This window comes from Dorea longicatena (genome assembly GCF_024168045.1).
In the GTDB taxonomy this organism is placed as follows: Bacteria; Bacillota; Clostridia; order Lachnospirales; family Lachnospiraceae; genus Dorea_A.
In genome coordinates this window covers 1,574,630-1,632,300 of sequence record NZ_CP100126.1, presented here as the reverse complement: position 1 = coordinate 1,632,300, position 57,671 = coordinate 1,574,630, and the positions used below count along the sequence as shown (strand labels likewise).

At 43.9% G+C, this 57,671-nt stretch carries 59 protein-coding genes (2 of these 59 running past the window's edge); 56 read left to right on the top strand and 3 right to left on the bottom strand.

Features of this window, described 5'->3' with window-relative positions; translation table 11 throughout:
* Positions 1-1,079, bottom strand: the 5' portion of a protein-coding gene (locus tag NKF87_RS07700) for an aminopeptidase P family N-terminal domain-containing protein (protein WP_253583376.1). 709 nt of this gene lie to the left of the window's left edge; 1,079 of the gene's 1,788 nt are visible here — the first part of the coding sequence; the start codon lies at positions 1,077-1,079; the stop codon falls past the left edge of the window.
* Between the two features lie 117 nt (positions 1,080-1,196).
* On the opposite strand from NKF87_RS07700, the gene NKF87_RS07695 reads away from it, so the two are divergent.
* The 9 genes from NKF87_RS07695 (at position 1,197) to NKF87_RS07655 (ending at position 9,751) form a co-directional block, all read left to right on the top strand.
* Positions 1,197-2,075, top strand: coding sequence for a metallophosphoesterase (locus NKF87_RS07695; RefSeq protein WP_253583375.1), 879 nt, complete (start codon positions 1,197-1,199; stop codon positions 2,073-2,075).
* Positions 2,076-2,161: 86 nt separating this feature from the next.
* Entirely contained in the window at positions 2,162-2,914 is a 753-nt protein-coding gene (locus NKF87_RS07690; RefSeq protein ID WP_117597397.1) for a segregation and condensation protein A, read from the top strand.
* A 10-nt stretch (positions 2,915-2,924) separates the two neighbouring features.
* The gene (gene scpB, locus NKF87_RS07685) at positions 2,925-3,503 is read left to right on the top strand and encodes an SMC-Scp complex subunit ScpB (protein ID WP_028085817.1); all 579 of its coding nucleotides are present in this window, start codon (positions 2,925-2,927) and stop codon (positions 3,501-3,503) included.
* 118 nt (positions 3,504-3,621) lie between these two features.
* Positions 3,622-5,010: a D-alanyl-D-alanine carboxypeptidase family protein gene (locus NKF87_RS07680; protein WP_253583374.1), complete on the top strand. Its 1,389-nt coding sequence runs from the start codon at positions 3,622-3,624 to the stop codon at positions 5,008-5,010.
* Between the two features lie 162 nt (positions 5,011-5,172).
* Positions 5,173-6,231: a recombinase RecA gene (gene recA / locus NKF87_RS07675; RefSeq protein ID WP_028085816.1), complete on the top strand. Its 1,059-nt coding sequence runs from the start codon at positions 5,173-5,175 to the stop codon at positions 6,229-6,231.
* Positions 6,232-6,237: 6 nt separating this feature from the next.
* Positions 6,238-6,843: a regulatory protein RecX gene (locus NKF87_RS07670; RefSeq protein ID WP_055283519.1), complete on the top strand. Its 606-nt coding sequence runs from the start codon at positions 6,238-6,240 to the stop codon at positions 6,841-6,843.
* Positions 6,844-6,941: 98 nt separating this feature from the next.
* Complete coding sequence (gene rny / locus NKF87_RS07665) at positions 6,942-8,489, top strand: ribonuclease Y (protein ID WP_253584322.1); 1,548 nt, start codon at positions 6,942-6,944, stop codon at positions 8,487-8,489.
* 88 nt (positions 8,490-8,577) lie between these two features.
* The gene (locus NKF87_RS07660) at positions 8,578-9,129 is read left to right on the top strand and encodes an NUDIX hydrolase (protein ID WP_117597399.1); all 552 of its coding nucleotides are present in this window, start codon (positions 8,578-8,580) and stop codon (positions 9,127-9,129) included.
* A gap of 82 nt (positions 9,130-9,211) precedes the next feature.
* Complete coding sequence (locus NKF87_RS07655; RefSeq protein WP_253583373.1) at positions 9,212-9,751, top strand: stage II sporulation protein M; 540 nt, start codon at positions 9,212-9,214, stop codon at positions 9,749-9,751.
* Positions 9,752-9,839: 88 nt separating this feature from the next.
* On the opposite strand, the gene NKF87_RS07650 is transcribed toward NKF87_RS07655, so the two are convergent.
* Positions 9,840-11,174: a polysaccharide biosynthesis protein gene (locus NKF87_RS07650; RefSeq protein ID WP_253583372.1), complete on the bottom strand. Its 1,335-nt coding sequence runs from the start codon at positions 11,172-11,174 to the stop codon at positions 9,840-9,842.
* Between the two features lie 136 nt (positions 11,175-11,310).
* On the opposite strand from NKF87_RS07650, the gene NKF87_RS07645 reads away from it, so the two are divergent.
* The 17 genes from NKF87_RS07645 (at position 11,311) to ilvC (ending at position 28,459) form a co-directional block, all read left to right on the top strand.
* A complete protein-coding gene (locus NKF87_RS07645; protein ID WP_044924177.1) occupies positions 11,311-11,775 on the top strand; it encodes an RrF2 family transcriptional regulator in 465 nt (154 codons plus the stop codon).
* 64 nt (positions 11,776-11,839) lie between these two features.
* On the top strand, positions 11,840-13,021 hold the full coding sequence (nifS, locus tag NKF87_RS07640) for a cysteine desulfurase NifS (protein WP_253583371.1): 1,182 nt from the start codon (positions 11,840-11,842) through the stop codon (positions 13,019-13,021).
* Between the two features lie 52 nt (positions 13,022-13,073).
* Positions 13,074-13,517 (top strand): Fe-S cluster assembly scaffold protein NifU, encoded by a 444-nt coding sequence (gene nifU, locus NKF87_RS07635; protein ID WP_118224126.1) that lies wholly within the window; start codon positions 13,074-13,076, stop codon positions 13,515-13,517.
* Between the two features lie 15 nt (positions 13,518-13,532).
* Positions 13,533-14,618: a tRNA 2-thiouridine(34) synthase MnmA gene (gene mnmA / locus NKF87_RS07630; RefSeq protein WP_055181892.1), complete on the top strand. Its 1,086-nt coding sequence runs from the start codon at positions 13,533-13,535 to the stop codon at positions 14,616-14,618.
* Between the two features lie 47 nt (positions 14,619-14,665).
* Positions 14,666-15,502, top strand: a complete 837-nt coding sequence (locus tag NKF87_RS07625; RefSeq protein WP_173791862.1) for a histidinol-phosphatase HisJ family protein — start codon at positions 14,666-14,668, stop codon at positions 15,500-15,502.
* A 150-nt stretch (positions 15,503-15,652) separates the two neighbouring features.
* Positions 15,653-16,666, top strand: a complete 1,014-nt coding sequence (gene gap / locus NKF87_RS07620; protein ID WP_006427597.1) for a type I glyceraldehyde-3-phosphate dehydrogenase — start codon at positions 15,653-15,655, stop codon at positions 16,664-16,666.
* A 92-nt stretch (positions 16,667-16,758) separates the two neighbouring features.
* Positions 16,759-17,952: a phosphoglycerate kinase gene (locus NKF87_RS07615; protein ID WP_006427596.1), complete on the top strand. Its 1,194-nt coding sequence runs from the start codon at positions 16,759-16,761 to the stop codon at positions 17,950-17,952.
* A 19-nt stretch (positions 17,953-17,971) separates the two neighbouring features.
* A complete protein-coding gene (gene tpiA, locus NKF87_RS07610; protein WP_253583370.1) occupies positions 17,972-18,721 on the top strand; it encodes a triose-phosphate isomerase in 750 nt (249 codons plus the stop codon).
* Positions 18,722-18,816: 95 nt separating this feature from the next.
* The gene (gene gpmI / locus NKF87_RS07605) at positions 18,817-20,355 is read left to right on the top strand and encodes a 2,3-bisphosphoglycerate-independent phosphoglycerate mutase (protein WP_006427594.1); all 1,539 of its coding nucleotides are present in this window, start codon (positions 18,817-18,819) and stop codon (positions 20,353-20,355) included.
* A gap of 128 nt (positions 20,356-20,483) precedes the next feature.
* A complete protein-coding gene (locus NKF87_RS07600) occupies positions 20,484-21,170 on the top strand; it encodes a response regulator transcription factor (protein WP_055193756.1) in 687 nt (228 codons plus the stop codon).
* Positions 21,167-22,186 carry a sensor histidine kinase gene (locus NKF87_RS07595; RefSeq protein WP_117597404.1) on the top strand — a complete coding sequence of 340 codons (1,020 nt, stop codon included), beginning with the start codon at positions 21,167-21,169 and terminating at the stop codon, positions 22,184-22,186. The genes NKF87_RS07600 and NKF87_RS07595 overlap by 4 nt, the downstream gene beginning before the upstream one ends.
* Before the next feature lie 96 nt (positions 22,187-22,282).
* Positions 22,283-23,122: an ABC transporter ATP-binding protein gene (locus NKF87_RS07590; protein ID WP_253583369.1), complete on the top strand. Its 840-nt coding sequence runs from the start codon at positions 22,283-22,285 to the stop codon at positions 23,120-23,122.
* A complete protein-coding gene (locus tag NKF87_RS07585; RefSeq protein ID WP_253583368.1) occupies positions 23,112-25,178 on the top strand; it encodes an ABC transporter permease in 2,067 nt (688 codons plus the stop codon). The genes NKF87_RS07590 and NKF87_RS07585 overlap by 11 nt, the downstream gene beginning before the upstream one ends.
* 16 nt (positions 25,179-25,194) lie before the next feature.
* A complete protein-coding gene (locus NKF87_RS07580; RefSeq protein WP_253583367.1) occupies positions 25,195-25,893 on the top strand; it encodes a TraX family protein in 699 nt (232 codons plus the stop codon).
* A 93-nt stretch (positions 25,894-25,986) separates the two neighbouring features.
* Positions 25,987-26,658 carry an HAD family hydrolase gene (locus tag NKF87_RS07575; RefSeq protein ID WP_006427588.1) on the top strand — a complete coding sequence of 224 codons (672 nt, stop codon included), beginning with the start codon at positions 25,987-25,989 and terminating at the stop codon, positions 26,656-26,658.
* 131 nt (positions 26,659-26,789) lie between these two features.
* Positions 26,790-27,311 (top strand): acetolactate synthase small subunit, encoded by a 522-nt coding sequence (ilvN, locus tag NKF87_RS07570; RefSeq protein WP_055214034.1) that lies wholly within the window; start codon positions 26,790-26,792, stop codon positions 27,309-27,311.
* 128 nt (positions 27,312-27,439) lie between these two features.
* Positions 27,440-28,459, top strand: a complete 1,020-nt coding sequence (gene ilvC, locus NKF87_RS07565; RefSeq protein ID WP_006427586.1) for a ketol-acid reductoisomerase — start codon at positions 27,440-27,442, stop codon at positions 28,457-28,459.
* A gap of 155 nt (positions 28,460-28,614) precedes the next feature.
* Here ilvC and rpsT read toward each other — a convergent pair whose 3' ends face one another.
* Positions 28,615-28,878, bottom strand: a complete 264-nt coding sequence (gene rpsT, locus NKF87_RS07560) for a 30S ribosomal protein S20 (protein ID WP_028085796.1) — start codon at positions 28,876-28,878, stop codon at positions 28,615-28,617.
* Positions 28,879-29,064: 186 nt separating this feature from the next.
* Between rpsT and gpr the strand changes: the two genes are divergently transcribed.
* From gpr to NKF87_RS07410, 30 genes are all read left to right on the top strand, one after another.
* Complete coding sequence (gene gpr / locus NKF87_RS07555; protein ID WP_117597408.1) at positions 29,065-30,078, top strand: GPR endopeptidase; 1,014 nt, start codon at positions 29,065-29,067, stop codon at positions 30,076-30,078.
* 73 nt (positions 30,079-30,151) lie between these two features.
* Positions 30,152-31,372 (top strand): stage II sporulation protein P, encoded by a 1,221-nt coding sequence (locus NKF87_RS07550; RefSeq protein ID WP_227080052.1) that lies wholly within the window; start codon positions 30,152-30,154, stop codon positions 31,370-31,372.
* Between the two features lie 128 nt (positions 31,373-31,500).
* Entirely contained in the window at positions 31,501-33,423 is a 1,923-nt protein-coding gene (locus tag NKF87_RS07545; protein WP_253583366.1) for a DNA gyrase/topoisomerase IV subunit B, read from the top strand.
* Positions 33,424-33,438: 15 nt separating this feature from the next.
* Positions 33,439-35,679, top strand: a complete 2,241-nt coding sequence (locus NKF87_RS07540; RefSeq protein WP_253583365.1) for a DNA gyrase/topoisomerase IV subunit A — start codon at positions 33,439-33,441, stop codon at positions 35,677-35,679.
* Positions 35,680-35,684: 5 nt separating this feature from the next.
* On the top strand, positions 35,685-36,521 hold the full coding sequence (gene nudC, locus NKF87_RS07535; protein ID WP_173791871.1) for an NAD(+) diphosphatase: 837 nt from the start codon (positions 35,685-35,687) through the stop codon (positions 36,519-36,521).
* 238 nt (positions 36,522-36,759) lie between these two features.
* Complete coding sequence (rimP, locus tag NKF87_RS07530) at positions 36,760-37,227, top strand: ribosome maturation factor RimP (RefSeq protein ID WP_028085790.1); 468 nt, start codon at positions 36,760-36,762, stop codon at positions 37,225-37,227.
* Positions 37,228-37,256: 29 nt separating this feature from the next.
* Positions 37,257-38,456: a transcription termination factor NusA gene (gene nusA / locus NKF87_RS07525; protein WP_253583364.1), complete on the top strand. Its 1,200-nt coding sequence runs from the start codon at positions 37,257-37,259 to the stop codon at positions 38,454-38,456.
* A gap of 34 nt (positions 38,457-38,490) precedes the next feature.
* Positions 38,491-38,745, top strand: coding sequence for an RNase P modulator RnpM (rnpM, locus tag NKF87_RS07520; RefSeq protein WP_055283529.1), 255 nt, complete (start codon positions 38,491-38,493; stop codon positions 38,743-38,745).
* The gene (locus tag NKF87_RS07515; RefSeq protein ID WP_118224111.1) at positions 38,732-39,055 is read left to right on the top strand and encodes a L7Ae/L30e/S12e/Gadd45 family ribosomal protein; all 324 of its coding nucleotides are present in this window, start codon (positions 38,732-38,734) and stop codon (positions 39,053-39,055) included. The genes rnpM and NKF87_RS07515 overlap by 14 nt, the downstream gene beginning before the upstream one ends.
* A 14-nt stretch (positions 39,056-39,069) precedes the next feature.
* Positions 39,070-41,601, top strand: a complete 2,532-nt coding sequence (infB, locus tag NKF87_RS07510; RefSeq protein WP_253583363.1) for a translation initiation factor IF-2 — start codon at positions 39,070-39,072, stop codon at positions 41,599-41,601.
* Positions 41,602-41,615: 14 nt separating this feature from the next.
* Positions 41,616-42,002 (top strand): 30S ribosome-binding factor RbfA, encoded by a 387-nt coding sequence (rbfA, locus tag NKF87_RS07505; protein WP_253583362.1) that lies wholly within the window; start codon positions 41,616-41,618, stop codon positions 42,000-42,002.
* Complete coding sequence (locus NKF87_RS07500) at positions 41,992-42,963, top strand: DHH family phosphoesterase (RefSeq protein WP_253583361.1); 972 nt, start codon at positions 41,992-41,994, stop codon at positions 42,961-42,963. The genes rbfA and NKF87_RS07500 overlap by 11 nt, the downstream gene beginning before the upstream one ends.
* A 3-nt stretch (positions 42,964-42,966) precedes the next feature.
* Positions 42,967-43,887: a tRNA pseudouridine(55) synthase TruB gene (gene truB, locus NKF87_RS07495; RefSeq protein ID WP_253583360.1), complete on the top strand. Its 921-nt coding sequence runs from the start codon at positions 42,967-42,969 to the stop codon at positions 43,885-43,887.
* A 17-nt stretch (positions 43,888-43,904) separates the two neighbouring features.
* Positions 43,905-44,828 carry a riboflavin biosynthesis protein RibF gene (gene ribF, locus NKF87_RS07490; RefSeq protein WP_253583359.1) on the top strand — a complete coding sequence of 308 codons (924 nt, stop codon included), beginning with the start codon at positions 43,905-43,907 and terminating at the stop codon, positions 44,826-44,828.
* Positions 44,829-44,958: 130 nt separating this feature from the next.
* On the top strand, positions 44,959-45,225 hold the full coding sequence (gene rpsO / locus NKF87_RS07485; RefSeq protein ID WP_006427570.1) for a 30S ribosomal protein S15: 267 nt from the start codon (positions 44,959-44,961) through the stop codon (positions 45,223-45,225).
* 256 nt (positions 45,226-45,481) lie between these two features.
* A complete protein-coding gene (locus tag NKF87_RS07480; RefSeq protein WP_118224107.1) occupies positions 45,482-47,569 on the top strand; it encodes a polyribonucleotide nucleotidyltransferase in 2,088 nt (695 codons plus the stop codon).
* Between the two features lie 141 nt (positions 47,570-47,710).
* Positions 47,711-48,658 carry a stage III sporulation protein AA gene (gene spoIIIAA / locus NKF87_RS07475; protein ID WP_028085781.1) on the top strand — a complete coding sequence of 316 codons (948 nt, stop codon included), beginning with the start codon at positions 47,711-47,713 and terminating at the stop codon, positions 48,656-48,658.
* Positions 48,655-49,173 (top strand): stage III sporulation protein AB, encoded by a 519-nt coding sequence (locus NKF87_RS07470; RefSeq protein ID WP_028085780.1) that lies wholly within the window; start codon positions 48,655-48,657, stop codon positions 49,171-49,173. The genes spoIIIAA and NKF87_RS07470 overlap by 4 nt, the downstream gene beginning before the upstream one ends.
* 17 nt (positions 49,174-49,190) lie before the next feature.
* Complete coding sequence (gene spoIIIAC, locus NKF87_RS07465; protein WP_028085779.1) at positions 49,191-49,385, top strand: stage III sporulation protein AC; 195 nt, start codon at positions 49,191-49,193, stop codon at positions 49,383-49,385.
* 51 nt (positions 49,386-49,436) lie between these two features.
* Positions 49,437-49,823 carry a SpoIIIAC/SpoIIIAD family protein gene (locus tag NKF87_RS07460; RefSeq protein WP_118308912.1) on the top strand — a complete coding sequence of 129 codons (387 nt, stop codon included), beginning with the start codon at positions 49,437-49,439 and terminating at the stop codon, positions 49,821-49,823.
* Positions 49,820-51,010 (top strand): stage III sporulation protein AE, encoded by a 1,191-nt coding sequence (locus NKF87_RS07455; RefSeq protein WP_253583358.1) that lies wholly within the window; start codon positions 49,820-49,822, stop codon positions 51,008-51,010. The genes NKF87_RS07460 and NKF87_RS07455 overlap by 4 nt, the downstream gene beginning before the upstream one ends.
* On the top strand, positions 51,003-51,380 hold the full coding sequence (locus NKF87_RS07450; RefSeq protein ID WP_044924172.1) for a stage III sporulation protein AF: 378 nt from the start codon (positions 51,003-51,005) through the stop codon (positions 51,378-51,380). Before NKF87_RS07455 ends, NKF87_RS07450 begins: the two co-directional genes overlap by 8 nt.
* Entirely contained in the window at positions 51,355-51,999 is a 645-nt protein-coding gene (locus tag NKF87_RS07445) for a stage III sporulation protein AG (protein ID WP_319017371.1), read from the top strand. The genes NKF87_RS07450 and NKF87_RS07445 overlap by 26 nt, the downstream gene beginning before the upstream one ends.
* Positions 52,000-52,030: 31 nt before the next feature.
* The gene (locus NKF87_RS07440; protein ID WP_028085775.1) at positions 52,031-52,696 is read left to right on the top strand and encodes a SpoIIIAH-like family protein; all 666 of its coding nucleotides are present in this window, start codon (positions 52,031-52,033) and stop codon (positions 52,694-52,696) included.
* 126 nt (positions 52,697-52,822) lie between these two features.
* Positions 52,823-54,427 carry a peptide chain release factor 3 gene (locus NKF87_RS07435; protein ID WP_028085774.1) on the top strand — a complete coding sequence of 535 codons (1,605 nt, stop codon included), beginning with the start codon at positions 52,823-52,825 and terminating at the stop codon, positions 54,425-54,427.
* Positions 54,428-54,534: 107 nt separating this feature from the next.
* Positions 54,535-54,918 (top strand): Asp23/Gls24 family envelope stress response protein, encoded by a 384-nt coding sequence (locus NKF87_RS07430; protein ID WP_055283448.1) that lies wholly within the window; start codon positions 54,535-54,537, stop codon positions 54,916-54,918.
* Positions 54,919-55,317 (top strand): transcription antitermination factor NusB, encoded by a 399-nt coding sequence (gene nusB / locus NKF87_RS07425; RefSeq protein ID WP_028085772.1) that lies wholly within the window; start codon positions 54,919-54,921, stop codon positions 55,315-55,317.
* Positions 55,318-55,330: 13 nt separating this feature from the next.
* The gene (xseA, locus tag NKF87_RS07420; protein ID WP_253583357.1) at positions 55,331-56,545 is read left to right on the top strand and encodes an exodeoxyribonuclease VII large subunit; all 1,215 of its coding nucleotides are present in this window, start codon (positions 55,331-55,333) and stop codon (positions 56,543-56,545) included.
* A 56-nt stretch (positions 56,546-56,601) separates the two neighbouring features.
* Complete coding sequence (gene xseB / locus NKF87_RS07415) at positions 56,602-56,829, top strand: exodeoxyribonuclease VII small subunit (RefSeq protein ID WP_028085770.1); 228 nt, start codon at positions 56,602-56,604, stop codon at positions 56,827-56,829.
* On the top strand, positions 56,819-57,671 hold the 5' portion of the coding sequence (locus NKF87_RS07410) for a polyprenyl synthetase family protein (protein WP_253583356.1). The gene runs 50 nt beyond the window's last position; the window shows 853 of its 903 coding nt (coding positions 1-853); its start codon is at positions 56,819-56,821; its stop codon lies beyond the right edge, outside the window. Before xseB ends, NKF87_RS07410 begins: the two co-directional genes overlap by 11 nt.

Genomic DNA, 57,671 nt, shown 5'->3' with positions numbered 1-57,671 from the left:
TGCCATAAGTAACCTTCCTGTTCTTTACGCAATGTTTCCAGTTTGGCAGCAGCACTGAGCTCTGTGATCTCGATCTTGCCGATATTTGTCTTCAGCCAGTACATCCATTTTGTCATGGCTACGGCATCTTTTTTATGAGCGTTGATGATGTTTCTGATCTCGACATCATTTTTCTTTGCTTTCATTGCAATCGTCGGGTTCACCTGCTGAACAACCTTTGTGCCGCCAGGAATGTTGTTGAACAATGCATAGTTCAGACGGTTCGGGTCTACCAGAACAGTAGATGCAGTGTCTAAGTTCTTGATGTCCTCATAGATTGCATTATACGGGTGGATGGTGATGTTGTTCTTTGCAAGATCAGCTTTCATATCGTCATTTAATTTGCGTTCATCGATGTAAAGTTTCATTTCGTCCATTGTGATGACTGCATAAGAAAGTAATAATGGGAAGAAATCTACATCATCTCCACGTAAATTCGTGATCCAGCATACATCGTCAAGTGCAGCGATAACATGTACATCGGCACCTGCCTTTTTCATAGCCTCACGGACACGTGCAAGTTTGCTCTCTGTACTTTCACCTGTGTATTCTTCGCCGAGTGCGAAAGCCGGCTTTTCAGAAAGCGCAGGACGGTCTGTCCATACTTCTCCGACAAGATCTTCGGAATAGTTGATCTTGGCATTTTTAGAAGCAACGGCTTCTTCCAGTGCAGCTCCCTCTTCGATGGCAACGACACGTCCGTCGAATCCGAGTGTACCACCTTCCGGTAATGCAGAAGCAATAAATTCTTCTACTGTAGGAACGCCTGGCTCGCCCATCTTATAGAGCTTTACGCCTGTTCCGGCTAACTGCTGGTCAGCCTGAAGAAAATATCTTCCGTCAGTCCAGAGGCCTGCTTCATCCTTTGTGAAGACAGCAGTTCCGGCAGAACCTGTAAATCCTGTGATATATTCTCTTACTTTAAAATGATCGCCGACATATTCACTCTGATGAAAATCATCGGTAGGAACCATGTAGACGTCATATCCTCGTTCTTCCATTAATGCGCGAAGAGCGGAGATTCGTTCTGGTATATTCATAACAAAAACCTCCTTATAATGAATTGAATAACCTACAAGAATGAATTTTAGCACAATTAATTGAAAATGAACAGAAAGAATTATATAATAAATCAATATGTAAAGGAGAAATTAAAATTGATAAAAATAATTCTGATAATTATGACGGTTTTCATTTTATACTGTATGATAGAAACGGCAAGAGAACTGCGGGATTTCCGTCTGACAAAGTACCGGATTTGTTCGCCGAAGTTAAATGGAATCAGGGGGACAAAGAAGATCATATTTTTGAGTGATCTGCACAACCGGATGTACGGAAAAGAAAATGAGCGCTTGCTGGAAAGCATCAAAAACCAACATCCGGATCTGATCCTGATCGGAGGGGATATGTTGGTCAGAAAGGATGGCAATTCCTATGACAGGACGGTACGCTTCCTGGAAAAACTTCCGGAAATCTGCCCGGTCTACTGTGCGAATGGTAATCATGAACAGAAGCTGAAAGAACTGCCGGATAAGTATGAACAGTCTTATGAAGGATATAAGAAGGCACTGACAGCATGCGGAATCTATATGCTTGAAAATACTTCGGAGACGGTAAGATTGGATGAAGCACCTGTAAGAATCTCCGGGTTGGAGATTCCGCTTGGGGCATATGCAAGATTGGGGAAGAAAGACCTTCCGTTAAAAGAAATCACAGACCGTATTGGAGAGCACGGCGAGGAATATCAGATCCTGCTTGCACATCATCCCGGATATATACAGGAATATCTGGAATATGGAGCAGATCTGATACTGAGCGGACATTATCACGGGGGTGTGATGCAGCTTCCGGGGATCGGCGGGGTGATTTCACCGGATTTTACACTATTTCCAAAATATTCCGGAGGAATATACAGGGAAGGAGCACAGACGGTGGTCGTAAGCCGCGGACTGGGAACACATTCTGTGCCGGTAAGATTGTGGAACTGGCCGGAACTGATCGTTCTTGAACTGTCCGGCACTTCGGAAGAGATGTAAATGAGAGAAGGTAAATAAAAGATAAAGACTTGAGTAATTTCCAGATGTCCTGTATAATAATTAAGTTATGACAATGGAGGATGTGTATGGGAATTCCGGTAAAATTACAGGTGTTTGAAGGTCCGTTAGACCTGCTGTTACATTTGATTGAAAAAAATAAAATAGATATCTACGATATTCCAATCGTTGAGATCACGAACCAGTATATGGAATACATCAAAGCCATGCAGAAAGAAGATCTGAATATTATGAGCGAATTTCTTGTGATGGCAGCGACGCTTCTGGATATCAAATGCAGGATGCTTCTTCCCAAAGAAGTGAACGAAGAGGGAGAAGAAGAGGATCCGAGACAGGAACTGGTAGAACAATTGCTGGAATACAAGATGTATAAATTCATGTCCTATGAGTTGAAAGACCGGGAGCTGGACGGTGATCGGATCATGTATAAGACGGCATCGATCCCGGATGAAGTGAAAGGATATGTTCCGCCGGTAGATCTGGATAAACTGCTGGGCGATCTGACGCTGGTGCAGCTCAACCGCATTTTCAAAGAAGTGATGAAACGGCAGGAAAGTAAGGTTGACCCGGTACGAAGTAAATTCGGCAAGATCGAGAAGGAAGAAGTAACACTTCCGGACAAGCTTGATTATGTAACGGAATATGCGAGATCTCACAGAAAATTCGGATTCCGTGCACTGTTAAAAAAGCAAAGTTCCAAGGTGCAGGTAGTCGTTACATTTCTTGCAATCCTGCAATTGATGAAAGAAGGCGTGATTTTTATCGAACAGGATCAGCCGTTTGATGAGATTATGATCACATCGAAAGTGGAAGAAGTATAGGGAAGAGAACATGGCAAAGTTAAAAATAAAACAGATGGAAGGAATCATTGAAGCGATTCTTTTTACAATGGGGGATTCTGTAGAGGTCGGGAAGATTGCCCGGGCATTGGAACAGGATGAAGCAACGACCCGTAAGGTGATACATAAGCTGATGGATAAATATGCGGCCGAAGATAGAGGAATCCGCATTATAGAACTGGACGGTGCGTATCAGATGTGTACAAAAACAGAGATGTATGAATATCTGATCCGTGTGGCATCCCAGCCGAAAAAACACGTTCTTACCGATGTCCTTTTGGAGACATTGTCGATCATTGCATATAAGCAGCCGGTCACAAAGCTTGAGATCGAAAAGATCCGCGGGGTGAAATCAGACCATGCGGTGAATAAATTAGTGGAATATAATCTGGTGTGCGAAAGAGGACGTCTGGACGCTCCGGGAAAACCGATCCTTTTCGGAACAACGGAAGAATTCCTGCGCCGGTTCAGTATTCATTCGCTGGATGATCTGCCAAGTCCGAATCCGGAACAGGTAGAGTCGTTCAAGGAAGAAGCAGAAGAAGAAGTACAGTTAAAATTAGATATATAGAAGATGTGGCAGGAAATAACATGGAAAATCATTTCACGCGGCAGACAGCCGGTGGAGTGATTTTTTTGTTTTTTCGGGCATATATTTTCTTAACGGAATATACCCGGAGTGGAGAAATATGAAAAGACGGCCGCATAAAATCGTATCGGTGGTATTGCTGGTGGTATTGATTGCCAGCATGGGCATGGCATGCCGTATACAGAGTCTGGAATCAAGGAATAAAAGGTGGGCAGAGAATACGGAGACTGCCGGGAAGATTCTGACCGAATCGGGGAAAAAAGAGGCACAGAAGCAGACGGATGGAACGGAGAACGATGCTGCTGCGCAGAATGCGAAGCGGGTGTTCGGGGATGAACCGGCAGAACTTTATGCCAGATCGGCGGTGCTGATGGATGCGGACAGCGGCCGGGTATTGTTCGGGAAGGATGCAGATGTGGTCCGTCCGATGGCAAGTACAACGAAGATTATGACGTGTATCCTTGCGTTGGAATACTTGCGGGAACATCCGGATCAGACGATAGAAGTATCGGATCAGGCTGCGTCCCAGCCGAAGGTACATCTTGGGATGCAGAAAGGGGAAGTGTTCTACATCAAAGACCTGTTGTATTCCCTGATGCTGGAATCGCATAATGACAGCGCTGTGGCTGTGGCAGAGGGCATTGCCGGAAGTGTAGAAGAATTTGCAAAAGAAATGAATGCAAAAGCTGCAGAGATCGGCTGCAAGAACACCCACTTCATTACGCCGAACGGACTGGATGCGGAAGATGAAGGCGGCGTACATTTTACAACGGCGGAAGACCTGGCGAAGATCATGCGGTACTGTATTATGACATCCGGGGAAAAGGAGACATTTCTTGAAGTGACCCGGACGAAGGAATATCAGTTCCAGGATACAGACAGGAAGCGTACATTTTCGTGTCATAATCATAATGCATTCCTGGATATGATGGACGGGGCACTGAGCGGCAAGACGGGATTTACGGCAGAGGCGGGATATTGTTATGTGGGAAGCTTAAGACGGGATGAGCGTACCTTTATCGTGGCACTTCTGGCATGCGGATGGCCGGATAATAAAGGATATAAATGGAAAGATACAAGGAGGTTGATGGAGTATGGACTGGAACATTATCACTACCGGGAAGTGTACAGGAATACGGTACCGGATAAATTACTGGTAGTGGATGCATTTGATCCGGAAATTCCGTATCAGACCTCAGAAAAGATCTCGTTGAGAGTGAAGAACAGCGAGAAATCAAAAAAAATCCTGCTGCGGGAGGAAGAAGAGATCCGCATGGAAATAAAGACGGTAAAATGCAAAAAAGCACCGGTAAAAAAAGGAGAAAAAGCAGGAACCGTTTCGTATTATCTTGCTGATGAAAAAATTGCAGAAAATGTGGTTGTAACGGAGCGTGCGGTTGAAAAAAGAACCTGGGAAAAATGCATGAAAATAGTAATGGCGAAATTCTTGACGCTGGAAAGCCTTGTGTGGTATGTTAAATATGTCTGAATCACAGATGGTTGTATTCTTTTACATTTCTGTAGAGTATTCCAGAATATACAAGAGAAAAATGATGAGGGAAAAATTAAATATTGACATTCGGGATGAAGTATAATACTATATTAACCAAAGGACGAACACTCGTTCGATGAACGAAAAAGGAGAATTAACATGGCAAATGAAGATAAAAAGCGCGCATTGGATGCGGCGATCGCAAAATTAGAGAAAGATTTTGGTAAAGGAACAGTTATGCGTCTGGGAGATCCGTCAGCACAGGTAGCAGTAGAGACCATTCCTACCGGTTCATTAAGTCTGGATCTTGCACTGGGACTTGGCGGAGTACCGAAGGGACGTATTGTTGAGATCTATGGACCGGAGTCCAGCGGTAAGACGACGGTTGCATTACATATGATCGCAGAAGTACAGAAGAGAGGCGGTATTGCAGGATTTATCGATGCAGAGCATGCGCTGGATCCTGTTTATGCGAAGAATATCGGAGTAGATATTGATGAACTTTATATTTCACAGCCGGACAGTGGAGATCAGGCGTTGGAGATCACAGAGACAATGGTAAGATCAGGAGCAATGGATATTATCGTAGTCGATTCTGTTGCCGCACTGGTTCCGAAGCAGGAGATCGAAGGAGATATGGGAGACAGCCATGTCGGACTGCAGGCAAGATTGATGTCCCAGGCACTTCGTAAGCTGACACCGGTAATCAGCAAGTCTAACTGCGTAGTTATCTTTATCAACCAGCTGCGTGAGAAGGTGGGCGTAATGTTCGGTAATCCGGAGACTACAACCGGTGGACGTGCGCTGAAGTTCTATTCGTCTGTACGTATGGATGTCAGAAGAATTGAGACACTGAAGCAGAGCGGTGAGATGGTTGGTAACAGAACCCGTGTGAAGATCGTGAAGAATAAGATTGCACCTCCGTTTAAAGAGGCAGAATTCGATATTATGTTCGGTAAGGGAATTTCCAAAGAAGGAGATATCCTGGATCTTGCAGTGAAATGTGATCTGGTAAGCAAGAGCGGCGCATGGTTCGCATATAATGGTGACAAGATCGGTCAGGGAAGAGAGAATGCGAAGACATATCTTTCCGAACATCCGGAGATCATGGAAGAGCTGGAGCAGAACATCCGTGCACACTATCATATTGGAGCGGAAGGTGACATGGAAGAGACCGAAGAAGCTGCAGCAGAAGGAATCACAAAAGAGGAAGAATAATATATGATGACGGTTACGAAGATAGAACCGCTGTCAAAGACAAGATATAAAGTGTATTTAGACGGACAGTTTGCCTTTACTCTCTATAAGGGCGAACTGTCCCGTTATCATATAGCGGAAGAATCTGTGATCGAAGATGACATCTATGACAGCCTCCGTCTGATCGTTATCAAGAGGGCGAAGCTGCGGGCAATGCATCTGCTTTCCGATATGGGAAGAACAGAATCACAGCTTAGGACCAAGTTAAAACAGGGCGGCTATGCGGAAGATGCAGTGGAGGCGGCAATCCGGTATGTGAAGTCCTTCGGCTACATTAATGATATGGAATATGCAAGGAGTTTTATTGACAGCAGGAAAGATCGGAAAAGTAAAAAAGAACTTTATGCGGCACTTTTGCAAAAAGGGGTTCCGGCAGAAATTGTAGAACAGGTATTTGAAGAAGCGGACTACGGGGAGAAAGATTCCAGACAGGCGATCGAGGCACTGATGCGGAAGAGAAGTTATAATCCGGAAACAGCCGATGTGAAGGAAAAACAGAAAATGATGGGTTATCTGATGCGTAAAGGATTCAGTTATCAGGATGTCCGCAATGTGTTACAAGTTTGTGAGTGAAAGCTTGACATATTTGTGTAAAAAGTATAAAATTGTTTTGTTGTAATAATCGTACAATGAAAATTTAATAAGGAGGTGCTCCTGTGCCGATAGGAACAATGATTGTTGTAGCAATCGTACTTATCGTTGTGGCTGTTGCGGCCGCTGTGCTCAGTCATTTTTTGACAGTCTCCAACCTGAAGAACAATGCAGAATCCAAAATCGGAAATGCAGAGGCAAAGGCCAGAGAGATCATTGATGATGCAGTAAAGACAGCGGAGACCAAGAAGAAGGAGTCTCTTTTGGAAATCAAGGAAGAGTCTATCAAAAATAAGAACGAACTTGAAAAAGAGACGAAGGAACGCAGATCGGAATTGCAGCGTTACGAGAAGCGTGTACTTTCCAAAGAGGAAGCTCTTGATAAAAAATCAGAGGCCATTGAAAGACGAGAAGCAGGATTTACAGCGAAAGAAGAAGAACTGAAGCAGCGCGAAGCGAAAGTGGAAGAGCTGAGTCAGCAACGTGTACAGGAACTAGAAAGAATCTCAGGACTTACCTCCGAACAGGCAAAAGAATATTTGTTAAAAACTGTTGAAGAAGATGTAAAACATGACACTGCAAAGATGATCAAGGAATTAGAAGCGCAGGCAAAGGAAGAGGCAGACAAGAAGGCAAAAGAATATGTTGTTACTGCTATCCAGAGATGTGCGGCAGATCATGTTGCGGAAACTACAATTTCGGTTGTACAGCTTCCAAGTGATGAAATGAAAGGAAGAATTATCGGACGTGAAGGACGTAATATCCGTACTTTAGAAACGCTGACGGGTGTAGAACTCATTATTGATGATACGCCGGAAGCAGTGGTTCTTTCCGGATTTGATCCGATAAGAAGAGAAGTTGCAAGAATCACGCTGGAGAAGCTGATTGTTGACGGACGTATTCATCCGGCAAGAATTGAGGAGATGGTTGAAAAAGCGCAGAAAGAAGTTGACACGATGATTCGTGAAGAGGGTGAATCAGCCGCACTGGAAGTTGGAGTGCACGGAATTCATCCGGAACTGCTCAAACTTCTCGGACGTATGAAGTTCAGAACAAGTTACGGACAGAATGCTTTAAAGCATTCCGTTGAAGTGGCTCAGTTGTCAGGACTTCTTGCAGGAGAGATCGGATTAGATGTCAGACTTGCAAAACGTGCAGGACTTCTTCATGACATCGGTAAATCGATCGATCATGACGTAGAAGGCTCTCATATTCAGATTGGTGTGGATCTTTGTAGAAAATACAAAGAATCTGCTACTGTGATCAATGCAGTAGAAGCACATCACGGAGATGTAGAACCGGAAACTCTGATTGCGTGTGTGGTACAGGCTGCAGACACGATTTCGGCAGCAAGGCCGGGCGCAAGAAGAGAAACATTAGAAACATACACAAACAGGTTAAAACAATTAGAAGATATCACCAACCAGTTCAAGGGTGTTGATAAATCTTTTGCAATTCAAGCAGGTAGAGAGATTCGTGTTATGGTAGTTCCAGAACAAGTATCTGATGCAGATATGGTATTGCTGGCTAGAGATATTGCGAAACAGATTGAATTTGAATTAGAATATCCAGGACAGATTAAAGTCAATGTAATCCGTGAGTCACGTGTTACAGACTATGCCAAGTAGAAGATAAATGAATGACAAAAACCGGTTGATCCATGTGTCAGCCGGTTTTTTGTTATCAAAACAAATAGCAGAATCGGGAGGAAAAGATATGAGTGAAGACGTAAAGCGTATGGGAAGAGAACTGGCATACCAGGGGACTGTTTTGAAAGTATATAAAGACCATATGAAGTTTTCCAATGGAAATACGGAAGACTGGGATTTTATCCATCATGACGGAGCGGCAGCAGTTATTCCGGTTATGGATGATGGTAAGATACTGATGGTAAAACAGTATCGGAATGCGTTGGAAAGAGATACATTGGAGATCCCAGCGGGCAAGCTGGATGATCCGGATGAAGAAGGGATTGTATGTGCATCTCGGGAACTGAAGGAAGAGACCGGGTACAGTTCCGATGATCTGGAATGGCTCCTTACAATCCGTACAACGGTTGCGTTCTGTGATGAAAGAATTGAAGTCTTTGTTGCAAGGAATCTGATTCCGGGGGAACAGCATCTGGATGAAGATGAATTTGTAGATGTGAAAGCTTACAAACTGGAAGAACTCAAGGAGATGATCTTTGAAGGAAAGATTCAGGATTCCAAGACGATGGCAGCAATCCTTGCGTATGAGTCGAAATATCTGCATGGACAGAATGCATAGAACAGATAAACTGCGATAAAAGCATATCCACGGGAATAGCACATATAATGAAGTATCCGGACGAAAAAAAGGAGAATGCTGTGTGAGGATACAAGGCGAACAAAAATATGTGCTTTTGGCAGGAATGACAGGTTTTTTGCTAGGGATATGCAGTGCAAATCTCTGGATGAAACAGTATGTGCTGGATATCGGAATACTGAACCAGTATTTTCTGGAACAATATAACCGGGCAGACATCGTATATGAAGCGTATTTGTGGTATCTGGTAAAAAGCAGAGGAACTCCGTTTGTGCTGCTTTTGGCTGCAGCAGGAACGCGCTACAGGAAAACGGCAGTTATGCTGACAGTGGTATGGCTTGGATTCTGTTTTGGTATGGTAATCTGTATGGCAATCATAAAATTAGGAAGCAAAGGGATCGTACTCATCGTTACCGCACTTGCACCACAGGGAATCTTTTATGTAATGGCAGGGATCGTGTTATTCCGCTATATGCTGGAATATCCAATGGTGAGATGGGATGCGGGAAGAAGTATCCGGCTTGGCCTGTTTCTGATGCTGGGGATCATTACAGAGTGTTATGTAAATCCGGTACTTACAGGCTTGTTTTTGAAGACACTGTAAATATACAAAAATGTAGAATAAAAGAACCGATACATGAAAAAATATGTTTTATATCATGTATCGGTTCTTTTTTTGTGCAGAAAATCAGTTAATATTTGCCGGCGTATACAGATAACCGGAGAATGCAGCAAAGAAACAGGAATATCTGGCTGATCAGCAGACCGTTCAGATATCCGCTGATTCCGGCGGCGGGGATGAAAAGAAAGACACCGGTGATCCGTATGCAGAGGCTGAAAAGGTTGAACAGAAAAGAACAGGTAGTCTTTCCCAGTCCGTTGATCATGCTGAGAAGTACAGTGTTCGTATACAGAAACGGACAGATCCATGCGAGTGTCAGAATAAAATTTCCGGCAAGCGGACTTTTGAACAGAAAAATTCCAATCCATTTCCCGAGTATCAGAAGAACACCACAACAAAAACATCCAAGCAAAATGCAGGAACAGGTGATTTTTAAAATTAAGGAACGAAGTTGCTGCCGGTCTTTCATTTCCTGAAGCCCGGCTACCGTCGGCAGAAGCATGGAAGAAACGGCATTGGTAACTGCGGATGGAAATAAAATACACGGAAGTGCCATCCCGGTAAGAACACCATAGGTCTGCAGGGATTGTGCAGCCGGCATTCCGTAATATTGGAGGCAGACAGGGATAGAGACAGCTTCCACACTTTGCAGGATATTTAAGAATACGCGGCTTGCGGTAAGTGGAAGAGCGTGTTCCAGAAGTCTCTGTAAATGCCGGCGGAATGCGGCAGGGGGAAGGAAAACACTTCTGCTTTTTTCTGAAATCGGCTTCCAGGACTGCCGGATGGAGTGCAGGCTGTAAAAAGAAGCGGCAATCTCTCCGAATGTGAGGCCGGCTACAGCGAATGCGATCGAGATGTTCTGCCCCTGTCCGGAACAGTACATACAGATGACAATGACGGACAAAATACGGAATGCCTGCTCCAGAAGCTGGGATACAGCCGGAATCTTTGTCTGTTTCAGTCCCAGCGAGTATCCACAGATGCAGCTGTGAATGGATGCAAATGGAAATGTGTAAGATAATAAGAACAAAAGACTGCTGCATCTGGAATCGCGGAGGAAAGTCAGCGCAATGGTATCTGCATTCTGCCGGATGAAAAGAGAGATCATACAGGAAATGAAAAAAGTAAAGATCAGACTCGTTTTTAACAATTCCCGTGTTTTCTGCATTCTGCCGGCCGCGGCTTCCCTGGCAACGCATCGGGACAGGGCGAGTTCCATCCCTGCGCAGGATAGAGAGATACCAAGTGCATAGACAGGAAAGACAAGCTGATACAGCCCTACATTTTCTTCCCCGAAGGTATGACTCAGAAACATGCGGTAGAAAAATCCCATAAACCGGGTGGACAGACTCGTGACTGTGAGAACTGCGGTTCCGCGTATAAGTGCTTGCTTTCTGGACATGAAAGACTCCTTTTTTATGACAGGATTGTATCTTTATAAGTTATTCCGGAATAGTGCTTGACAGAACCAAAAAGCAGTGATATTCTACAGAAGTAAAAATCCTAGTAAAATACTGGGGATTAAAAGAGGTGATAAGATGAAACTTTCCACGAAAGGGAAATATGGACTGCGTGCCATGATAGATCTTGCCAGATATAGTGAGAAAGAACCGGTGTCAATCGGCAGTGTGGCCGCAAGACAGGGAATTTCAGAACGATATCTGGAACAGCTTGTAGCACTTCTGAAAAAGGCGGGGCTGGTGAAAAGCATTCGTGGAGCCTCTGGCGGTTATGTATTGGAGAAAAAACCATCGGAAATCTCTGTCGGAGATATCTTAAGGGCACTGGAGGGAAGTCTGGAGCCGGTTAAGTGTGCGGCCTTTGATACCACAACAGGAGAAGGGTGCATGGCGTCAGACGGATGCGTGACAAAGTACGTATGGCAGAAGATTAATGACAGTATCAATGACACAGTGAACCAGATCATGCTGGATGAACTGATCAGAGAGAGCAAAAGCATCAATCCGGATGGCGAATGTGAGAATCCAAAATGCAGTCAGTAATTGGCCGGAAAGAAATCTGATAAAAGAAATATTACAGAATATACAAAAAAATGGAGGAGATAAAATGAGTAAATTATTATATCTTGACAATGCGGCAACAACAAAGACAGCACCGGAAGTTGTAGAAGCGATGCTTCCGTATTTTACAGAAAAATTCGGAAATCCATCCAGTGTTTACAGCTTTGCGGCTGCAAATAAAGAAGTGATCAACCAGCAGAGAGATGCAATTGCTGAAATGATCGGTGCAAAGACGAATGAGATATATTTCACAGGCGGCGGATCCGAATCTGATAACTGGGCATTGAAATGTACAGCGGAAGCTTATGCCAACAAAGGAAATCACATTATCACAACAAAGATTGAGCACCATGCAATTCTTCATACAGCGGAATATCTTGAAAAAAGAGGATTCGAGATCACATATCTGGATGTAGATGAAGATGGTAAAGTAAAATTGGATGATTTAAAAGCGGCAATCCGTCCGACAACCATCCTGATCTCTGTTATGTTTGCAAATAATGAGATTGGTACGATTCAGCCGATCAAAGAGATCGGAGAAATCGCTCATGAGCATGGAATCCTGTTCCATACAGATGCGGTACAGGCTTTCGGACAGCTTCCAATTAATGTAGATGAATGTCATATTGATATGTTAAGTGCCAGTGGACACAAGTTCAACGGACCGAAGGGAATCGGAATCATGTACATCCGTACAGGAGTAAAGATCCGTTCATTTATTCATGGCGGAGCACAGGAGAGAAAACGCCGTGCAGGTACAGAGAATGTTCCGGGAATCGTAGGAATCGGAACTGCAGCAAAACGTGCAGCAGCGAATATGGAAGAAAGAACAGCGAAAGAAAGAAAAGTCAGAGATTATCTGATCGACAGAGTCCTGAATGAAATCCCTTACTGCCGTCTGAACGGACACAGAACAGACCGCCTTCCTAACAATGCCAACTTCAGCTTCCAGTTTGTAGAAGGAGAATCTCTTCTGATCAAACTTGATATGAAAGGAATCTGTGCATCCAGCGGATCTGCATGTACATCCGGATCACTGGATCCGTCCCATGTATTGCTTGCGATTGGTCTGCCGCATGAGATTGCACACGGATCTCTGCGTCTGACATTGAACGAAGAGATTGAGAAAGAAGACATTGATTATGTTGTAGACAATCTGAAAGAAATTGTTGCACATTTAAGAGAAATGTCTCCTCTGTATGAAGACTTTATCAAAAAACAGAAATAACAGAGACAGGAATAAAAAATCAGATAAAAGATATAAAAGGAGTAATTGAGATATGTATTCAGAAAAAGTAATGGATCATTTTGAACATCCAAGAAATGTAGGAGAGATTGAAAATGCCAGCGGTGTCGGAACGGTAGGAAATGCAAAATGCGGAGATATCATGAGAATTTACCTTGATATCGATGAAAACCAGATCATCCGTGACGTAAAATTTAAAACGTTCGGATGTGGTGCAGCTGTTGCAACCAGCAGTATGGCGACAGAGATGGTAAAAGGAAAGACGATCCAGGAAGCAATGGAAGTTACAAATAAAGCAGTTATGGAAGCGCTTGACGGACTTCCGCCGGTAAAAGTACACTGCTCACTGCTTGCGGAGGAAGCAATCCACGCAGCTTTATGGGACTACGCAGAGAAGCATGATATTAAGATTGAAGGACTCGAGAAACCGAAGTCTGACATTCACGAAGGTGAAGAGGCAGAAGAGGAAGAATACTAAGCCGGAGAACTTTATATGGAAAAGAAAAAAGTTGTAGTCGGGATGTCCGGAGGGGTTGACTCCTCCGTGGCAGCCTGGCTTTTAAAAAATCAGGGATATGATGTAATAGGAGTTACGATGCAGATCTGGCAGGATGAAGAAGAAGCCGCGATGGAAGAACATGGCGGCTGTTGTGGTCTGAGCGCGGTGGATGATGCAAGAAGAGTGGCGGCAGCGCTGGATATTCCGTATTATGTCATGAATTTTAAAAAAGAATTTAAAGAAAATGTTATTGATTATTTTATCGATGATTATCTGCATGGCAGAACGCCGAATCCGTGTATCGCCTGTAACCGATATGTGAAATGGGAATCATTGTTAAAGCGAAGCCTTGATATTGGTGCGGAGTATATAGCAACGGGACATTATGCTAGGGTAGAGAAGCTGTCGAATGGAAGATATGCAATCCGTAATTCTGCGACTGCGGCAAAAGATCAGACATATGCACTTTATAACCTTACACAGGATCAGCTTTCGAAGACACTGATGCCGGTTGGAGAATATACAAAAGATCAGATCCGTGCAATGGCAGATGAAATAGGCCTTCTTGTTGCACATAAGCCGGACAGTCAGGATATCTGCTTTGTGTCAGATGGAGATTATGCGTCTTATATCGAAGAAAATTCAGATGCAAAGATTACGCCGGGCAATTTCGTGCTTTCGGATGGAACGGTTGTCGGAAAACATAAAGGAATCATTCATTATACGGTGGGACAGAGAAAAGGTCTGGGACTGTCTCTCGGACATCCGGTGTTCGTATTGGAGATCCGCCCGGAAACCAATGAAGTTGTAGTGGGATCAAATGAGGAATCTATGTCCCGTTATGTGCGCGCAGATCAGGTGAATTTCATGACAGTAGAAGATCTGACAGAGCCGAAAAGAGTGTGGGCGAAGATTCGTTATAATCACAGAGGTGCATGGTGTACTGTTGAAAAGACGGGAGAAGATGAGATCCTCTGTACATTTGAAGAGCCGCAGAGAGCGATCACACCGGGACAGGCTGTCGTATTATATGACGGAGAATACGTACTTGGCGGCGGAACGATCATTGCGGATAAGTAGGAAACATAAAGAATATTGATAAAATACAAAATAAAGAGGAATAAGTTATGATACAGGCGGATATGCATATGCACACATGGTTTTCAACGGATTCCGAAGCCTGTCCATGCGATATGGCGGATGAGGCAGTCAGAAAAGGGTTGAAAACCATTTGCTTTACGGATCATTTTGACAAGGATGATCTGGAATGGGGAGAAGAAGGTATCTTTGATGTGGATGCTTATTTTGTGGAAATGCAGAAACTTCAGGAAGAATATGCAGGAAAACTGAATATCAGGATTGGAATAGAACTGGGACTTAGGACATATCTGAAAGATTATTATGAAGAACTGACGAAGAAATATCCGTTTGATTTCGTGATTGGATCGGTTCACAATGTTCCGTATAAGAAAGATGTGGAAGGGAACATATTATATACTGATCCTGCGGCAGAAAAGCTTTTTGCAGACCGTACTGACAAAGAGGCGTACCGTCTGATGATGGAGACAACGCTGGAAAATGTGAGAACTTCGGACTGCTTTCAAACACTTGGTCATTTGGATTATGTTGTAAGATATGGAAAATCAAGGGAAAAAGAATATTCGTATACAGATTATGCGGATATTATAGACGAGATTTTGAAACTATTGATTGAGAAGGAAAAGGGTCTGGAAGTGAATTCGGCCGGATTGAAGTATGGCCTTCCGTTCGCACATCCACATCCGGATGTATTGAAGCGTTATCGTGAGCTTGGCGGTGAGATCATTACGATTGGAGCCGATGCACATAAACCGGAGCATATTGCGTATGATTTTGCAAAGGCAGAAGAAATTTTGAAGTCCTGCGGCTTTAAATATTATACAGAATTTTTTGAACAAAAGCCTGTTTTTAAGCAACTTATATAAAAATAGGAAAACCTCTTGAAATTTTGTATCAGATAAAGTACAATTATTAGCAGTTGAGAGGTCTTGATAGAGCTTCTAAAGGGCTTGAGAAAGATTTCACAATGTAGACTGCATAAGTAGTTAATAAACAAACTTTAGGAGGAATTAATCATGGCAGTAAAAGTAGCGATTAATGGATTTGGACGTATTGGACGTCTTGCATTCAGACAGATGTTCGGAGCAGAAGGATATGAAGTTGTAGCAATCAACGACTTAACATCTCCTAAGATGCTTGCACACCTGTTAAAATATGATTCTTCACAGGGAAAATACGCTTTAGCTGATACTGTAAAAGCAACAGATGATTCTATCATCGTTGATGGAAAAGAAATCAAAATCTATGCTAAAGCTAACGCTGAAGAACTTCCTTGGGGAGAGATCGGTGTAGACGTAGTTCTGGAGTGTACAGGATTCTATACATCTAAAGAAAAAGCATCTGCTCATATCAAAGCAGGAGCAAGAAAAGTTGTTATTTCCGCACCAGCTGGAAACGACCTGCCAACTATCGTATATAACGTAAACCACGAAACACTGAAACCAGAAGATACAGTAATTTCTGCAGCTTCTTGTACAACAAACTGCCTGGCTCCAATGGCAAAAGCTCTTAACGATCTTGCACCAATCGAGTCTGGTATCATGTGCACAATTCACGCTTACACAGGAGATCAGATGACTCTTGACGGACCACAGAGAAAAGGTGACCTCAGAAGATCTCGTGCAGCTGCAGTTAACATCGTACCTAACAGCACAGGTGCTGCAAAAGCAATCGGACTTGTTATCCCAGAACTGAACGGAAAGTTAATCGGATCTGCTCAGCGTGTACCAACACCTACAGGATCTACAACAATCCTTACAGCAGTTGTAAAAGGACATGTAACAGTTGATGAAATCAACGCAGCTATGAAAGCAGCTTCTACAGAGTCCTTCGGATACAACACAGATGAAATCGTATCTAGCGATATCGTTGGAATGAGATATGGTTCATTATTCGATGCTACTCAGACAATGGTACTTCCACTGGAAAACGGAACTACAGAAGTTCAGGTTGTTTCTTGGTATGACAATGAGAACTCATACACAAGCCAGATGGTAAGAACAATCAAATACTTCTCTGAATTAGCATAATTTAAAGCATGAATTAAGACTCACAAAGGGTCCGGTCTTATTGGGCCGGATCCTTTTTGCAGTTATAAAATATATAACCAGGAGGCAGTACTATGCTTAATAAAAAATCTGTAGACGACATTAACGTAAAAGGGAAAAAAGTACTTGTAAGATGTGACTTCAACGTTCCACTTATCGATGGAAAGATTACAGACGAGAATCGTCTTGTTGCAGCACTTCCTACAATCAAAAAATTAATCGCTGATGGCGGAAAGGTTATCCTTTGCTCTCATCTTGGAAAGCCGAAGGGACAGCCGGTTCCAGAATTATCTCTTGCTCCTGTAGCAGTTCGCCTTTCAGAACTCCTTGGACAGGAAGTAAAATTTGCAGCTGATCCGGAAGTTGTTGGACCAAATGCGAAAGCAGCAGTAGCTGAGATGAAAGATGGAGATGTTATCCTCCTTGAAAACACACGTTACAGAGCAGAAGAGACAAAGAATGAAGATGCATTCAGTAAAGATCTCGCTTCTCTTTGCGACGTATTTGTTAACGATGCATTCGGAACAGCACACCGTGCACACTGCTCTAACGTAGGAGTTACAAAATACGTAGATACAGCAGTTGTTGGATACCTTATGCAGAAAGAAATTGATTTCCTTGGAAATGCAGTCAACAATCCGGAAAGACCATTCGTAGCAATTCTTGGCGGAGCAAAAGTTTCAAGCAAGATTTCTGTAATTGAGAACCTTCTTGACAAAGTAGATACTCTGATCATCGGTGGAGGAATGGCATATACATTCGCAAAAGCACAGGGCGGAACAGTCGGAAAATCCCTTCTGGAAGAAGATTACTGCCAGTATGCACTTGACATGATCGAAAAAGCAAAAGCCAAAGGTGTAAAACTCCTTCTTCCTGTAGATAACGTTGTCGGAGATGATTTCTCTAATGATGCAAATACTCAGGTAGTAAAAGCTGGAGAGATTCCGGAAGGATGGGAAGGACTCGACATCGGACCAGAGACAGCTAAGATCTTCAGCGATGCAGTAAAAGATGCTAAGACAGTTGTATGGAACGGACCAATGGGATGCTTCGAGATGCCTAAATTTGCAAAAGGAACAGAAACGGTTGCAAAAGCACTTGCAGACACAGACGCTGTAACAATCATCGGCGGAGGAGATTCTGCAGCAGCAGTTAACCAGCTGGGATATGGAGATAAGATGACACACATTTCAACAGGTGGTGGAGCTTCTCTTGAATTCCTTGAAGGAAAAGAACTCCCGGGTGTAGCAGCAGCTAACGATAAATAGAATAAGGAGATTTGGAAAGATGGCAAGAAAGAAAATCGTAGCCGGAAACTGGAAAATGAACAAAACTCCAAGTGAAGCAGTAGCTTTAGTTGAAGAATTAAAACCATTAGTAGCTAATGAAGATGTAGACGTAGTATTCTGCGTACCTGCAATCGACATTATCCCTGTAGCAGAGGCTGTAAAGGGAACCAATATCCAGGTTGGTGCTGAGAATATGTATTTTGAAGAAAGCGGAGCATATACAGGAGAAATCTCTCCGGCTATGCTTACAGATGCAGGAGTAAAATACGTTGTTCTTGGACACTCTGAAAGAAGAGAATACTTTGCAGAGACAAACGAGACAGTAAATAAGAAAATGCTGAAAGCTTTCGAGCATGGTATTACACCAATCATGTGCTGTGGAGAGACTCTGGAGCAGAGAGAACAGGGTGTAACAATGGATTTCATCCGCCAGCAGGTGAAAGTTGGATTCCAGAATGTAACAGCTGATCAGGCTAAGACAGCAGTGATCGCTTACGAGCCAATCTGGGCTATCGGAACAGGTAAGACAGCTACTACAGAGCAGGCTGAAGAAGTTTGCGCTGGTATTCGTGCATGCATCGCTGAAGTATATGATGAAGCTACAGCAGAAGCTATCCGTATCCAGTACGGCGGATCTGTAAACGCTGGAAATGCAGCAGAGTTATTCACTCAGGCTGATATCGACGGCGGACTTGTAGGTGGAGCATCTCTGAAAGCTGATTTCGGAAAGATCGTAAACTACAAATAAGATTTAGAAAATCAGCCGCAGGAGGCTTTCGTTTGACTGCTTCCTGCGGTTTTATGCTGTAAAAGTGATATTTAAGACGAAAGGTGATATTAAAAATGAGTAAGAAACCAACAGTACTTATGATCTTAGACGGTTATGGACTGAATGAAAAGACAGAAGGTAATGCAATTGCTATGGCAAAAACACCTGTTATGGATAAACTGATGTCAGAATATCCATGTGTAAAAGGAAATGCCAGCGGACTTGCAGTAGGACTTCCGGACGGACAGATGGGTAACTCAGAAGTTGGTCATATGAACATGGGTGCCGGACGTATCATTTATCAGGAACTGACAAAGATCACAAAGGCAATTGAAGATGGTGTATTCTTTGAGAATAAAGCACTTCTGGCTGCATGTGAGAATGCCAAGAAAAATGATTCTGCACTGCACCTGATGGGGCTGGTATCTGACGGTGGTGTTCACAGCCACATCGGACATATTTTCGGCCTTCTGGAACTGGCTAAGAGACAGGGACTTGAGAAAGTATACGTACACTGCTTCCTGGATGGCCGTGATACACCACCGGCTTCCGGAAAAGAGTATGTAGAGCAGTTAGAAGCTAAGATGAAAGAAATCGGCGTAGGAGAGGTTGCAAGTGTTTCCGGACGTTATTATGCAATGGACCGTGATAACCGCTGGGATCGTGTAGAAAAGGCTTACAAGGCACTTTCAGCAGGCGAAGGCGAGACAGCCGCTTCTGCAACAGAAGGAATCCAGGCTTCTTATGATGCAGATGTAACGGATGAGTTCGTTGTACCATTTGTAGTAACAAAGGACGGCGCACCGGTTGCAACGATCAAAGAAAATGATTCCGTAGTATTCTTCAACTTCCGCCCGGACAGAGCAAGAGAGCTCACAAGAACATTCTGTGACGACAGCTTTGACGGATTTGACAGAGGAGACAGAATCAAGACAACATTTGTATGCTTTACAGAATACGATGCTACAATCGAAAATAAACAGGTCGCATTTGTGAAAGAAGAAATCACTAATACATTTGGTGAGTTCCTTGCCAAGAACGGCAAGAAACAGGCACGTATCGCTGAGACAGAGAAGTATGCTCACGTAACATTCTTCTTCAATGGCGGCGTAGAGGAACCAAATGAAGGAGAAGATAGAATTCTTGTAAAATCTCCAAAGGTTGCTACTTATGATTTGAAGCCAGAGATGAGTGCATATGAAGTATGTGACAAGCTCGTTGCAGCAATCAAGTCTGATAAGTATGATGTTATCGTAATTAACTTTGCCAACCCTGACATGGTAGGTCATACTGGTGTGATCGAGGCTGCTGTAAAAGCCATTGAAGCAGTTGACGAGTGTGTAGGAAAGGCTTACGAAGCATTAAAAGAAGCTGACGGACAGATGTTCATCTGTGCAGATCACGGTAATGCAGAGTACATGATCGATGAAGAGACAAAAGAGCCATTTACAGCACATACAACCAATCCTGTACCATTCATCCTTGTAAACGCAGATCCTGCATACAAGTTGAAAGAAGACGGATGCTTGGCAGATATTGCTCCTACACTGATCGAACTGATGGGTATGGAACAGCCGGCTGAGATGACTGGAACATCACTTCTTGTGAAATAATACAAACATATTCAACGTATGTTATATGCTATAATGAACAGATTGTGGAAAATGCAAAAGCGTATTTTCTACAATCTGTTCTGTATTTATCAGTATAATTATAAAAGGAACATCATGAGGAGAACGACATGAAGATTGTTATTGTAGAAGATGATCCGGGTATCCGAAAGGAATTAAAACAGCTCCTGGAAAATGCTTTTTATGAAGCAGAGATAATCGAAGAATTTAAAGATACGGCAGAGCAGATATGCAGCATGATACCGGCACCGGATCTGGTACTCCTGGATTGGAATCTTCCGGGGGAAAGCGGCTTTGACATCTGTACGAAGCTGAAAGAACATTCAGATATTCCAATCATATTTCTGACCAGCCGGACAGATTCCATGGATGAATTGACCGGAATCTTGAAAGGGGCAGATGATTATATCACAAAACCGTTCAATCCACCGATTCTGCTGGCAAGAATAGGCGTAGTACTAAAAAGAACTACTGATAAAAATGCAGAGAAATCAAGGGGTAATGCCTTGAACATGGAATATAAAGGTGTAATCCTAAATGTTGTGGGAGGCTGCATAGAGCATGAAGGAAAAAAGACAGATCTTACGAAAAATGAGTTGAAGATCCTGCACCTTCTATATCAGAAAAAGGGTGAGATTGTTCCGAGACTGGATATGATCGAATACCTGTGGGACAATGAAGTCTTCATAGATGACAATACATTAAGTGTGAATGTTACAAGACTCAGAGGAAAACTGGCTGACATCGGAGTGACGGATTTCATTGAGACAAAACGGGGAATGGGGTACCGCATATGAGATTTTCGGAATATATAAAAGATAAGATTCTGATATGTCTGCTGCACCTCCTGTGTATGATATTACTGATGGGGTTCTTCTATATTACAGGGTATAACAGAAACGCAGCTGCACTGATTCTCATTTTCTGGTGGATCATCCTTGGGATATGGATTGTGACAGGATATTATCGCAGGAAGAAATATTTTGACAGGGCAGAACATATTCTGGAAAATGTAGATCAGAGATATCTGCTTGGAGAATTGCTGCCAGCTTCACCATATCTGGAAGATCGGATCTACCGGGAGTTGATCAGACGATCGAATAAATCTGTGATCGAACGGATCCGTATGCTTGAAGATGAACAGAATGATTATCGGGATTATATCGAAAGCTGGGTGCATGAGATCAAAGCACCGATTACCAGTATCCAGCTTGCGTGTGAGAATCATAAAGACGAAGTGACCAGACAGATCGGTCTTGAGAATCAACGGATTGAAAATGACGTAGATATGGTTCTGTATTATGCCAGAATGGAAAAGGTATACAAAGACTATATGATTGAAGAGACAGACCTTGGGAAGGCAGCTTCTGAAATTTTGATAAAAAATAAGTATTATCTAATTAGTAACGGAGTGCGCGGGGAAGTGGAGTGCCCTGATCTTGCGTATACCGATAAAAAGTGGATCCTTTTTATACTGAACCAGCTTATGCTGAACAGTGTGAAATATAAAAGTGAGAATCCAAAGGTCCATCCGTATATTCATATTTACACGGAAAGGTACGGTCATGGTGTCCGGCTGATCGTAGAAGATAACGGAACCGGAATACGGGAAGAAGAAATGTCCAGAATCTTTGAAAAAGGTTTTACCGGTTCCAATGGAAGAAATGGTAAGAAATCTACGGGGATGGGTCTTTATCTGTGCAGACGGCTGTGTGAAAAGCTTGGAATTGCCATCGAGGCGGAATCTGTCCGTGGTGAAGGCACGAAGATGATCCTTACATTTCCGGTCAGCAGTTATCTTTCAAAAATGTAAGATAACTGAAAGATACATCGATACATCTTTCTGGTCCGGACGGGTAAAGTAGAGATGAAAAAGAGTATTACAAAAAGACCGGAAAGGATGATATGGATGAGAAGAATAAGAAAGCATGGCAAGACAACAGAGAAAAAAACAGACAGAATCCTGGCAGGAGGCAGAATCCCGGATGGAGAGATCCGGGTGTGTGATGTGGAAAAATATTACGGAAGTGATACGAACATCACCAAAGCGGTAGACAGGGTAAGCTTTTGCGTCCAAAAAGGAGAATTTGTGGGAATCATGGGAGCATCGGGTTCCGGAAAGACAACACTTTTGAATATGCTGTCTACGATTGACCGTGTGACTGCAGGGCATATATACTACGGAGAAACGGATATTACAGAGTTGAGTGATGAGGCACTGGCGGAATTTCGGAAAGACAATCTTGGATTCATATTTCAGGATTACAACTTGTTAGATACACTTACGATAGAAGAGAATATTGTGCTGGCAATGACGCTGCACAGCAAGAGTAAAAGAGAGATCCAAGAGAAATGTGATCACATATTGAAGCTGCTTGATATCGAAGAAATCCGGGATAAATTCCCCTATCAGGTATCCGGGGGCCAGAAGCAGCGTTGTGCCTGTGCCAGAGCGATGATTCATCGTCCGAAACTGATCCTCGCAGATGAGCCGACCGGTGCGCTGGATTCCAGAGCGGCACAGATGCTGCTCGAAACATTCCGCAAGGTGAATCATGATATGCACTCTACGATCCTCATGGTTACACATGATGCGTTTTCAGCCAGCTACTGCAGCCGTATTCTTTTCCTGAAAGATGGAAAGATATTCCATGAACTGGTAAGAGGAGTGGAAGAAAGGCGGGAATTTCTGAATAAGATCCTGGATGTATTATCTCTGACAGGAGGTGAACTGTCAGATGTTCGGTAAGCTTGCACTGCGCAATGTCAGACGTTCCGCCAGAGATTATCTGGTGTATGTGCTGACGATGACATTTGTGGTATCATTGATGTTTGCATTTAACAGTATCATTTTTTCGAAGGATCTTCAGAAAATGTATGAAATGGCAGCGATAATGGCAGCGATGATCGGTATTGCCACATTCTTTATTGTACTGATCGTTGCATGGCTGATCAATTATATGGTACGGTTCATGCTGGAAAAAAGGAGCCGTGAATTCGGTATCTATCTGTTGATCGGAATGAATAAAAAGGAAGTGTCCGGGCTTTATATGAAAGAAAATCTGCTGCTCGGTGTGTGTTCCTTTGTGATAGGACTGGGCCTTGGAATGTTGCTTCAGCAGGTGCTGCTCGTTGTCCTTTATAGTGTCATACAGGTGGAACTAAGACCCCATCTGGAATTCAATGGATATTGTTTCCTTATGACTGTGTGCTGCTTTGCAGGATGTTATCTGCTGGCACTGTTCCGGTGCAGCCGGAAATTCCGCAAGATGAACATTCATGATCTGATGAGAGAAAATCAGAAGAATGAGGAATTAAAAGAAAAGAATGAAAAAATAAAGCGGTTATTACTGCCGTTTTCCATTCTGTTCATTTTTGCGTTCGGTGTCTGGATACTGAGCGGAAATATACAGTCGCCGGGAGGGGCAGCAGTATTTCTGACGGGTCTGTTTATTACAATGTATGTGTTTTATACAGGGCTTTCCGCATGGATCATCTGCTATGTGAAGAAAAAAGGAAATGCGGTCTACCGGGGGCAGAATCTGTTCCTGCTGCGTCAGTTTGCATCTAAATTGAAAACGATGCGGTTTACCATGGGAACACTTACGGTGCTTTTTATGGTCGCATTTCTGGGGTGCTCGGTTGCATTAATGTTTACGGACTGGCAGAATCAGGTTTTAGAGACGAAATTTCCATTTGATGTACAGGTGAACAGTCAGAATCCGGAATATGATTTTGCAAAGGAATTGGATATTGTCGGAGAAGAAGCAGGTGTAAAGGATTCGTGCGTGTACCGTATTTATGAAAATCATACGAACACAATGAATACATGGCTGTATACGCATCTGCGGTATTTTGGAGATGCGTACCGCAGAGAAGATGGAACACCGGATGAGAAAAAGATACGTAAAGGTTCCGATGATGATGCATATTGCAGATATGATACATATATGGGGCTGAGTGATTACAATCATCTGAGAAAAATGCTGGGATATTCCACGGAGACGCTTGGAAAAAATGAATATATCCTTCAGATGAAGCAAAGAGTGTATAAGGAAACCGAAGATTTTACAGATGACGTGAAGCTTCAGGACCGTGGAGAGACACTGACCTGCAGGAAGATCTGCACCGAATCATTTTCGCAGGACGGACATAACGGCGGTGATTATATCATCATTGTGCCGGATGAACGGATACAGCAGATGACACCGTACTATTCGGAACTTGCGGTGAGTGTGAAGAAAAAAGTGCCGGATAACCTGCAGAATAAGCTGGATGATCTGTCAGATAAACATGATTATGCCGGCCATACATACATGGAAGAAGACGATGATAATGTATGTTATGGTACGGATACCATTGTCACATATGCTGCGGTGAATCTTGTGCGGGAAAATGCATCGGCTGAGGTCAGATATATGATGAGTTGCATCACATTCCCATGTATGTATATCGGGCTGGTATTTTTGTGTATTGCATTGACGGTGTTATCGGTACAACAGCTGAGCGATTCGGCAAAATATAGGTTCCGCTATCAGGTGCTTTCGAAAATCGGCCTTGGAAGATGCGAGATCCAACAGACCGTATTCCGTCAGCTGTCCGGGTATTATCTGTGTCCGGCAATCCTTTCGGCAGTAATCAGCGGGATCGTAGCGGTGTATATGGGTGCCGGATTTAACTTTTATACAGGAGTCAGTACACCGGTGTTACAGTATTTTGCAATTTCATTCGCCCTGTTCTTTGGCGTATATGTAGTTTATTTTGGAGCGACCTATGTCGGATTTATCAGAAATATCGAAGAATAAAAATGGAGAGGGAAGTATGAGTAGAAATGCAATAAAATATCTGGCAATGGCAGCTATGTTCTGTAATCATTTTGCCTATATATTTTTAAAAGAAGGCAGTACAGGGCAGGAAGTTATGGTTGATATCGGGTATTTTACAGCCATTACTATGTGCTATTTCCTTGTGGAAGGATATCATTACACAAGATCTGTAAAGAACTATGCACTGCGGCTGCTTGTATTTGGGATCCTTTCACAGATCCCCTTCATGCTGGTATTGAAACAGACGAACCTGAACATGATGTTCAGCCTTCTTCTATGTCTGGGAGTGGTGTGGGTTGCAGATCATGTAAAACATAAAGGGGAGAAAATGCTATGGCTGTGCGTGCTGGTAATCTGTTCGCTCTGGACGGACTGGGCACTTCTGGCACCGGTATTTACGATGCTGTTTGCAAATGCATATGGGGACAGGAAAAAAGTATCACTGGCATATGGAAAAGCAGTGGGACTCTTCTTTCTGTTGAATGTGTTGTCATACAGGGCGGACTACGGGCTGGAGAGTGCGCTCATACATTCTGCATGCGCCTGTATCGGGCCGGCAGCATCGGGAGTGGTTATACAGTGTATGTATAACAAAGCAGACAAAACAGCACACGGCTGGGAAAAATGGTTTTTCTACGGATTTTATCCGGTGCATCTTCTGCTTCTCTGGATGATACAGTTTGCAAAAGTATAGATGGAACGGTTATAATAATACCGGGGTGTGACGGATGCGGAAAAACGCAGAAGGACGGCTCCGGTATTTTTTTGAAGCAGGCAGGTAGAGAATATGGAAAAAGAAAAGCTTGATAAAATGTATGATATCTGTTTCTTTGATCTGGATGGCACGATCATCGATTCTTCACCGGGAATTACGAATTCGGTGATGTATGCGCTGGAGAAATTCGGAATCGAAGAGACCGAACGGGAAAAATTATATAAATTCATCGGTCCGCCGCTTACCGATTCGTTCGCCAGATTCTATGGATTTGACGATGAGAAAAGCTGGAAGGCGGTGGAGTATTACAGGGAATATTATCAGGATACGGGGATTTTTGAGTGTTCGGTGTATCCCGGATTTGAAAAATCATTAAAGGCATTGAAGGCAGCAGGAAAAAGACTTTTTGTTGCGACGTCCAAACCGGAAGTATATGCAAGAAGGATCATTGAACATTTTGACCTGGATCAATATTTTGAATATGTGGCAGGTATGGAACTGGACGGAGGCAGAGGCAGTAAGGCAGAGGTGATTGGATATCTGATCGATACCTGCCGGATGCAGGATAAGAAGAGGATACTGATGATCGGTGACCGTGAACATGATGTGCTTGGGGCAAAGCAGGAAGGGCTTGACTGTATGGGGGTATTATACGGATTCGGCAACCGTGAAGAACTGGAAAAAGCAGGCGCAGTATACGTTGCCGGGACGCCGGAAGACATTGCCGGGATCATCCTGAAATAATGCGGTAATCCTGCATTTTGTGAAAAATGTAAAAATATGGGTGCCAATACTTGACAAAAGAAGAAGTAGTTGTTATTATAAAAAAACAGAACGCACTCTGTTTTTTATAAATGATAGAAAAGAGGTGCAATATGCAAAGAGTATTTTCATTATTGGTAGACAATAATCCCGGTGTATTAAGCCGCGTATCCGGACTGTTCAGCAGACGAGGATACAGTATCGACAGTATAACTGCAGGAGTTACGGCAGATCCGAGATTTACCAGAATTACCATTGTGGCCAGCGGAGATGAGCTGATCTTATCGCAAATCGAAAAGCAGGTCAGAAAGCTGGAAGATGTCATTGAGATCAAAGTACTTCATCCGGAAGATTCGGTATATCGCGAACTGATCATGGTGAAGGTTCGGGCGAATAAGACGGAGAGAACGGAGATCATATCTGTGGCGGATATATTCCGCGCGAAGATTGTTGATGTAGAGAAGGATTCCCTGATGGTGGAACTGACAGGAAATGGTTCAAAAGTAGATGCGTTTCTGGAACTTCTGGAAGGTTACGAGATTCTTGAACTTGCAAGAACAGGTATTACCGGATTGCAGAGAGGAATCAAGGATGTAACAGTCATTGATCAGGAAGGAAACATCAACACATTATAATTGATATATTATAATGGACAAACAGTAACACATTTTAATCAAACATTAAACAGAGACGAGCCCGGTGGAAGGGCGACCCCTTGTTTAAGAAAATAAAAAATCATTTATTTTTTAGGAGGTATGCTATAATGGCAGCAAGAATTTTTTATCAGGAAGATTGTAATTTATCAGTATTAGAGGGACAGAAGATCGCTATCATCGGTTATGGTAGCCAGGGACATGCACATGCTCTGAACTTAAAAGAGTCCGGATGCGATGTTATCATCGGTCTTTACGAAGGAAGTAAATCATGGGCAAAAGCAGAAGCTCAGGGATTCAAAGTATACACAGCAGCAGAAGCAGCAAAACAGGCTGATATCATCATGATCCTGATCAACGATGAGTTACAGGCTGATATGTACAAGAAAGACGTTGAGCCGAACCTTGAAGAAGGTAATATGTTAATGTTCGCTCATGGTTTCAACATTCACTTTGGATGTATCAAACCACCAAAGAATGTAGATGTAACAATGATCGCTCCTAAGGCACCGGGACACACAGTAAGAAGTGAGTATCAGGCTGGAAAAGGAACACCTTGCCTTATCGCTGTAGAGCAGGATGCTACAGGAAAAGCTTGGGATCGTGCACTTGCATATGGTCTTGCAATCGGTGGAGCAAGAGCTGGTCTTCTTGAGACAACATTCAGAACAGAGACAGAGACAGACCTCTTCGGTGAGCAGGCAGTACTTTGCGGTGGTGTTTGTGCACTTATGCAGGCTGGTTTCGAGACACTTTGCGAAGCTGGATATGATCCAAGAAACGCTTACTTCGAGTGTATCCATGAGATGAAACTGATCGTAGATCTGATCTATCAGTCAGGATTCGCTGGAATGAGATACTCTATCTCTAACACAGCTGAATATGGTGACTATGTAACAGGACCTAAGATCGTTACAGCTGAGACAAAGAAAGCTATGAAACAGATCCTGACAGACATCCAGGACGGAACATTTGCAAAAGACTTCTTATTAGACATGTCTCCAGCAGGACGTCAGGTACACTTCAAAGCTATGAGAAAACTTGCTTCAGAACATCCATCAGAGAAAGTCGGAGCAGAGATCAGAAAGCTCTACAGCTGGAATGGAGAAGACAAACTGATCAACAACTAATCAGATTTGTAAGAATACGATACATACAAAAAGGATATGGCATCAGCCATATCCTTTTTATTATGGACTTTACGGTTGTATTTATAACAAAAAGCCCGGATCATTGACGGGATGATCCGGGCTCGAAATTTGCAACTCGAGTTTAATCTCTATTATTAAGCAATTCCGTTAACAGCTTTTGTCAGACGGGAAATCTTTCTAGAGCATGTGTTTTTGTGGTAAACACCCTTGCTTCCAGCTTTGTTGATTTCAACGATTGCAACTTTTAATGCTTCTGCAGCAGCAGCGGCATCTTTCTTAGCTACAGCTGTTTCAACTTTCTTTACGCAAGTTTTTACTTTAGACTTGATTGCTTTGTTTCTAGCAGCTTTTGTTTCGTTTACTAAAATTCTTTTCTTTGCAGATTTGATATTAGCCAATTTGTCCACCTCCGATATCAATGTATTTCGATTTTTATAATTCGATTTCCAGTTCGTTAGAGCCGGACACGGACGATCTAACGAAACATACGAATTTATTTTAGGACATGAATTAGATTCTGTCAATACATATTTCTGAAAATATTGGAAAAACTAGTATTAATTTAAGAAAGGATGGAGAAAACGATGGTGGAAAAGTATACGATCCGGACGGATCTTGCGATGGAGCAAAAAGAACGGTTTGAATCAGATCATGTAGAAGTGTCCGGCGTTGTACTGGAAGAAGAATACGATGAAGAGAGGGAGATTAAGATTACAACCGTCAGGATTGAAACGGAGAACGGGGCGAAGATGATGGGAAAACCGGTGGGAACATATCTTACATTGGAAGTCCCTGATATGGCATCGGCAGACGATGGATATCACAGAGAGATATCAGAAACTCTGGCAGGATTTTTGGAAAAATATGTGGAAAATGAGGAAACGAAAAAAGAGCATTCGAAAGAAAAGGGATGCTCGATATTGACAGTAGGGCTTGGTAACCGTGAAGTGACGCCGGATGCGTTGGGACCATATGTGGTAGATCAGTTGAATATCACCAGGCATATGGTACAGGAATATGGAAGATATGGCGTAGAAGAAGAAAGCCGGATCGTAAGTGCAATCGTTCCGGGAGTGATGGCGCAGACAGGGATGGAGACGGCAGAGATTGTGCAGGGAGTCGTAAAGGAGACAAAGCCGGATATGATCCTGGTGATCGATGCGCTGGCGGCAAGAAGCAGTAAAAGACTGAACCGGACCATACAGATCTCGGATGCCGGGATCCATCCCGGAGCGGGTGTGGGGAATCACAGAAGCGTGATCACGAAAGAGACGATGGGAATCCCGGTGATCGCGATCGGTGTTCCGACGGTAGTGGATGCCGCAACGATTGTAAATGACACGATGGAGAATTTTATTGCGGCACTGGAGACGTCGGAGAATTTGAAAGGGGTAGGTGTCGTATTGCAAGGATACAATTCTGCGGAAAAATACGAACTGGTAAAAGAACTGATCGCACCACATCTGAACGGAATGTTCGTAACACCGAAAGATATCGATGAGACGATAAGAAGGATCAGCTATACCGTCTCGGAGGCATTGAATCTGTTATTTTCAGGAAAAGCAGGGGAATCAGAAAAAAAAGAAGAAACAGCATAGAAAGTGAGATGACTGCATACCTTACCTTTAGAAAGTAGAGCGTAAGATTAACAAAATATCGGGGTGTGCAGGTGTGAAAGAACAAGACATGCAGAGCAGATGCAAAAAATATATACAGCATGCGGTGAGGATCATTGCTGGATGTTTTCTGATCTGTATCATGAAAGAAACAGGTGTCGGAAACGGAATAATAAATGAAAGGGTTTTTGCAGAAAAAGGGAAACAGGAGATTGCGGACGGTGCTGTCAGAATGATGCTGCCGGCACTTGTCTATGCGGCAGAAAAGGATCAGACGGATACTCCGTCAAAGGATCTAGCATGGGCAGTGATGCGGTGGTTATGGCCTGCCGGTGCATTTATGACAGAACAAGGGAAGGAAGAGACGGCCGGCGAAGATTCCAGGACGTATGCCATGATACTGGAAAAACAGGAAAATGATGAGAACGCTGTAGATAAAAATGGCAAACTGATCACACAGAATCCGGATACAGAGGAGAAGGAGACATGGAAAACACCAGTGGTAAAAGCAGATATTTCCATGGAAAAGCTAAGAGATTATGAATATCTTATGAGTCATTTCTATACCGTGGACAGCAGTACTATGGCAGATGAGGGACTGATCAATGCAGATAAGCTGATGGGAAAAGATATGAAATTAAATCCGGATACAAAAGGGGCTAAAGTCCTGATCTACCACACGCATTCCCAGGAACAATTTGCAGATTCTGTTCCGGGAGATGCCGGTACATCAATTGTGGGAATGGGGACATATCTGTCTGAACTTTTGAATCAAAAGTATGGAATATCCACATATCATCACGAAGGGGTATATGATCTGGTGAATGGAAAACTGGATCGGAGTAAGGCGTATCAGCTTGCAGAGCCGGATGTGCAGAAAATACTGAAAGAGAATCCGGCTATCGAAGTTGTGATCGATCTTCACCGGGATGGCGTGGCGGAAGGGACGCATCTGGTGACAGAGATAGACGGTAAGCCGACGGCGCAGATCATGTTCTTCAACGGGCTCAGCAGGACACGGGCAAATGGAAATATCAGTTATCTGTCCAACCCATACCTGGAAGATAACCTGGCATTTTCCCTGCAGATGGAGATTGCAGCGGCAACATATTATCCGGGATTTGCCAGACACATTTTTCTGCGTGCGTACCGTTATAATATGCATTTCAAGCCCAAGACACTTCTGATCGAAGCCGGAGCGCAGACCAATACAGTGGAAGAGATGCGCAATGCGATGGAGATTCTTGCAGAACTTCTGCATCAGGTGTTGTCTTGATTCAAAAATATTTTTATGATAAGATATTCAAAGTATGGAAAAATCTGTATGATCCTTATGAATAATATATGACAGAATAGCTTTCAGCATTTTTCATACGGATGAAACGGAGAAAGGATATAGAAAGAATGGCGAAAAAGAATACATATGATGCGGGCAGTATCGCGATCCTGGAAGGACTGGAAGCGGTAAGAAAAAGACCCGGAATGTATATAGGAAGTGTTTCTACCAAAGGCCTGAACCATCTGATCTATGAGATCGTGGATAATGCGGTGGATGAGCACCTGGCTGGATACTGCAACGAGATACATGTGACATTGGAAAAAGATGGATCAGCAACGATCGCAGATAACGGACGTGGTGTGCCGGTAGACCTTCATGCGACCGGCGTATCGGCGGCACGTGTGGTATATACGACACTTCATGCGGGCGGAAAGTTCGACGATTCGGCATACAAGACCAGCGGGGGACTCCATGGTGTCGGTTCCTCTGTCGTAAATGCATTGTCAACTTATATGGATGTACAGATAAGCAGGGACGGATATATCCATCATGACAGGTATGAACAGGGAAAACCGGTGATCGAACTGGAAAACGGATTATTGCCGACGATCGGAAAGACAAGAAAGACCGGAACGAAGGTGAATTTCCTTCCGGATGATACCATATTTGAAAAGACAAAGTTCAAAGCAGAAGAGGTAAAAAGTAGGCTTCATGAGACAGCGTATTTGAACCCGGATCTTAAGATCGTGTTCGAAGATAAGAGGGGAGCGGAGCCGGAACAGGTCATTTATCATGAGCCGGATGGAATCCTTGGATTCATCCGCGAACTGAATCACAAAAAAGAAGTCGTGCATGATCCGGTGTATTTCAAAGGGGAAGCAGAAGGCATCGAAGTTGAGGTGGCTTTCCAGTATGTCAATGAGTTCCATGAAAATGTGCTTGGTTTCTGCAATAATATCTATAATGCAGAGGGAGGAACGCATCTGACCGGATTCAAGACGACGTTTACGACAGCAATCAACCAGTATGCAAGAGAACTTGGAGTTTTGAAAGAAAAGGATGCGAATTTTACCGGGGCGGACATCCGTAACGGTATGACTGCGATCGTATCGATCAAACATCCGGATCCGAGATTCGAAGGACAGACCAAGACAAAGCTTGATAACCCGGATGCGGCGAAAGCCTGTAGTAAGGTGACGAATGATGAGATCATCCGCTTTTTTGACCGGAATCTTGAGACCCTTAAGAAGGTGATCGGATGTGCAGAAAAGGCGGCAAAGATCCGTAAGACGGAAGAACGTGCGAAGACCAATCTGCTGACAAAGCAGAAATATTCATTTGACAGTAACGGAAAGCTTGCCAACTGTGAGAGCCGTGATGCGTCAAAATGTGAGATTTTCATTGTGGAGGGTGATTCTGCCGGAGGTTCTGCAAAGACGGCCAGAGACCGTATGTTCCAGGCAATCCTGCCAATCCGTGGTAAGATCCTGAATGTGGAAAAAGCAAGTATCGATAAAGTACTGGCAAACGCAGAGATCAAGACAATGATCAATGCATTTGGCTGTGGATTTTCCGAAGGATACGGAAATGACTTTGACATCAGCAAACTGCGTTATGATAAGATCATCATCATGGCTGATGCGGACGTGGATGGTGCCCATATCTCGACACTGCTCCTGACGTTGTTCTACCGCTTTATGCCGGAACTGATCTTTGAAGGACATGTCTATATTGCGATGCCGCCTCTTTACAAGGCGATGCCGAAGAAGGGCGAAGAAGAGTATCTGTATGATGATAAGGCACTGGAAAAATACAGAAAGACACATGACGGTCCATTTACCTTGCAGAGATACAAAGGTCTTGGAGAGATGGATGCGGAGCAGTTGTGGGAGACTACCCTGAATCCGGAGACCAGGATCCTGAAACTGGTAGAGATTGAAGATGCAAGAATGGCATCCGGTGTAACCGAGATGCTGATGGGATCGGAAGTACCGCCGAGACGTTCCTTTATCTATGAGAATGCGACGGAAGCGGAACTTGATATATAGAATAGGAGAGAGAAAATGCAGGATTCACAGATCATCAGAACCGAATATTCGGATGTGATGAAAAAATCATATATTGATTATGCGATGAGTGTAATCATTGCCAGAGCCCTGCCGGATGTAAGAGACGGATTAAAACCGGTACAGAGACGTACACTTTATGACATGCATGAACTGGGAATACGGTATGATAAACCGTACCGTAAGTGTGCGCGTATCGTCGGAGATACCATGGGTAAATATCACCCGCATGGGGACAGCTCCATCTATGATGCACTGGTGGTCATGGCACAGGAATTTAAAAAAGGGATGGTCCTTGTAGACGGACACGGTAACTTTGGTTCGATCGAAGGAGACGGTGCAGCGGCAATGCGTTATACCGAAGCGAGGCTTGCGAAGATCACGCAGGAAGCATATCTGGCCGATCTGGACAAGGACATTGTAGACTTTGTGCCAAACTTTGACGAGACAGAGAAGGAACCGGCCGTACTTCCGGTACGTATTCCGAACCTTCTGGTCAACGGTGCGGAAGGTATTGCGGTCGGTATGGCAACCAGTATCCCGACACACAATCTGGGTGAGGTTGTGGATGGGGTGAAAGCCTACATGAAAAATGATGAGATCACGACCCGACAATTAATGAAATATATCAAAGGACCGGACTTCCCGACAGGAGGAATCGTGGTCAATAAGGACGACCTGCCACAGATATACGAGACAGGAACCGGAAAGATCAAGATCCGCGGAAAAGTTGAAGTGGAAGATGTGAAGGGCGGAAAGAAGCGTCTGGTTATCACAGAGATCCCGTATACGATGATCGGTGCGGGAATCGGAAAATTCTTAAATGATGTCTGCAATCTGGTGGAGACCAAGAAGACAACGGATATCGTAGACATTTCCAACCAGTCATCCAAAGAAGGCATCCGTATCGTCATCGACCTGAAAAAGGGGGCAGATGTAGAAAACCTGACCAATATGCTTTATAAGAAGACCAGACTGGAAGATACTTTCGGAGTAAATATGCTGGCAGTTGCAGACGGAAGACCGGAGACTATGGGCCTGAAACGTATTATTGAGGCACATGTAGACTTCCGGTTTGACATGGCAACGAGAAAATATAATACACTGCTGAAGAAAGAACAGGATAAAAAAGAAATCCAGGAAGGTCTGATCAAAGCGTGTGATGTAATCGACCTGATCATTGAGATCTTAAGAGGAAGCCAGAGCATAAAAGATGCAAAGGCATGTCTGGTGAACGGTGAGACAGAGAATATCAAATTCAAGTCTTCTATTTCAAAAAAAATGGCAGGAATGTTAAGGTTTACAGAGCGTCAGGCAACTGCGATCCTGGAAATGAGGCTCTATAAACTGATCGGTCTGGAGATTGAAGCACTTCAGAAAGAGCACGAGGAGACACTTGCGAAGATCGCAAGATATGAAGATATCCTGAACAATTATGATTCTATGGCAGCTGTCATCATGGAAGATCTGGACCGTATCAAGAAAGAATTCGAAAGAAATAGACGTACGGTTGTAGAGAATGCAGAAGAGGCTGTGTTTGAAGAGAAGAAAGTGGAAGAGCAGGAGATCGTATTCCTGATGGATCGTTTCGGATATGCAAAGACGGTTGATGTCAGTACGTATGAGCGTAATAAAGAGGCAGCAGATAATGAAAATAAATACATCCTGCACTGCATGAATACCGGCAGGATCTGTATTTTTACAAAGGATGGGAAGATGCATCAGGTGAAAGTGATGGATCTCCCATATGGAAAATTCCGTGATAAAGGACAGCCGATCGACAATATCAGTAATTACGACAGTACACAGGAAGAAATTGTATATATCTGTGATTCCGAACAGATGCGGTATGCGAATCTGTTGTTTGCCACAAAGCAGGGCATGGTTAAGAAGGTCGGCGGAAGCGAATTCCAGGTAACAAAACGCACCATTGCGGCAACGAAACTTCAGCCGGAAGATGAAGTCGTGAATATCAGGGTGGTGACGGAGAACCAGCATATTGTACTGCAGACGGCAGATGGATTTTTCCTGCGTTTTCCGGCAGCAGAAGTTACGGAGAAGAAGAAAGGCGCGATCGGAGTGCGGGGTATCCGCTTGAAAAAAGACGATGCATTGACGAATGTATACCTGTTTGAAGAGGGAACTGAGTGTAAGATTTCATACCATGAAAAAGAAGTCACCCTGAACCGTCTGAAGCTTGCAAAACGAGATGGTACAGGAACAAAGTACAGAGGGTAAACGATATGATACAGAACATTGAACCACATGTATATAGAAATGAATATGTCCCGGAGCCGCCAAAGGAAGACAGCGTGATCTTGTATTATGAAGGAAGAAAGATTCTGGTGAAGCTGGAAGATCAGGAGATTTCTTTCCTGACATTCAAAGAGGCTGCAGTCTGTTATCCGGATATCTATGAAGATTATACGTATCTCTTCTCGATTGACGGACAGGGATACTATCTGACGGATGGAATCGACCCGGCAGACTTTCCGGGGTTTGAACTGAAGGATAATCAGTATTTCCGCGAGGCCAGACCAAAGTACAGACAATTTGCCGCAGTGACAGGATGGCAGCTTTACCGCTGGTATCAGTCACGGAAATTCTGCGGCCACTGCGGGCAGCCTATGGTACATGACGACAAAGAACGCATGATGCGTTGTCCGGATTGTGGAATGATGGAATTTCCGAAGATATGTCCGGCGGTGATCATAGCTGTCACACATGGAAATAAGATCCTGATGTCGAAGTATGCGGGAAGAGAATACAAAAAGTATGCACTGCTCGCAGGCTTTAATGAAACGGGTGAATCCATTGAGGAGACGGTAAGGCGTGAGGTCATGGAAGAAGTCGGACTGAAGGTAAAGAATCTGCGGTATTATAAGAGTCAGCCGTGGTCCTTTACCGATACACTGCTGATGGGATTCTTCTGTGAACTGGACGGGGAAGACGGTATCACGCTCGATACCGATGAACTTGCTATGGCAGAGTGGTTTGAAAGGGAGCAGATGCCGGTAGAGGCCGAAGATCTGAGCCTGACAAATGAGATGATGATGGCATTCAAACATGGAAAAATGTAAAAAAATACGCAAAATCCCTTGATTTTGCAGAAAAACGGTGCTATAGTTAATTCAGTTACATAAATCAACCGGCAGAAGAGTGGACATATCGTTCACTCTTCTTTGTTGCATATCAAAGTATGCAGCAGAATCTGCCAGTGGCAGATCCTGCAGATAAGCAGGTAAAAAGCATAAATGAAAGAAGACCGGCTGATCGCATAACGTAGATAAATAAGGTCTGCATAAGGAGGATTTTAGATTGTCAAAAAGAGAAATGTATGAACAGAAAACAGAAGAGATCCTGCTTCCGATCGTGGAAGAGTATGGATTTGAACTGGTGGATGTCGAATATGTAAAAGAAGGAAGTAACTGGTATCTTCGTGCATATATTGATAAACCGGGCGGAATCGGAGTGAATGACTGTGAGGCTGTAAGCCGCAGACTTTCCGACATTTTGGATGAGAAAGATTATATCGAAGATTCCTATATCCTGGAAGTCAGTTCACCCGGACTTGGCAGACCGCTGAAGAAGGAAAAGGACTTCAGGAGAAGCCTTGGAGAAGAAGTCGAGATCAGAACCTACCGCATGATTGACAGACAGAAAGAATTCACCGGAATCTTAAAAGATTACGATGAGACAACGGTTACGATCGAGATGGAAGATGAGACCGAGAAAACATTTGAAAAGAGCGAGATCGCACTGATCCGATTAGCGTTTGATTTTTAAACGGCATGGATAAGCAAGGAGGAAAGACCATGAATACAGAATTATTAGAAGCGTTAAATATACTGGAGAAAGAGAAAGATATCAGCAAAGAAACACTGTTAGACGCCATTGAAAATTCACTGATGAATGCCTGTAAAAACCATTTCGGCAAAACAGATAATATCAAACTGATCATGAACAAAGAAACATGTGAGTATCAGTTATATGCTGAGAAAACAGTTGTGGAAGAAGTAGAAGACAAACTGGAACAGATTAGTCTGGAAGATGCAAAAGAGATTGACAGCAAGTTTGAACTTGGTGATATCGTGCATATTCCGATCGAATCTAAATCATTCGGACGTATTGCAACACAGAATGCCAAGAACCTGATCTTGCAGAAGATCCGCGAAGAAGAGCGTAAGGTTGTATACGATCAGTATTTTGAAAAAGAAAAAGATATCGTAACAGGTATTGTGCAGCGTTATGTCGGAAAGAATGTCAGCATCAACCTTGGTAAGGCAGATGCTATGCTGACAGAGAACGAACAGGTAAAAGGCGAGGTATTCAAACCGACAGAACGTATCAAATTATATGTGGTAGAAGTAAAGAATACGACAAAGGGACCAAAGATCCTCGTGTCCCGTACACATCCGGAACTTGTAAAACGTCTGTTTGAATCAGAAGTTACAGAAGTGAAGGATGGTATCGTAGAGATCAAGAGCATTGCAAGAGAAGCGGGAAGCAGAACAAAAATTGCCGTATGGTCTAACGATCCTGATGTAGATCCGGTCGGAGCATGCGTCGGTATGAACGGAGCCAGAGTCAATGCGATCGTCAATGAGCTGCGTGGGGAGAAGATCGATATCATCAACTGGAGTGACAACCCGGCTATTCTGATCGAGAATGCATTAAGCCCGGCAAAGGTTATCTCTGTAATGGCTGATCCGGATGAAAAGACAGCCAGCGTTATCGTTCCGGATTATCAGTTATCTCTGGCAATCGGTAAAGAAGGACAGAATGCAAGACTTGCAGCAAGACTGACAGGATATAAGATCGACATCAAAAATGAAACGCAGGCAATCGAGTCCGGAGAACTTCCGGAAAACTACATGGAATTAAGCGAGGGCGTGTACGAAGAAGAGTATGACGACGATGCAGAAGAATTCGATGTAGAGAACACGGCAGATGCTGAATATGATGAAGACGACACAGAGATCACATTCGACGAAGTTGAGGACACAGAGGAATAGGTGATAATTCGTGGGAGTAAATAAAAAAGTTCCTATGCGCAAATGCGTAGGATGTCAGGAAATGAAGAGTAAAAAAGAGATGATTCGTGTCATCCGCACATCGGAGGGAGAATTTCTGCTGGATGCGACAGGAAGAAAGAACGGACGCGGTGCTTATCTCTGTCCGAATGGCGGCTGCCTTGCAAAAGCAGTGAAGAACAAAGGCCTGGAGAGATCCTTTAAGCAGGCTATTCCAAAAGAAGTGTATGAAGCACTGGAAAAGGAGATGGAAGTACTTGAGTCAGAATAAAGCATTATCTATGATTGGTCTGGCTACAAAAGCCGGCAAGGTTGCAAGTGGAGAGTTCTGTACGGAGAAAGAAGTAAAATCCAAAAGAGCATGTCTTGTGATCGTTGCAGACGATGCATCCGATAATACCAAGAAGAAATTTCAGAACATGTGTGACTTTTATCAGGTTCCGATCTATTTTTACAAAGACAAAGAGACATTGGGGCATGCAATGGGAAAAGAATTCCGCGCATCTTTGGTGGTCCTTGATGAGGGATTCGCAAAAGGTATCCGGAAGCATATAGACACAGAGAATCAGACAATTGCGTAGAGGAGGCAGATCATATGTCAAATAAAGATATAGAAACAAATATAAACGAAAATACAGAAAAATCAGAAACACCAAAGAAAAAGAATATCGTGCATGTATTCCGTCCGCAGAATACACAGAACGGCGGTAATAAAGGAAGAAGATCCGGCGGAAACCGTCAGAATTCCGGACAGGGAAAACAGATGCAGGCAAATAACGGCCGTCCGGCAAAGCGCCCTGCGGCACAGAACACAGCAACAGGAGAGGCACAGGCTCCAAAGAGAACAGAGAGGCCGGCAGCAGAAAGAGCACAGGGCAGACGTCCGGAAAGAAACGAAAGACCGGACAGAAATGAAAGAACAGAAAGAACAGAAAGATCAAACAGAGACGACAACAGAAATAACCGCGGCAGCGACAGACGCGGCGGTGGAAGAGACGGACGTAGTGATCGTCAGGAAGGAAGAGGCGGACAGAGATTCCAGAGAGGCGACCGTCCGCAGAATGGCCGTTCCGACAGAAATCAGGGAGACCGTGATAACAGATATGACAACAACCGTAGTGATGACAGACAGGGACGCAAATTCGGAGAAAAATCAGATAACAGAAGAAATGACAGAAGAAATAACACAAGCATTCCGGCTCCTGCAATCGAAGGACAGAAACCACAGAGAAAGAATGCCAAGGGAAAAGACGATCACAAGAAGAAAGATTATCGTCGTGATGATGAAGAAAGAATGCCAAAGGGTAAGAAGAAAAACGAGCCGAAGCAGCAGCTTCAGAAACCACAGCAGAAAGAGCAGAAGGTAGAAGAAGAGATCAAACAGATCACAATCCCGGAAGTTCTGACAATCAAAGAACTGGCAGACAAGATGAAGATCGTACCATCTGTGATCGTGAAAAAGCTGTTTATGCAGGGTAAGATCGCTACTGTAAACCAGGAAATCGATTACGAGACAGCAGAAGAGATCGCACTGGAATTCGATGTCCTGTGTGAGAAGGAAGAAGTTGTAGATGTAATCGAAGAACTTCTGAAGGAAGACGAAGAGGACGAAAAGAAAATGAAGAAACGTCCGCCGGTAGTCTGTGTTATGGGTCACGTTGACCATGGTAAAACTTCTCTTCTGGATGCGATCCGTCATACCAATGTTATTGACCGTGAGGCCGGTGGTATCACACAGCACATTGGTGCGTATGTTGTAGAAATCAACGGAGAGAAGATCACATTCCTGGATACTCCGGGACATGAGGCGTTCACAGCAATGCGTATGCGTGGAGCAAGTTCTACAGATATCGCTGTTCTTGTAGTAGCAGCAGATGATGGTGTTATGCCGCAGACAGTAGAAGCGATCAACCATGCAAAGGCTGCGGGTGTAGAGATCATCGTTGCTGTTAATAAGATGGATAAACCTAGTGCCAACATCGACCGTGTAAAACAGGAACTGACAGAGTATGAACTGATTCCGGAAGACTGGGGTGGAAGCACGATCTTTGTTCCGGTATCTGCCAAGACAGGTGAAGGACTGGAAGATCTGATGGAAATGATCGCTCTGACAGCAGAAGTAATGGAATTAAAGGCAAATCCAAACCGTCGTGCCAGAGGTCTTGTCCTGGAAGCAAAACTGGATAAGGGAAGAGGTTCTGTTGCCAATATCCTGGTTCAGAAGGGAACACTTCGCGTCGGAGATCCAATCGCTGCCGGTTCTGCGTTTGGTAAAGTAAGAGCCATGATGGATGATAAGGGAAGAAGAGTCAAAGAAGCAGGACCGTCTACACCGGTAGAGATCCTGGGACTGAATGATGTACCGAATGCCGGAGAGGTTATCGTTGGATGCGGAAATGAAAAAGAAGCAAGAAACTTCGCAGAGACATTTATCTCACAGAGCAAAGTAAAACTTCTGGAAGAGACAAAATCCAAACTTTCTCTGGATGATCTGTTTACACAGATCCAGGAGGGTAACTTAAAAGAACTTGGAATCGTCGTAAAAGCAGATGTACAGGGATCTGTAGAAGCAATCAAACAGAGCCTGCTGAAACTCTCGAACGATGAAGTAGTCGTTAAGATTATCCACGGTGGTGTTGGTGCGATCAATGAATCGGACGTAAGTCTTGCTTCTGCATCAAATGCTATTATCATCGGATTCAATGTACGTCCTGATGCAACTGCAAAAGAAACGGCAGACCGTGAAGGTGTAGACATTCGTCTGTACCGTGTCATCTACAATGCGATTGAAGACGTAGAAGCGGCCATGAAAGGTATGCTGGATCCTGTATTTGAGGAGAAAGTACTCGGACACGCAGAAGTACGTCAGACATTCAAGGCTTCGGGAGTCGGAACAATCGCCGGATCTTATGTCCTTGACGGACTGTTCAAGAGAGACTGTTCTGTCCGCCTGACACGTGACGGTATTGTAATATTTGAAGGACCTCTGGCATCACTGAAGAGATTCAAAGACGATGTAAAAGAAGTAAAAGCAGGTTACGAATGCGGATTCGTATTTGCAAACTTCAATGACATCAAAGAAGGTGACCTCGTAGAGGCATTTGAGATGGTAGAGATTCCACGCTAGGAGTTGATATAAAAATGAGAAAAAGAAGTATTAAGAATACAAGAGTAAATGCAGAGGTGCAGCACGAGTTATCGAACATCATCCGCGGGGGCTTAAAAGACCCGCGTGTTGCACCGTGGACTTCGGTTGTAGCCGCAGAAGTTGCGCCGGACCTTAAGACATGTAAGGCATATATCAGTGTGCTCGGAGATGCTTACGAGCAGGAACAGACAATCAAGGGTCTGCAGAGTGCGGAAGGATATATCCGCCGGGAACTGGCAAGAACATTGAATCTCCGTAATACACCGGAGATCAGGTTCGTGCTGGATCAGTCCATTGAATATGGTGTCAATATGTCAAAGAAGATCGATGAAGTAACCAAAGACCTGAAAACGGAAGGTGTTGAGGAAGATGCTGAATAAAGTATTGGAAAATGTGTCGACGATCGCGATCGGCGGACATATACGTCCGGATGGAGACTGTGTGGGTTCCTGTGTGGGACTCGGACAGTATATCCGCGAGAATTACAGTGATAAAACCGTAGACATTTATCTGAAAGACATCCCGGAATCTTTTCATTTCTTAAACGGAACAGAGACAATTCTGGAGTCTGTGGATAATGAAGAAAAAATATATGATCTCTTTATTTCCCTGGATTGCGGGGATACAGACAGACTGGAATATTCCAAACCATTGTTTGTAAAAGCAAAGCATACATTCTGTGTAGATCATCATATCAGCAACATTGGCTTTGCAGAGGTCAATCATATCGTTCCGGAAGCAAGTTCAACATCAGAGCTGGTATACGGACTGCTGGATGAAGAGAAGATTTCTAAAGATGTAGCGGAAGCACTTTATCTTGGAATCGTGCATGATACGGGAGTATTCCAGTATTCCTGTGCCGGACCGGAGACATTCCGGGTGGCTGCGAAACTTCTGGAAAAAGGAATTGACGCACCAAAGATCATAGAAGAGACATTCTTTGCGAAATCCTACGCACAGAATCTTGTAATGGGGCGTGCATTGATGGAAAGTATCCTGTTTCTGAATGGAACCGGTATTGCATCTTTTATCCGAAAAGATGTGATGGAGTTTTACGGGGTAGGGCCGAAAGATCTGGAAGGAATTGTAAGTCAGCTCCGTGTAACGGAAGGGGTAGAAGTTGCCGTGTTTATGTATGAACTGAGGCAGAATGAATTCAAAGTAAGCCTCCGTTCAAAAGAGAAGGTCGATGTCAGCAGGATTGCACAGTATTTTGGCGGCGGTGGTCATAAGAAGGCAGCTGGATTTACAATGACAGGAACACCGTTTGATGTGCTGAACAATCTGTCAAAACAGATCGAAGCGCAGATGGAAAAACTGGAAAAGACACAGGAGCAGTAAACTATGATACACGGAATCATTAATGTGTATAAAGAAAAAGGGTTCACTTCCCACGATGTAGTAGCAAAACTCCGTGGGATCGTGGGACAGAAAAAAATCGGACACACCGGAACACTTGATCCGGATGCGACAGGTGTTCTTCCGGTTTGCTTGGGAAAAGCAACCAAGCTTTGTGATCTTCTGACGGATAAGGATAAAACTTATGAGGCAGTTATGCTTCTCGGTATGACAACTGACACACAGGATGTTACGGGCAGGATTCTGGAAGAAAGAAGTACGGAAACACTTACAGCAGATAAAGTAAGAGAAGTGATCAGAAGCTTTATCGGAGACTATGATCAGATTCCACCGATGTATTCGGCACTTAAGGTAAACGGGAAAAAATTATATGAGCTTGCCAGGGAAGGAAAGGTTGTAGAAAGAAAAGCCCGTCCGGTGAAGATCCTGGATATCCGGATCATAGAAATGGATCTTCCGCGTGTTCGTATGGAGATATCCTGTTCCAAAGGAACCTATATCCGGACTCTTTGCCACGATATCGGCGAACAGCTTGGATGTGGCGGATGTATGGAATCACTGATACGTACAAGAGTATCGGCGTTTCAGATAAAGGATGCAAAGACACTGGAAGAAATCGGAGCATTAAAGCAGGAAGGAATGCTTGAGGAGATTCTGGTGCCGATTGATGAAATGTTCCCGTTATATCCAAAGATCACAGTGAAGGATGACTGGAAAGCATTTGCAAAAAACGGGAATCCGCTGGATGAGAAGATGTTGAAAGACGCAGACAGACAGGAGGCAGACAGACAGGAGGCAGACAGACAGGTGCGTCTGTATGAGGAATCAGGTAAATTCATTGCTATTTATCAATGGAAAGAAAAAGAAAAAAAATATCACATCGTCAAGATGTTTTTTAACGAGTAAACGAGGAAGAAAAGACTATGCAGTATATCAGGGAGCTTGCGGAATATAACGGAAGCGGCAGGGCAGCGGTGACTTTTGGAAAGTTTGATGGATTACACAGAGGCCATCAGGTGCTTGTGACAAAAGTTCGTGAATTAGGAGAACAGGAGAATATTAACAGCATCGTATGTTCGTTTGACATGAGACCGCTATGGAAGGAAAGAGGGATTACTCCGGAACTTCTGATGGTCGGGGAAGAACGGCAGGAAAGGGTGAAAGACGAAGTCGATTACCTGATCGAATGCCCGTTTACTGAATCTTTCCGTCAGAAAAGTGCGGAGGATTTTATACAGGAGATCATTCATGATCTTTTTCATGCCAAATATGTTGTGGTAGGAACAGACTTTACATTCGGATGCGAGAAACGCGGGGATGTGCATATGCTGGCGGAATATGCAGATCAATATGACTATCAGCTGATCGTCATAGAAAAAGAACGTTATCATGACCGGATCATCAGCAGTACTTATGTAAAAGAAGTGGTAAAAGCCGGAGATGTGGGACTGGCAGAAAAGCTGCTTGGTTATCCATTTGAAGTAGAGGGGATGGTCGAACATGGCAGACAGCTTGGCCGTACGCTCGGATTTCCGACACTGAATGTTGCATGGCCTGACGGGAAGATCGTGCCGGCACACGGAGTCTATTTCTGTAAGATTGATGTACAGGACAAGACCTATCCGGGGATTGCAAATGTCGGTATTAAGCCCACTGTAACGGAAGAGAAGAAGCTGTTGATCGAAGCGTTTCTTTTTGGATATTCGGGAAATGCATACGGAGAAAAAGTCCGGATCAGTCTGATGGAATTCCGGAGACCGGAACAAAAATTCAATGGAATCGGAGCACTGAAAGAACAGATTGATAAGGATATTGCAAAGGGAATGGAATATTTTGGAATTGTATAAATTTCTCTTTACACAGGGAAGTTCATATGATATACTAAGTAACGTTGAAGCCGGTGTTCGGTAACTGGAAACTCCAACCGTTACTTAATATCAGGCGTTTTAATTTAAGAGAATACAGGAGGAAACAAACATGATTTCTAAAGAACAGAAAGAACAGATCGTAGCACAGTATGGCAGAACAGCAGGAGATACAGGATCACCGGAAGTACAGATCGCTATCCTGACAGCAAGAATCAATGATCTTACAGATCATTTCAAAGCTAATCCAAAGGATCACCACTCAAGAAGAGGACTTCTTAAGATGGTAGGACAGAGAAGAGGACTTCTTGCATACCTGAAGAAGACAGACATCGAAAGATATCGTGCATTGATCGAGAAACTTGGATTAAGAAAATAATTCATGATTTTATGGGACATTCGGAAGGATGTCCCTTTTTCATTGTCGGAATAAGCAATAGAAGTCATCGGCGGCAGATTATGTGAACGATTTTGGGTATAGCTTTTTGTGAAAGTGTATGCTATAATAAATAGGATTGTGGATTGGGAAAACTTCACCGAGACCACTGAAAAGTATATTTGATATAAAAATGTGTTTTTCAGTAGTTTCGGGGTGATCTTGAACCACAAAAGAAAAAATAAAGGAGAACACATTTATGTATAAAACATTTGAGATGGAACTCGCCGGAAGAACCTTAAGAGTTGATGTCGGCAGAGTTGCAAAACAGGCAAATGGTGCTGTGTTAATGCATTATGGTGATACAACTGTACTGTGTACAGCAACTGCTTCAGAGAAGCCAAGAGACGGAATCGATTTCTTCCCACTGAGCGTTGAATACAATGAAAGAATGTATGCGGTAGGAAAGATTCCTGGGGGATTCAATAAGAGAGAAGGAAAAGCATCTGAGAATGCAATCCTTACATGTCGTGTGATCGACCGTCCGATGAGACCACTGTTCCCGAAGGATTACCGTAACGATGTAACACTGGAGAACCTTGTATTATCTGTCGATCAGGATTGTTCACCGGAGCTTACAGCTATGCTTGGTGCAGCAATCGCAACAACAATCTCTGATATCCCGTTTGACGGACCAATCTCTACTACACAGGTAGGTCTGGTTGACGGCGAATTCGTATTCAACCCTACAGCAGCTCAGAAAGCAGTATCTGACATGGCTTTAACGGTTGCTTCGACAAAAGAGAAAGTCATCATGATCGAAGCAGGAGCAAACGAAGTTCCTGAGCAGCAGATGATCGATGCGATCTTTGCTGCGCATGAATTAAACCAGAAGGTAATCGCATTTATTGATACAATCGTGGCAGAATGCGGAAAACCGAAACACGAATATGAAAGCTGTGCAGTTCCGGAAGAACTCTTTGCAGCAATCAAAGAGATCGTTACTCCGGAAGAGATGGAAGTAGCAGTATTCTCCGATGACAAACAGACAAGAGAAGAGAATATCCGCGCCGTAACAGAAAAATTAGAAGAAGCATTTGCTGAAAATGAAGAGTGGCTTGCAGTTCTTCCTGAAGCTGTATATCAGTATCAGAAGAAGACGGTACGTAAGATGATCTTAAAAGACCACAAACGTCCGGACGGAAGAGAGATCGACCAGATCAGACCACTTGCAGCAGAAGTTGACCTGATCCCTAGAGTACATGGTTCTGCAATGTTCACTCGTGGACAGACACAGATCTGCAATATCTGTACATTAGCACCACTTTCTGAAGCTCAGAAACTGGATGGTCTGGATGAAGCAGAGACAGTCAAAAGATATATGCATCATTACAACTTCCCATCATACTCTGTAGGTGAGACAAAGCCATCCAGAGGACCGGGACGTCGCGAGATCGGACATGGAGCACTGGCAGAGCGTGCGCTGCTTCCGGTACTTCCAAGCGAAGCAGAATTCCCGTATGCGATCCGTACTGTATCTGAGACATTCGAATCTAACGGTTCTACATCTCAGGCAAGTGTATGTGCATCTTCTATGTCATTGATGTCAGCAGGTGTACCAATCAAGGCTGCAGTAGCAGGTATCTCATGTGGACTTGTTACCGGTGATACAGACGATGATTATCTGGTGCTTACAGATATCCAGGGACTGGAAGACTTCTTCGGAGACATGGACTTCAAGGTAGCCGGTACACATAAAGGTATCACAGCGATCCAGATGGATATCAAGATCCACGGACTGACAAGACCGATCATTGAAGAAGCTATTGCTAAGACAAGAAAAGCAAGACTTTACATCATTGATGAAGTTATGAATAAAGCAATCGATGCTCCAAGAGCAGAGGTTGGAGAATTCGCTCCGAAGATCATTCAGATGCAGATCGATCCACAGAAGATCGGTGATGTTGTTGGACAGCGTGGAAAGACAATCAATGCGATCATCGAGCAGACAGGTGTGAAGATCGACATTACAGATGATGGTGCCGTATCTATCTGCGGAACAGATGCCAAAGGTATGGAAGAAGCACAGAAGATGATCCACATCATCGTCACAGATTTTGAGGCCGGACAGGTTCTGGAAGGAAAAGTTGTCAGCATCAAAGACTTCGGTGCATTCCTTGAGTTCGCACCTGGAAAAGAAGGAATGGTACACATTTCTAAGCTTTCCAAAGAAAGAGTGAATCGTGTAGAAGACGTTCTCACACTTGGCGATGTTGTTAAGGTTGTATGCCTTGGCAAGGACAAGATGGGAAGAATCTCATTCTCTATGAAGGATGTAGCGGAATAAGATTATAATTTAATATCAGATGTTATGTGAAAGCCTCGGATTTCCGGTAGTGGAAACCCGAGGCTTTTTTGTGTTTCTGGAAAAATACCAGTCATAATCTCCGCCCATCCACATATACATGGGTGTAAAGAGGTGATGAACATGAAAGAAGATACAATCTTAAAAGTCCTGCCATGGGATGTCAGAAGTATTATACAAAAGGAAAAGCTGGAGTTCGAATACTTACAGGAGATCCGTCTCCGGGAGGGAAAGCCGCTGATCTTCCTGTATCATGACACAGAAGTTATTCCCGGAGCGAAAGCCAGACGGCCATACCTGGTGACGAAAGATAATATCCGCGAAATGCTGGAATACATCAGTAATTATTCCCTATATGCGTGCGAGCAGGAGATGCGGCAGGGATTTATCACGATCGAAGGAGGACACAGAGTGGGATTGTCGGGACAGGCTATTATGGAAAATGGGAAGGTAAAGAACCTGAAATACATTTCTTCGGTAAATATCCGTGTGGCACATGAGATGATCGGATGCGCCGATGCGGTATTTCCCTATATTGTATGTAACCGGTTGTTATGTCATACATTGATCGTATCGCCGCCGGGATGTGGTAAGACGACACTGTTAAGAGATCTGATTCGTCAGATATCGGAAGGAAATTCCTGGCTTCCGGGACTTGCGGTAGGTGTGGTGGATGAACGTTCGGAGATTGGCGGCTGCTATATGGGTGTGGCGCAGAATCATCTTGGAATCCGTACGGATATTCTGGATGGGTGCCCGAAAGCAGAAGGGATGATCATGCTGATCCGTTCAATGGGACCGCAGGTGATCGCTGTGGATGAGATTGGGACACCGGAAGATGTACATGCTATAGAATATGCCATGCACTGTGGATGTAAGATGCTGGCGACCGTACATGCAGAGTCAATGGAAGAACTTAGGAAAAAACCACTGTTCAACCGGATGATCGGAGAAGGAAGGTTCGAACGGTATATTTTACTTGGAAATGACGCACACGTGGGACAGATCGAAGGAATCTTTGATAACAGGGGAAGCCTTCTATACAAAGAAATGATGGAAATGGCGAAATGATAAAAGGAATCGGGGCAGTCATGGTCATTCTTGCAGGCGGGGGCTGGGGAATGTTGCAGGCTGCAAAAATAGAAGAGTGTTACAGACAGATGCGATATCTGAGAAAACTGATTTTTCGGATCAGAAGTGAGATCCGTTATTCCAGACAGGTGCTTCCGGAAGCGTTTCTGCATGTAGGGAGCGAAGCGCAGGAACCGTATAAGATGTGGCTGCTTTCTTTGTGCGAGAGGCTGACGAAAAGACAGGGTACAAGTCTGGCGGGAATATGGGAAGAAGAGACGAGAAAATATCTTGCGGAAACCGGAATCCCACAGGATATGACGGAGAGTCTGATACGCCTGGGCAGTGAATTGGGAACGATCGATATCGAGATGCAGGTGAAGACATTGGATCTGTACCTGGAACAAATGGAACAGAAAATGGAGGACATGAGAACGGAGCAGAAGGAGAGAATCCGTCTGTACCAGTGTGTCGGAGTGACCGGAGGCATATTTCTGGCAATTATCCTCCTGTAAAAAATAGGAGGCAGTATATGAGTGTGAATCTGATATTTAAAATTGCGGCGGTAGGGATTCTTGTATCCATACTTTGTCAGGTGTTAAAGCACAGCGGAAGAGAAGAACAGGCATTCTTGACCAGTCTGGCAGGACTTTTACTGGTTTTATTCTGGATCGTGCCATATATCTATGATCTGTTTGAATCCATCCAGGATCTGTTCTCGTTATAAAATGTGTGATGTCTGAGAAGTATGTGCTATATGGGATGGGAGGCGGAACATATGAGTATGCTGCAGATCGGAATACTGGGAGTGGCAGGAGTTCTTCTGGCTTTGCAGTTCAAAAGTGGTAAATCCGAATATGGCATCTATATCAGTATTGTCCTTGGTCTTTTGATCTTTGCCACTTTGCTTGGGAAGATCAGACTGATCAAAGATGTGTTGAATGAGATCAACAGCGTTGCCGGGCCTGGCAATGATTATTGGAAAACATTGTGGAAGATTCTTGGGATTACATATGCGGCCGAATTTTCTTCGGCAATATGTAAAGATGCGGGGTATCAGACGATTGCATTACAGATCGAAGTGTTCGCCAAGATTACAATCCTGGTGTTAAGTCTTCCGGTGTTAAGTGCGCTTTTGCAGACGATACGGGGATTTCTGGTATGAGATGTAGTGCGGGATATAAAAAAATAACGGGTATTTATATCGGGTGCGTCTTAATATTTTTGCTATTGTTTTCGGCGTTGGAAGATATTGGAGTTACATATTGTTATGCGGCGGATCCAGAACAGGAACAACAGAAAATAAAAGAAAGCATCCTCTCAGAATTTGAATACGGCAAAATTGACGATTCCTTACAGTCTCTGTTCCCTGAAAAACGGATCATATTTAAAGAAGTAATATCGGAAATCTTAACCGGAAATCTGAAGGCATCTGCAAAGCTTCTTTCAGAATTCGTCAGGGAGCAGATGTTTTATCTGCTTCAGACGGGCAAAAAGAATTTGATACATATATTGCTGATTGCAATGATTGCAGCATTCATGAATCAGTTTGCAGGTACCCTTCAGAACCGACAGGTGGCAAGTGTCGGATTCTATATGATTTACATGTTATTGGCGGCACTGACGGTCGCTGCTTTTGATGTGGTTCTTAAGTGGGTGGAATCCGGGATACGGAATATCACTGCTTTTATGGGAGTATTCTATCCGGTTTATTTTCTGGCGGTTGCAGTGGCGAAGGGAAGTGTGACCGGGGTGGCATTTTACAATCTTGTTCTGTTTTTAATCTATGCGGTTGAGATCATAATCGAAAATGTACTGCTGCCGATGGTGAGAGTATATATGATCATCCGTATCTTGAATTTTCTGGGACCGGAAGATATGTTGGAGAAATTATCGGAATTTCTGGAAATTGTCATCCGCTGGACGCTTAAGACAGCACTTGCGTGTGTCATCGGTGCGAACCTGATCCAGGGAATGATCAGTCCTGCGATCGATACGGTGAAAAGAAGCACCGTACTGAAAGGTGCAGAGGCAATCCCGGGAATAGGCAATCTCCTGGGCGGAATGACGGAGGTGGCGCTTGGAACGGCAGTACTGGTAAAGAATGGAATCGGGATGGCAGGAGCGGTGATCTGTATTGCCCTGTGTGTCATACCGTTAGTCCAGACTGCGGGAACAGCTCTTCTTTATAAGCTTGCGGCTGCCATGATCCAGCCGGTGTCGGATGAACGTGTCACGGGCTGCGTAGAAGCGGTAGGAGAAGGATGTCAGATACTGATGCAGATTGTATTTACTGTGGGAGTGTTATTTCTGCTGACGATCGCAATCGTGGCGGCGGTGACGAATGCATGACCAAAAAGGAGCGGGACAGATGGAGTTTATCTATAACTGGATCTTAAAGTTATCATTTTTTGCAGTGCTTGGAAGCATGATCTTACAGATGCTGCCGGATCATGGGTTTCAAAAATATGTCCGTTTCGTTCTGGGACTGATTCTGACAGCAATGTTGGTTGTTCCGGTATTGGAATTATTGGATAAGAGAACCGCATTTGAAGAAATTTATCATAACAGTGTATATAAGATTCAGGTCAGTGAACTGGAAGAAAAAAGTCAGAAAGTTCAGGAAGAGATTCTCAGGATAGATGGACAGAATGATGAAAATACAAGCCAGAACAGAAGAATCGAGGTGGAGCAGATTGAAATCGGCAAAGAATCTGAGTGAATTGTTTCCGAACAAACTTACAAACTGGAAAAAGTTTTCGTTTAAAAATTTAAAAAAAGATCAGCTCCTGATTCTGCTTCTTGCAGGAATTCTTCTGATGGTGATCGCAGTTCCGGCAGGAAAGACGAAAGAACATGCTTCGTCCGCATCAGACGGCAATACAGGAAAAACTGTAAGGGGGACATCTGATGGGACAGACGAAGAAGCGTATACTACCTATCTGGAAGACCGCCTGAGTCGGATCTTATCGCAGATTGAAGGAGCCGGAGAAGTAAAGGTGATGATCACACTGAAATCTTCAGCAGAAAAGGTGCTGGATAAGGATACAGAATCGGATCAGGAAACGGTGACGGAAGAAGACAGCCAGGGTGGAACCAGACAGTCGTCAAAGGCATCCAAAAAAGAAAATACGGTATATGCAAGTGACAGTGACAGCACTACTCAGGGTAGCGGATCTCCATATGTAAGCAAAGAATTAAGTCCCGAAATCGAAGGTGTGGTCGTGATCGCAGATGGAGGCGGGAATGCAGTGGTGAAAGAAAATATCAGCAGTGCGGTCCAGGCATTATTTGATATCGAACCGCATAAGATTAGAATAATGAAAAAGCAGATGAATTAAAGCAGTGTAAAACGGACAGGAGGGCATAACATTGAAAAAGATTGCAAAGAAGAATCAGATTGTGATCGCAACACTGGCAGTGATGATCGCAGCCGCAGGGTATATGAATTACTCGGGCAAATTATTTCCGAACAAGACGAAGACACAGGAGACCAATTCTGAACTCGCAAACAAGGAATTGCTGGATATTTCCGATGAAGATGCATCGGTGTCATCCGGAGATATGAAAAGTCAGGAGGGGGATTCCGGCAGCGGCGCAGACAGCAATGCCGGAAGTACAGATGACGGAAGTGTAGACGGAACACCCGGAGAAGCAGTCCTTACAAATGGATCAGTAAGTTCGGTTGTGTCGCAGGCAAAGGTGAGCAGGGAACAGGTGCGCTCTAAGAATAAAGAAACATTACAGAATATTATCGATAATAAGAATCTCAGCGCCGAAGAAAAAGAAAAAGCCGTGAACCAGATGGTGCAGATGACGGAGACCGCAGAAAAAGAATCGGCTGCAGAGTCACTCCTGGCAGCCAAAGGATTTCATAATTCCGTTGTGAGCATCACGGATGATCAGGCAGATGTGATCGTAGGAGCTTCCGAGTTAAGTGATGCAAACCGTGCGCAGATCGAAGATATTGTGACCAGAAAGACGGGGGTGGCAGCACAGAATATTGTGATCAATCCGGTGAATGCGGATTCGAAGTAAGCTGCAGAAAACAAGGGAAAACCTTGAAAATACAGGAAAAATATGTTTGAGCATTTTAAAGACATATGTTATACTGATTAATAGTGCCTATAAACGGATATACTATAAATTAGGAGTGTATAATATATGTCACAGATTACGAATGAAGTAAAGAATCAGATAAAGAAAAGAAGAACATTTGCAATTATCTCACATCCCGATGCAGGTAAGACGACACTGACAGAGAAGTTCCTTCTCTACGGAGGTGCCATCAATCAGGCGGGAAGCGTAAAAGGAAAGGCAACTGCAAAGCATGCGGTTTCTGACTGGATGGAGATTGAGAAAGAAAGAGGTATCTCGGTTACTTCTTCCGTATTGCAGTTTAATTATGACGGATACTGTATCAATATCCTGGACACACCGGGGCATCAGGACTTTTCGGAGGATACTTACCGTACCCTGATGGCAGCAGATTCTGCGGTGATGGTTATCGATGCATCCAAGGGTGTCGAGGCACAGACGAGAAAGCTGTTTAAAGTATGTACGATGCGCCATATCCCGATCTTTACATTCATCAATAAGATGGACCGTGAAGCAATGGATACATTTGAACTTCTGGATGATATTGAAAATGAACTTGGAATTGCAACATGCCCGATCAACTGGCCGATCGGTTCAGGTAAAGAGTTCAGAGGTGTATATGACAGAGCAAGTAAAAAGGTGGAAATCTTCTCGGATACAAAAAAGGGAACGACGCAGGGAGAAGTAAAGAAGGTAGATATCAATGATCCGGAGATCTCGTGGCTGATCACAGATGATCAGAGAGTGCAGCTGGAAGAAGAGATTGAACTTCAGGATGGTGCCGGAGCAGAATTCGACCAGGAACTGGTAAGCAAGGGAGAACTTTCACCGGTCTTCTTTGGATCTGCGCTTACCAACTTTGGAGTGGAGACATTCCTCCAGCATTTCCTTCAGATGACGACATCACCGCTTCCGAGAACATCTGACAGAGGTCCGATCGATCCGATGGAAGAAGGAGATTTCTCGGCATTTGTATTTAAGATCCAGGCGAATATGAATAAAGCGCACCGGGACAGGATTGCATTTATGCGTATCTGCTCCGGAGAATTCGAAGCCGGTATGGATGTATATCATATGCAGGGCGGAAAGAAAGTACGTCTTTCCCAGCCGCAGCAGATGATGGCAAGCGAGCGTAAGATGATCAGTAAAGCTTACGGCGGAGATATCATCGGTGTATTTGATCCGGGAATCTTTTCAATCGGAGATACACTGACGACCGCACAGGATAAATTCACATATGAAGGGATCCCGACATTTGCGCCGGAGCATTTTGCACGTGTGCGCCAGGTTGATACTATGAAGAGAAAGCAGTTCATTAAGGGAATCAACCAGATTGCCCAGGAAGGTGCAATACAGATATTCCAGGAATACAATACCGGTATGGAAGAGATCATTGTCGGTGTTGTCGGAGTGCTTCAGTTTGATGTGTTAAAATACCGTCTGGAGAACGAATATAACGTGGAGATCCGTCTGGAAAATCTGCCATATGAGTACATCCGCTGGATTGAAAATGAAGAAATTGATCTGGATAAACTGACCGGAACTTCGGATATGAAAAAGGTAAAAGATCTGAAGGGACGTCCGCTTCTGTTATTTGTCAATGAATGGAGCATCCGTATGACGGTAGACAGAAATGAAGGACTGAAACTGACTGAGTTCGGCAGATCATAAAAATATCAGCAGAAATAAAACTCCCGGGATGACTGGGGGTTTTCAAATGTATATAAGTTTGTTATAATAAAAGACAGTGAAAAACCAGACGGGAGGTCGCTTAGAATATGAGTAAAGAAGAAAAAAATACGTATACAATAAAAACAGATGAAAATCTTGGAGAGATCAAGATTGCAGATGAAGTTGTAGCGATTATCGCAGGTCTTGCTGCAATGGAAGTAGAAGGTGTTGCTTCTATGGCGGGAAATGCGACAAGAGAACTGATCAGCAAACTTGGAATGAAGTCTCTATCTAAAGGTGTAAAAGTAGATGTGCTGGACGGGATCGTAACGGTATCCCTGGCATTGAACCTGAATTATGGTTACAGCATCAAAGACATCACTTCTAAAGTGCAGGAAAAGGTAAAAACTGCAATTGAGAATATGACAGGACTTGAGGTGGCAGATGTGAACATCCGCGTTGCCGGAGTCGAGATACCGGAGGAAGCATAAGTGAAGAGAACAGAGCAGAGAGAACATATCTTTAAGTTGATATTTGGTGCTGATTTTAACGAAGAAGCAGAACAGGGAACACAGGCAGAACTGTATTTTGAACAGATCGAGGGCGCCACAGAAAAAGATATGCAGTATATCAGTGAAAAAGCGCAGAAAGTTGTAGAGAAGATTGATGAAATCGATGCAATGATCAATGAGCATACGACCGGATGGAAGACAGGACGTATGAACAAGGTAGATCTTACAATTCTGAGACTTGCGGTTTATGAGATGAAGTGGGACGAGGATGTCCCGACAGGTGTTGCAATCAACGAAGCTGTCAATCTTGCAAAGAAATACAGCAGTGAAGACGGTGCATCATTTGTAAATGGAGTATTGGCAAAGCTTGCAGATTAATCAGAGGTAGGAAATGGCTCGAAATGTATATACAGTAAAACAGGTGAATGCATATATCAAGAATATGTTCACCCAGGACTTTATGCTGAACCGTATCTATGTAAAGGGAGAAGTTTCTAACTGTAAGTATCACACATCGGGACATATATATTTTTCATTAAAGGATGAGTCCGGAACGATTGCCTGTGTCATGTTTGCGGGGCAGCGAGGCGGGCTCTCTTTTCATATGAGAGAAGGACAGCAGATCATTGTGCTTGGTTCCGTAAATGTCTATGAAAGAACCGGCGCTTACCAGCTTTATGCGAATGAGATCCGGCTGGATGGAGAAGGAGCACTTTATGAGAAGTACCAGATGCTGAAGCAGGAACTCGAAGAGATGGGAATGTTCGCACCCGAATATAAGCAACAGATTCCGGCATATGCAAAGCGGATCGGTGTTGTGACTGCGCCGACGGGAGCTGCAGTCCGGGATATCATGAATATATCTGCGAGACGCAATCCGTATGTACAGCTGATTCTTTATCCGGCTCAGGTGCAGGGAGAAGGCGCCAAAGAGTCCATTGTGCGGGGAATCCGTATGTTGGAGATGAAAGAAGTAGATGTGATCATCATTGGAAGAGGCGGCGGCTCGATCGAAGATCTGTGGGCCTTTAATGAAGAAAAAGTGGCAAGGGCAATCTTCGACTGTACGGTTCCGGTGATATCGGCGGTAGGTCATGAGACAGACGTGACAATCGCAGATTACGTGGCAGACTTACGTGCCCCGACACCTTCGGCGGCTGCGGAGCTTGCAGTGTGGGATTACAGACAGGTGGAGAATTATTTGGCAGAATGCCGTCTGCGTATGAATCGGAGTGTAGCAGGAGCCGTCCGTATGAACCGGCTGCGGCTGAAAGAGATGGAGACCAGACTTTCTTATCTGCATCCGCGTCATAAGTTACAGGAACAGCAGCAGAGGCTGGCTGAGCTGGAAGATGAACTCCGTCAGATGATGAATGACCGTGTGAAGGAAGCAAGATACCGTCTGGCGATCCAGATCGAGAAGATGAATGGATTGTCTCCGATCCGGAAGCTGAATCAGGGATTTTCTTATGTAGAAGAAGCGGATGGCAGTGTGATAAAGAGTATCCGGCAAGTAAAAAAAGGTGATGAACTGACGGTGTATGTGACAGACGGACTGATTCAGACATCCGTAGAAGCTGTGCAGAATAAGACGTATGAGATATAAATGATGCCGGTGCAAAGCACGGAACAAATAGAACAGACAGATACCAGGAGAAACAAATGGCGGAAAAAAAAGGACAATCTTTGGAAGAACAGAGCCTTGAGGAGATATTCTCAGATCTGGAACAGACGATAAAAAAGATGGAAGAAGGAGAGATTTCACTGGAGGAATCTTTTCAGCTGTATCATCAGGGCATGGATATGCTGAAAGCCTGTAACAGCAAGATCGATAAAGTAGAAAAGAAGATGCTGTTATTAGATGAAGAGGGTGAGGAACATGAATTCTAAAGAAGAATTTACAATACAGATGAAAACGAAAGTGGCAGAGATCGAAGAAATCCTGAAACGATATCTTCCGGAGGCAGAAGGATATCAGAAGGTGATCATGGAGGCAATGGAGTACAGTCTGATGGCAGGCGGGAAAAGACTCCGGCCGATGCTGATGCAGGAGACCTGCAGACTTTTTGGAGAAGAACCGGAGACATTAAAGCCTTTTATGGCAGCACTTGAGATGATCCATACATATTCACTGGTGCATGATGATCTTCCGGCAATGGATAATGATGAGTACCGCAGAGGCAGAAAGACGACACACATTGTATACGGGGAAGATATGGGAATCCTGGCAGGAGATGCACTTTTGAATTACGCATTTGAGACAGCATTCCGGGCATTTGAGCAGTCTCCGGAAGAAAGTCTTAAGATTGGGCGTGCACTTACTGTCCTTGGGAGAAAAGCAGGTATCTATGGAATGATCGGCGGGCAGGTGATCGATGTAAAAGAGACCGGACATGCGGTTTCAAAAGATGTGCTGGATACCATATATGAACTGAAGACGGGCGCTCTGATCGAATGTGCAATGATGATCGGCGCAATCCTCGGTGGTGCTTCGGATGCAGAAATACAGAGCGTAGAAAAGATTGCACATTATGTAGGTGTTGCATTCCAGATCCAGGATGACATTCTGGATGTGACGAGTACAGAAGAGGTACTTGGAAAGCCGATCCACAGTGATGAGAAGAATCAGAAGACCACTTATGTAACACTTCTGGGAATTGAACAGGCACAGAAGAAAGTGGAAGAATTATCGAATGAAGCAATTGCACTGCTTCATCAGTTTACAGGGGAGA

Excerpts from the sequence above, each read along its gene's own strand:
- infB (WP_253583363.1), top strand. The coding sequence starts at position 39,070 with ATGTCAAATAAAGATATAGAAACAAATATAAACGAAAATACAGAAAAA.
- nifU (WP_118224126.1), top strand. The coding sequence starts at position 13,074 with ATGTATTCAGAAAAAGTAATGGATCATTTTGAACATCCAAGAAATGTA.
- NKF87_RS07580 (WP_253583367.1), top strand. The coding sequence starts at position 25,195 with ATGAGTAGAAATGCAATAAAATATCTGGCAATGGCAGCTATGTTCTGT.
- scpB (WP_028085817.1), top strand. The coding sequence starts at position 2,925 with ATGGCAAAGTTAAAAATAAAACAGATGGAAGGAATCATTGAAGCGATT.
- recA (WP_028085816.1), top strand. The coding sequence starts at position 5,173 with ATGGCAAATGAAGATAAAAAGCGCGCATTGGATGCGGCGATCGCAAAA.
- NKF87_RS07595 (WP_117597404.1), top strand. The coding sequence starts at position 21,167 with ATGAGATTTTCGGAATATATAAAAGATAAGATTCTGATATGTCTGCTG.
- truB (WP_253583360.1), top strand. The coding sequence starts at position 42,967 with ATGATACACGGAATCATTAATGTGTATAAAGAAAAAGGGTTCACTTCC.
- NKF87_RS07450 (WP_044924172.1), top strand. The coding sequence starts at position 51,003 with ATGCATGACCAAAAAGGAGCGGGACAGATGGAGTTTATCTATAACTGG.
- gap (WP_006427597.1), top strand. The coding sequence starts at position 15,653 with ATGGCAGTAAAAGTAGCGATTAATGGATTTGGACGTATTGGACGTCTT.
- nifS (WP_253583371.1), top strand. The coding sequence starts at position 11,840 with ATGAGTAAATTATTATATCTTGACAATGCGGCAACAACAAAGACAGCA.
- spoIIIAC (WP_028085779.1), top strand. The coding sequence starts at position 49,191 with ATGAGTGTGAATCTGATATTTAAAATTGCGGCGGTAGGGATTCTTGTA.
- NKF87_RS07470 (WP_028085780.1), top strand. The coding sequence starts at position 48,655 with ATGATAAAAGGAATCGGGGCAGTCATGGTCATTCTTGCAGGCGGGGGC.
- NKF87_RS07690 (WP_117597397.1), top strand. The coding sequence starts at position 2,162 with ATGGGAATTCCGGTAAAATTACAGGTGTTTGAAGGTCCGTTAGACCTG.
- rbfA (WP_253583362.1), top strand. The coding sequence starts at position 41,616 with ATGAGAAAAAGAAGTATTAAGAATACAAGAGTAAATGCAGAGGTGCAG.
- mnmA (WP_055181892.1), top strand. The coding sequence starts at position 13,533 with ATGGAAAAGAAAAAAGTTGTAGTCGGGATGTCCGGAGGGGTTGACTCC.
- NKF87_RS07480 (WP_118224107.1), top strand. The coding sequence starts at position 45,482 with ATGTATAAAACATTTGAGATGGAACTCGCCGGAAGAACCTTAAGAGTT.
- NKF87_RS07615 (WP_006427596.1), top strand. The coding sequence starts at position 16,759 with ATGCTTAATAAAAAATCTGTAGACGACATTAACGTAAAAGGGAAAAAA.
- spoIIIAA (WP_028085781.1), top strand. The coding sequence starts at position 47,711 with ATGAAAGAAGATACAATCTTAAAAGTCCTGCCATGGGATGTCAGAAGT.
- rnpM (WP_055283529.1), top strand. The coding sequence starts at position 38,491 with ATGCGCAAATGCGTAGGATGTCAGGAAATGAAGAGTAAAAAAGAGATG.
- NKF87_RS07500 (WP_253583361.1), top strand. The coding sequence starts at position 41,992 with ATGCTGAATAAAGTATTGGAAAATGTGTCGACGATCGCGATCGGCGGA.
- NKF87_RS07600 (WP_055193756.1), top strand. The coding sequence starts at position 20,484 with ATGAAGATTGTTATTGTAGAAGATGATCCGGGTATCCGAAAGGAATTA.
- nusA (WP_253583364.1), top strand. The coding sequence starts at position 37,257 with ATGAATACAGAATTATTAGAAGCGTTAAATATACTGGAGAAAGAGAAA.
- NKF87_RS07575 (WP_006427588.1), top strand. The coding sequence starts at position 25,987 with ATGGAAAAAGAAAAGCTTGATAAAATGTATGATATCTGTTTCTTTGAT.
- ilvN (WP_055214034.1), top strand. The coding sequence starts at position 26,790 with ATGCAAAGAGTATTTTCATTATTGGTAGACAATAATCCCGGTGTATTA.
- NKF87_RS07660 (WP_117597399.1), top strand. The coding sequence starts at position 8,578 with ATGAGTGAAGACGTAAAGCGTATGGGAAGAGAACTGGCATACCAGGGG.
- tpiA (WP_253583370.1), top strand. The coding sequence starts at position 17,972 with ATGGCAAGAAAGAAAATCGTAGCCGGAAACTGGAAAATGAACAAAACT.
- NKF87_RS07545 (WP_253583366.1), top strand. The coding sequence starts at position 31,501 with ATGGCGAAAAAGAATACATATGATGCGGGCAGTATCGCGATCCTGGAA.
- NKF87_RS07680 (WP_253583374.1), top strand. The coding sequence starts at position 3,622 with ATGAAAAGACGGCCGCATAAAATCGTATCGGTGGTATTGCTGGTGGTA.
- gpmI (WP_006427594.1), top strand. The coding sequence starts at position 18,817 with ATGAGTAAGAAACCAACAGTACTTATGATCTTAGACGGTTATGGACTG.
- rny (WP_253584322.1), top strand. The coding sequence starts at position 6,942 with ATGATTGTTGTAGCAATCGTACTTATCGTTGTGGCTGTTGCGGCCGCT.
- NKF87_RS07435 (WP_028085774.1), top strand. The coding sequence starts at position 52,823 with ATGTCACAGATTACGAATGAAGTAAAGAATCAGATAAAGAAAAGAAGA.
- NKF87_RS07585 (WP_253583368.1), top strand. The coding sequence starts at position 23,112 with ATGTTCGGTAAGCTTGCACTGCGCAATGTCAGACGTTCCGCCAGAGAT.
- ribF (WP_253583359.1), top strand. The coding sequence starts at position 43,905 with ATGCAGTATATCAGGGAGCTTGCGGAATATAACGGAAGCGGCAGGGCA.
- xseA (WP_253583357.1), top strand. The coding sequence starts at position 55,331 with ATGGCTCGAAATGTATATACAGTAAAACAGGTGAATGCATATATCAAG.
- NKF87_RS07650 (WP_253583372.1), bottom strand. The coding sequence starts at position 11,174 with ATGTCCAGAAAGCAAGCACTTATACGCGGAACCGCAGTTCTCACAGTC.
- xseB (WP_028085770.1), top strand. The coding sequence starts at position 56,602 with ATGGCGGAAAAAAAAGGACAATCTTTGGAAGAACAGAGCCTTGAGGAG.
- NKF87_RS07430 (WP_055283448.1), top strand. The coding sequence starts at position 54,535 with ATGAGTAAAGAAGAAAAAAATACGTATACAATAAAAACAGATGAAAAT.
- NKF87_RS07645 (WP_044924177.1), top strand. The coding sequence starts at position 11,311 with ATGAAACTTTCCACGAAAGGGAAATATGGACTGCGTGCCATGATAGAT.
- NKF87_RS07460 (WP_118308912.1), top strand. The coding sequence starts at position 49,437 with ATGAGTATGCTGCAGATCGGAATACTGGGAGTGGCAGGAGTTCTTCTG.
- rpsO (WP_006427570.1), top strand. The coding sequence starts at position 44,959 with ATGATTTCTAAAGAACAGAAAGAACAGATCGTAGCACAGTATGGCAGA.
- NKF87_RS07455 (WP_253583358.1), top strand. The coding sequence starts at position 49,820 with ATGAGATGTAGTGCGGGATATAAAAAAATAACGGGTATTTATATCGGG.
- ilvC (WP_006427586.1), top strand. The coding sequence starts at position 27,440 with ATGGCAGCAAGAATTTTTTATCAGGAAGATTGTAATTTATCAGTATTA.
- NKF87_RS07540 (WP_253583365.1), top strand. The coding sequence starts at position 33,439 with ATGCAGGATTCACAGATCATCAGAACCGAATATTCGGATGTGATGAAA.
- gpr (WP_117597408.1), top strand. The coding sequence starts at position 29,065 with ATGGTGGAAAAGTATACGATCCGGACGGATCTTGCGATGGAGCAAAAA.
- NKF87_RS07625 (WP_173791862.1), top strand. The coding sequence starts at position 14,666 with ATGATACAGGCGGATATGCATATGCACACATGGTTTTCAACGGATTCC.
- NKF87_RS07670 (WP_055283519.1), top strand. The coding sequence starts at position 6,238 with ATGACGGTTACGAAGATAGAACCGCTGTCAAAGACAAGATATAAAGTG.
- nudC (WP_173791871.1), top strand. The coding sequence starts at position 35,685 with ATGATACAGAACATTGAACCACATGTATATAGAAATGAATATGTCCCG.
- NKF87_RS07590 (WP_253583369.1), top strand. The coding sequence starts at position 22,283 with ATGAGAAGAATAAGAAAGCATGGCAAGACAACAGAGAAAAAAACAGAC.